The 57,671-nt window shown below is 28.8% G+C and carries 60 protein-coding genes and 1 pseudogene (2 of these 61 only partly in view); 6 read left to right on the top strand and 55 right to left on the bottom strand.

The window, feature by feature from the left end; translation table 11 throughout:
- The 7 genes from CLSA_RS21970 to CLSA_RS06970 all read right to left on the bottom strand — a co-directional run.
- Positions 1-397, bottom strand: the 5' portion of a protein-coding gene (locus tag CLSA_RS21970) for a reverse transcriptase family protein (protein ID WP_022744709.1). Its footprint begins 242 nt before the window's first position; 397 of the gene's 639 nt are visible here — the first part of the coding sequence; it begins with the start codon at positions 395-397; its stop codon lies off the left edge, out of view.
- 470 nt (positions 398-867) lie between these two features.
- Positions 868-1,218, bottom strand: coding sequence for a hypothetical protein (locus tag CLSA_RS23815; protein ID WP_052334788.1), 351 nt, complete (start codon positions 1,216-1,218; stop codon positions 868-870).
- A 91-nt stretch (positions 1,219-1,309) separates the two neighbouring features.
- On the bottom strand, positions 1,310-1,516 hold the full coding sequence (locus CLSA_RS23810) for a hypothetical protein (RefSeq protein ID WP_041716153.1): 207 nt from the start codon (positions 1,514-1,516) through the stop codon (positions 1,310-1,312).
- A 263-nt stretch (positions 1,517-1,779) separates the two neighbouring features.
- Positions 1,780-1,974, bottom strand: coding sequence for a hypothetical protein (locus CLSA_RS23805; protein ID WP_052334787.1), 195 nt, complete (start codon positions 1,972-1,974; stop codon positions 1,780-1,782).
- Between the two features lie 284 nt (positions 1,975-2,258).
- On the bottom strand, positions 2,259-2,552 hold the full coding sequence (locus CLSA_RS24540) for a transposase (protein WP_418235964.1): 294 nt from the start codon (positions 2,550-2,552) through the stop codon (positions 2,259-2,261).
- A gap of 32 nt (positions 2,553-2,584) precedes the next feature.
- Positions 2,585-2,767 (bottom strand): hypothetical protein, encoded by a 183-nt coding sequence (locus tag CLSA_RS06975; protein ID WP_022744707.1) that lies wholly within the window; start codon positions 2,765-2,767, stop codon positions 2,585-2,587.
- 599 nt (positions 2,768-3,366) lie between these two features.
- Complete coding sequence (locus CLSA_RS06970; protein ID WP_022744706.1) at positions 3,367-3,546, bottom strand: hypothetical protein; 180 nt, start codon at positions 3,544-3,546, stop codon at positions 3,367-3,369.
- Positions 3,547-4,425: 879 nt separating this feature from the next.
- Here CLSA_RS06970 and CLSA_RS22775 point away from each other — a divergent pair.
- Positions 4,426-5,649 (top strand): transposase, encoded by a 1,224-nt coding sequence (locus CLSA_RS22775; RefSeq protein WP_472298009.1) that lies wholly within the window; start codon positions 4,426-4,428, stop codon positions 5,647-5,649.
- Positions 5,650-5,739: 90 nt separating this feature from the next.
- Entirely contained in the window at positions 5,740-6,093 is a 354-nt protein-coding gene (locus CLSA_RS22430; protein ID WP_162270994.1) for a transposase, read from the top strand.
- 286 nt (positions 6,094-6,379) lie between these two features.
- On the opposite strand, the gene CLSA_RS23785 is transcribed toward CLSA_RS22430, so the two are convergent.
- The 15 genes and pseudogenes from CLSA_RS23785 to CLSA_RS06875 all read right to left on the bottom strand — a co-directional run bounded on the left by CLSA_RS23785 (position 6,380) and on the right by CLSA_RS06875 (position 23,417).
- The gene (locus tag CLSA_RS23785) at positions 6,380-6,904 is read right to left on the bottom strand and encodes a hypothetical protein (protein ID WP_022744703.1); all 525 of its coding nucleotides are present in this window, start codon (positions 6,902-6,904) and stop codon (positions 6,380-6,382) included.
- A 743-nt stretch (positions 6,905-7,647) separates the two neighbouring features.
- Positions 7,648-7,833, bottom strand: coding sequence for a hypothetical protein (locus tag CLSA_RS23780; protein ID WP_022744702.1), 186 nt, complete (start codon positions 7,831-7,833; stop codon positions 7,648-7,650).
- Positions 7,834-8,128: 295 nt separating this feature from the next.
- Positions 8,129-9,466, bottom strand: a pseudogene (locus CLSA_RS22420) (IS3 family transposase).
- A 285-nt stretch (positions 9,467-9,751) separates the two neighbouring features.
- On the bottom strand, positions 9,752-10,912 hold the full coding sequence (locus CLSA_RS06930) for a 1-deoxy-D-xylulose-5-phosphate reductoisomerase (RefSeq protein WP_022744700.1): 1,161 nt from the start codon (positions 10,910-10,912) through the stop codon (positions 9,752-9,754).
- An 81-nt stretch (positions 10,913-10,993) separates the two neighbouring features.
- On the bottom strand, positions 10,994-11,983 hold the full coding sequence (locus CLSA_RS06925) for an AI-2E family transporter (protein ID WP_022744699.1): 990 nt from the start codon (positions 11,981-11,983) through the stop codon (positions 10,994-10,996).
- 359 nt (positions 11,984-12,342) lie between these two features.
- On the bottom strand, positions 12,343-13,137 hold the full coding sequence (locus CLSA_RS06920) for a phosphatidate cytidylyltransferase (protein WP_022744698.1): 795 nt from the start codon (positions 13,135-13,137) through the stop codon (positions 12,343-12,345).
- A gap of 15 nt (positions 13,138-13,152) precedes the next feature.
- Positions 13,153-13,911, bottom strand: a complete 759-nt coding sequence (locus CLSA_RS06915; RefSeq protein ID WP_022744697.1) for an isoprenyl transferase — start codon at positions 13,909-13,911, stop codon at positions 13,153-13,155.
- A gap of 269 nt (positions 13,912-14,180) precedes the next feature.
- Positions 14,181-14,738: a ribosome recycling factor gene (gene frr, locus CLSA_RS06910; protein ID WP_022744696.1), complete on the bottom strand. Its 558-nt coding sequence runs from the start codon at positions 14,736-14,738 to the stop codon at positions 14,181-14,183.
- A 10-nt stretch (positions 14,739-14,748) separates the two neighbouring features.
- The gene (gene pyrH / locus CLSA_RS06905; RefSeq protein WP_022744695.1) at positions 14,749-15,462 is read right to left on the bottom strand and encodes a UMP kinase; all 714 of its coding nucleotides are present in this window, start codon (positions 15,460-15,462) and stop codon (positions 14,749-14,751) included.
- Between the two features lie 121 nt (positions 15,463-15,583).
- A complete protein-coding gene (tsf, locus tag CLSA_RS06900) occupies positions 15,584-16,501 on the bottom strand; it encodes a translation elongation factor Ts (RefSeq protein WP_022744694.1) in 918 nt (305 codons plus the stop codon).
- A gap of 92 nt (positions 16,502-16,593) precedes the next feature.
- Positions 16,594-17,295 carry a 30S ribosomal protein S2 gene (rpsB, locus tag CLSA_RS06895; RefSeq protein WP_022744693.1) on the bottom strand — a complete coding sequence of 234 codons (702 nt, stop codon included), beginning with the start codon at positions 17,293-17,295 and terminating at the stop codon, positions 16,594-16,596.
- A gap of 412 nt (positions 17,296-17,707) precedes the next feature.
- Positions 17,708-18,484, bottom strand: coding sequence for a GTP-sensing pleiotropic transcriptional regulator CodY (gene codY, locus CLSA_RS06890; RefSeq protein ID WP_022744692.1), 777 nt, complete (start codon positions 18,482-18,484; stop codon positions 17,708-17,710).
- 193 nt (positions 18,485-18,677) lie between these two features.
- Entirely contained in the window at positions 18,678-20,780 is a 2,103-nt protein-coding gene (gene topA, locus CLSA_RS06885) for a type I DNA topoisomerase (protein ID WP_022744691.1), read from the bottom strand.
- Between the two features lie 45 nt (positions 20,781-20,825).
- Positions 20,826-21,881, bottom strand: coding sequence for a DNA-processing protein DprA (dprA, locus tag CLSA_RS06880; protein WP_022744690.1), 1,056 nt, complete (start codon positions 21,879-21,881; stop codon positions 20,826-20,828).
- A 15-nt stretch (positions 21,882-21,896) separates the two neighbouring features.
- Positions 21,897-23,417, bottom strand: a complete 1,521-nt coding sequence (locus CLSA_RS06875; protein ID WP_022744689.1) for a YifB family Mg chelatase-like AAA ATPase — start codon at positions 23,415-23,417, stop codon at positions 21,897-21,899.
- Between the two features lie 185 nt (positions 23,418-23,602).
- Here CLSA_RS06875 and CLSA_RS06870 point away from each other — a divergent pair, with 185 nt between their 5' ends.
- The gene (locus CLSA_RS06870) at positions 23,603-23,971 is read left to right on the top strand and encodes a YraN family protein (RefSeq protein ID WP_022744688.1); all 369 of its coding nucleotides are present in this window, start codon (positions 23,603-23,605) and stop codon (positions 23,969-23,971) included.
- Between the two features lie 363 nt (positions 23,972-24,334).
- On the opposite strand, the gene CLSA_RS06865 is transcribed toward CLSA_RS06870, so the two are convergent.
- The 21 genes from CLSA_RS06865 to pta all read right to left on the bottom strand — a co-directional run bounded on the left by CLSA_RS06865 (position 24,335) and on the right by pta (position 43,191).
- Positions 24,335-25,573: an IS256 family transposase gene (locus CLSA_RS06865; protein WP_022743471.1), complete on the bottom strand. Its 1,239-nt coding sequence runs from the start codon at positions 25,571-25,573 to the stop codon at positions 24,335-24,337.
- Positions 25,574-25,776: 203 nt separating this feature from the next.
- Positions 25,777-26,589 carry a ribonuclease HII gene (locus tag CLSA_RS06860; RefSeq protein ID WP_022744687.1) on the bottom strand — a complete coding sequence of 271 codons (813 nt, stop codon included), beginning with the start codon at positions 26,587-26,589 and terminating at the stop codon, positions 25,777-25,779.
- A complete protein-coding gene (ylqF, locus tag CLSA_RS06855) occupies positions 26,576-27,442 on the bottom strand; it encodes a ribosome biogenesis GTPase YlqF (RefSeq protein ID WP_022744686.1) in 867 nt (288 codons plus the stop codon). Before ylqF ends, CLSA_RS06860 begins: the two co-directional genes overlap by 14 nt.
- A 149-nt stretch (positions 27,443-27,591) precedes the next feature.
- Positions 27,592-27,942: a 50S ribosomal protein L19 gene (gene rplS / locus CLSA_RS06850; protein WP_022744685.1), complete on the bottom strand. Its 351-nt coding sequence runs from the start codon at positions 27,940-27,942 to the stop codon at positions 27,592-27,594.
- Between the two features lie 129 nt (positions 27,943-28,071).
- Entirely contained in the window at positions 28,072-28,791 is a 720-nt protein-coding gene (gene trmD, locus CLSA_RS06845) for a tRNA (guanosine(37)-N1)-methyltransferase TrmD (RefSeq protein WP_022744684.1), read from the bottom strand.
- Positions 28,781-29,278, bottom strand: a complete 498-nt coding sequence (rimM, locus tag CLSA_RS06840) for a ribosome maturation factor RimM (protein ID WP_022744683.1) — start codon at positions 29,276-29,278, stop codon at positions 28,781-28,783. The genes trmD and rimM overlap by 11 nt, the downstream gene beginning before the upstream one ends.
- Positions 29,279-29,509: 231 nt before the next feature.
- A complete protein-coding gene (locus CLSA_RS06835) occupies positions 29,510-29,737 on the bottom strand; it encodes a KH domain-containing protein (protein WP_022744682.1) in 228 nt (75 codons plus the stop codon).
- Between the two features lie 48 nt (positions 29,738-29,785).
- On the bottom strand, positions 29,786-30,031 hold the full coding sequence (gene rpsP / locus CLSA_RS06830; RefSeq protein WP_022744681.1) for a 30S ribosomal protein S16: 246 nt from the start codon (positions 30,029-30,031) through the stop codon (positions 29,786-29,788).
- 41 nt (positions 30,032-30,072) lie between these two features.
- Positions 30,073-31,425, bottom strand: coding sequence for a signal recognition particle protein (gene ffh, locus CLSA_RS06825; protein WP_022744680.1), 1,353 nt, complete (start codon positions 31,423-31,425; stop codon positions 30,073-30,075).
- A gap of 13 nt (positions 31,426-31,438) precedes the next feature.
- The gene (locus tag CLSA_RS06820; protein WP_022744679.1) at positions 31,439-31,768 is read right to left on the bottom strand and encodes a putative DNA-binding protein; all 330 of its coding nucleotides are present in this window, start codon (positions 31,766-31,768) and stop codon (positions 31,439-31,441) included.
- Between the two features lie 258 nt (positions 31,769-32,026).
- Positions 32,027-32,935 (bottom strand): signal recognition particle-docking protein FtsY, encoded by a 909-nt coding sequence (gene ftsY / locus CLSA_RS06815; protein WP_022744678.1) that lies wholly within the window; start codon positions 32,933-32,935, stop codon positions 32,027-32,029.
- Positions 32,936-32,952: 17 nt separating this feature from the next.
- Positions 32,953-36,510, bottom strand: a complete 3,558-nt coding sequence (smc, locus tag CLSA_RS06810; RefSeq protein ID WP_022744677.1) for a chromosome segregation protein SMC — start codon at positions 36,508-36,510, stop codon at positions 32,953-32,955.
- A 12-nt stretch (positions 36,511-36,522) separates the two neighbouring features.
- Entirely contained in the window at positions 36,523-36,621 is a 99-nt protein-coding gene (locus tag CLSA_RS23605) for a DUF4044 domain-containing protein (protein ID WP_196774163.1), read from the bottom strand.
- Between the two features lie 114 nt (positions 36,622-36,735).
- A complete protein-coding gene (locus CLSA_RS06805; RefSeq protein WP_022744676.1) occupies positions 36,736-37,764 on the bottom strand; it encodes an elongator complex protein 3 in 1,029 nt (342 codons plus the stop codon).
- Positions 37,757-38,455, bottom strand: coding sequence for a ribonuclease III (gene rnc / locus CLSA_RS06800; protein ID WP_022744675.1), 699 nt, complete (start codon positions 38,453-38,455; stop codon positions 37,757-37,759). Before rnc ends, CLSA_RS06805 begins: the two co-directional genes overlap by 8 nt.
- Before the next feature lie 98 nt (positions 38,456-38,553).
- Positions 38,554-38,784 carry an acyl carrier protein gene (gene acpP, locus CLSA_RS06795; RefSeq protein ID WP_022744674.1) on the bottom strand — a complete coding sequence of 77 codons (231 nt, stop codon included), beginning with the start codon at positions 38,782-38,784 and terminating at the stop codon, positions 38,554-38,556.
- 84 nt (positions 38,785-38,868) lie between these two features.
- Positions 38,869-39,864 carry a phosphate acyltransferase PlsX gene (plsX, locus tag CLSA_RS06790; RefSeq protein ID WP_022744673.1) on the bottom strand — a complete coding sequence of 332 codons (996 nt, stop codon included), beginning with the start codon at positions 39,862-39,864 and terminating at the stop codon, positions 38,869-38,871.
- Positions 39,865-40,134: 270 nt separating this feature from the next.
- On the bottom strand, positions 40,135-40,317 hold the full coding sequence (gene rpmF, locus CLSA_RS06785) for a 50S ribosomal protein L32 (RefSeq protein ID WP_022744672.1): 183 nt from the start codon (positions 40,315-40,317) through the stop codon (positions 40,135-40,137).
- Positions 40,318-40,320: 3 nt separating this feature from the next.
- Positions 40,321-40,827 carry a YceD family protein gene (locus CLSA_RS06780; RefSeq protein ID WP_022744671.1) on the bottom strand — a complete coding sequence of 169 codons (507 nt, stop codon included), beginning with the start codon at positions 40,825-40,827 and terminating at the stop codon, positions 40,321-40,323.
- A 141-nt stretch (positions 40,828-40,968) separates the two neighbouring features.
- A complete protein-coding gene (locus CLSA_RS06775) occupies positions 40,969-42,174 on the bottom strand; it encodes an acetate kinase (protein ID WP_022744670.1) in 1,206 nt (401 codons plus the stop codon).
- Positions 42,175-42,189: 15 nt separating this feature from the next.
- Positions 42,190-43,191 carry a phosphate acetyltransferase gene (gene pta, locus CLSA_RS06770; protein ID WP_022744669.1) on the bottom strand — a complete coding sequence of 334 codons (1,002 nt, stop codon included), beginning with the start codon at positions 43,189-43,191 and terminating at the stop codon, positions 42,190-42,192.
- Between the two features lie 432 nt (positions 43,192-43,623).
- On the opposite strand from pta, the gene CLSA_RS06765 reads away from it, so the two are divergent.
- Both CLSA_RS06765 and ylbJ read left to right on the top strand, forming a co-directional pair.
- A complete protein-coding gene (locus CLSA_RS06765; RefSeq protein WP_022744668.1) occupies positions 43,624-44,832 on the top strand; it encodes a nucleotidyltransferase in 1,209 nt (402 codons plus the stop codon).
- Between the two features lie 57 nt (positions 44,833-44,889).
- Positions 44,890-46,062: a sporulation integral membrane protein YlbJ gene (gene ylbJ / locus CLSA_RS06760; RefSeq protein ID WP_022744667.1), complete on the top strand. Its 1,173-nt coding sequence runs from the start codon at positions 44,890-44,892 to the stop codon at positions 46,060-46,062.
- Here ylbJ and CLSA_RS06755 read toward each other — a convergent pair.
- The 6 genes from CLSA_RS06755 to CLSA_RS06730 form a co-directional block, all read right to left on the bottom strand.
- Entirely contained in the window at positions 46,042-46,584 is a 543-nt protein-coding gene (locus CLSA_RS06755; protein ID WP_022744666.1) for an ATP synthase subunit B family protein, read from the bottom strand. The genes ylbJ and CLSA_RS06755 overlap by 21 nt on opposite strands.
- Positions 46,585-46,595: 11 nt before the next feature.
- Positions 46,596-47,075 (bottom strand): pantetheine-phosphate adenylyltransferase, encoded by a 480-nt coding sequence (gene coaD / locus CLSA_RS06750; protein ID WP_022744665.1) that lies wholly within the window; start codon positions 47,073-47,075, stop codon positions 46,596-46,598.
- 3 nt (positions 47,076-47,078) lie between these two features.
- On the bottom strand, positions 47,079-47,636 hold the full coding sequence (gene rsmD / locus CLSA_RS06745) for a 16S rRNA (guanine(966)-N(2))-methyltransferase RsmD (RefSeq protein ID WP_022744664.1): 558 nt from the start codon (positions 47,634-47,636) through the stop codon (positions 47,079-47,081).
- 64 nt (positions 47,637-47,700) lie between these two features.
- Positions 47,701-49,734, bottom strand: a complete 2,034-nt coding sequence (gene recG / locus CLSA_RS06740; RefSeq protein ID WP_022744663.1) for an ATP-dependent DNA helicase RecG — start codon at positions 49,732-49,734, stop codon at positions 47,701-47,703.
- 319 nt (positions 49,735-50,053) lie between these two features.
- On the bottom strand, positions 50,054-51,700 hold the full coding sequence (locus CLSA_RS06735; protein WP_022744662.1) for a DAK2 domain-containing protein: 1,647 nt from the start codon (positions 51,698-51,700) through the stop codon (positions 50,054-50,056).
- Positions 51,701-51,713: 13 nt separating this feature from the next.
- Complete coding sequence (locus tag CLSA_RS06730; protein WP_022744661.1) at positions 51,714-52,064, bottom strand: Asp23/Gls24 family envelope stress response protein; 351 nt, start codon at positions 52,062-52,064, stop codon at positions 51,714-51,716.
- A 206-nt stretch (positions 52,065-52,270) separates the two neighbouring features.
- On the opposite strand from CLSA_RS06730, the gene rpmB reads away from it, so the two are divergent.
- Complete coding sequence (gene rpmB, locus CLSA_RS06725) at positions 52,271-52,462, top strand: 50S ribosomal protein L28 (RefSeq protein ID WP_002579588.1); 192 nt, start codon at positions 52,271-52,273, stop codon at positions 52,460-52,462.
- A gap of 334 nt (positions 52,463-52,796) precedes the next feature.
- Here the strand turns inward: rpmB and CLSA_RS06720 are convergent, their stop codons facing one another.
- The 6 genes from CLSA_RS06720 to rlmN all read right to left on the bottom strand — a co-directional run.
- The gene (locus CLSA_RS06720; RefSeq protein ID WP_022744660.1) at positions 52,797-53,432 is read right to left on the bottom strand and encodes a thiamine diphosphokinase; all 636 of its coding nucleotides are present in this window, start codon (positions 53,430-53,432) and stop codon (positions 52,797-52,799) included.
- A 4-nt stretch (positions 53,433-53,436) separates the two neighbouring features.
- Positions 53,437-54,081 (bottom strand): ribulose-phosphate 3-epimerase, encoded by a 645-nt coding sequence (gene rpe, locus CLSA_RS06715; RefSeq protein ID WP_022744659.1) that lies wholly within the window; start codon positions 54,079-54,081, stop codon positions 53,437-53,439.
- On the bottom strand, positions 54,075-54,947 hold the full coding sequence (gene rsgA / locus CLSA_RS06710; RefSeq protein ID WP_022744658.1) for a ribosome small subunit-dependent GTPase A: 873 nt from the start codon (positions 54,945-54,947) through the stop codon (positions 54,075-54,077). The genes rpe and rsgA overlap by 7 nt, the downstream gene beginning before the upstream one ends.
- Positions 54,948-55,023: 76 nt before the next feature.
- Positions 55,024-56,889 (bottom strand): Stk1 family PASTA domain-containing Ser/Thr kinase, encoded by a 1,866-nt coding sequence (gene pknB / locus CLSA_RS06705; RefSeq protein WP_022744657.1) that lies wholly within the window; start codon positions 56,887-56,889, stop codon positions 55,024-55,026.
- A 1-nt stretch (position 56,890) separates the two neighbouring features.
- Positions 56,891-57,610 carry a Stp1/IreP family PP2C-type Ser/Thr phosphatase gene (locus CLSA_RS06700; RefSeq protein ID WP_022744656.1) on the bottom strand — a complete coding sequence of 240 codons (720 nt, stop codon included), beginning with the start codon at positions 57,608-57,610 and terminating at the stop codon, positions 56,891-56,893.
- A 1-nt stretch (position 57,611) separates the two neighbouring features.
- A protein-coding gene (gene rlmN / locus CLSA_RS06695) for a dual-specificity RNA methyltransferase RlmN (RefSeq protein WP_022744655.1) crosses the window boundary here: on the bottom strand, positions 57,612-57,671 show its final stretch. It continues 984 nt past the right edge of the window; the window shows 60 of its 1,044 coding nt (coding positions 985-1,044); its start codon lies off the right edge, out of view; its stop codon occupies positions 57,612-57,614.

Here is a 57,671-nt window from a genome sequence, read left to right as displayed (position 1 = left end):
GAACCATTCTATCTTCAATCGTTGGTATTCCAAGAGGTCTGAGACCTCCGCCTAATTTTTCTATTTCAACTCTGCAAACTGGCATTGGTTTAAAATTTTCGAATGTTTTTCTTATGTATCTTATCCACTCTGATATTTCATATTTGTGAATATCTTTTATAGTAGTCCCATCAACGCCGGGAGTTTTACTTCCTTTATTACTTTTAATATTTCTGTAGGCTAAAGTGATATTTTTATCATTTATTATTATAGAAATTAAATCTTTAAATTTATAACTTTCTTTACTTTTTCTAAAAAGTAAATCCTGTGTTTCTTGCGTATCATAATATTCATTATTTCTTAGTATTTGTTTCTTTAATATTCTTCGTTCACCACCATCATAGTTAGCTTCATTCAATAATTGTTTCAGCTTTTCTTAGTCTTAATCGAACCTAGTGATTTTCTAATAATTTAAATCTTAATAAAACATTGACTTGCAGCTATCCCTCCACTTGCTTTCGCAAGTTTCAACGGTACTATGCCACTACTTTCACTGATATAAAAGTAAGTTATAGTTAAATTTCAACTTTTTCTTACTGCCACTTTGAAGGAAATAAGTCCTCCATGTCATCAGCTTACCACGTTCCAATAACTTTATCCCTACATATATCCTTAGGTAATTCCTTTGATCCCTAATTTACAAACAGTTATTTGTATTAAGTATGCTTATTTTCTAAGTAACTCATATATTTCATTATAATTACAATGGTAGTTAATGAAATAAGAACCTTAGAATCATATATCTTTATAAATGTGAAATTTATTGAAGTAAAAATAAGCAAATGTTCCCTTCGAATATTCAAAGGTATAGTTTTCTAATTAAATAAATTATATATCGTAAAGTATAAAATCAAATCTAAGCTTGTACTTCTTGGCAGAAGAATCATAACATCTATTGAACCATTTCATACCTGAAGTAAATAAGCTATATATTCTAACAATTTTGTTGTGTATCTTTTTTGTGGCACCTATAATTTTACTTTTTTTATTCTTAGAACAGTCAGCTCCTAAGATTATCATCCAAGTCGCCATGCTTACACATAAATATAGGTTTTTAAAGTATACTATATTTTCAGTCCATGTATCTTCTATATTAAATCCATTAGATTTTAAATCTTTAAACATTTCTTCTATAATAAATCTTTTTTTATATTCCTTTACAGCATATTTGCTATCCATATTAGTTGCTGAATACCAAATATCATCTTAATCTTCAGCTATGAATACTGCAAGATTACATTTGTATTTTTCAGCAGTTAGCAAAATTCCATTAAATTTCTTTACATATGTTTTTATAGGTGTTATATATTTTCTCTTTACCTTCTATCTTCACAACCATATCATTAGTGCATCTTATACAATATTTCCAGCCTAATTTATTAATAAATTTAAATAAATCAACACTTTTAAAACCTGTATCGCCAAGTAATACAACTTCGTAATTATAAGCTGTAAAAATCTCATTTAGCTCAGACATTCCTTCTTTTATATGCTTGAAGTTCTTGTTATTTTTCTCATTATATTCAAATATTTTATACCATAAAGGAATTTCTCTTTTTCCTACCTTTAACGAAAACTGTAATATAAGAAATCTATTATCAAGGGTTGTATGGTCAAATATTATGATTATTTTTCTTTCTCTGCTTCGCTTGACGTATTTCTTTATGACTTATTCTATAAAAAAGCCATATACATAATCTGAATTGATTGGTGAAGATGAAAAAAATCTATATATTCTTTTCATTTTGCTATCTTCAGTTCCTTCAGAAAAATCATCTTTAGTTTTTCTGAAATATCAGAAAGCTCAACAGATTTTGATAATATTATTCCTATGATTATATAAACTAAATTTTTCAATCTTTTGGATGTAATGGGCAGAATCTCATATAGCACTTTTTCTAATTGTGTTGTAATATATTCTTGATTATTTAGCATAGCCGTTTTCTCCTTTTTATAAGTAGTGGTAGACTTATATAATAGGACATGGCTATGTTTTTTTCTATATTTTATTTTTGGTAATTTAATCCTTTGCTAACTTAACCTTTTTACTGTCCGTAGGTCAGCTTGTATGGCAGTCTTACCCCAGCATAAATTAATAAAAGCTTATGCTGCACTTATTCAAATATCGATTGTAAATTTTTCACTTATCTAGTACTCTTTTTAAATCTTCAACATTTAATAATTTGAAAATTGTACTAAATTTCATTATCGAAATCTAATTAAAGTCTATATCTTATCATTTTCAAACTAACTTTATAAAAAGTTTTAGTCTTCCTCAAAATTGACAATGTAATTTTCTTTACTATTTGTAAATCCTTAATAACATTGCTGCAGATGTTTGCATTTTTATCATCTTTAAATGTAAAATCTAAATGCCAATGTAATGAATTTTCAACGCTCCAGTGACATCGGACTGCTTTAGCAAAGGTTTCTACTGAGTCAATACTACAAATAAAATATCTATCCTCATTAATAATTTGCCCATTCTTTTTTTCTATAATTTTCTTTTCAATACCAATACTTTTTAAGCCTTTCCAATCTTTCTTTACAGATAGCCATTTAATATTGTAGTCAAAAAATATTTTCTTGTTACTATAGCACTATGTTCTTTTTCTTTTATAATTTGTTGCAATTCTTCATCATCAACATACTCTTTTACATCATCTTCCACGAATAATTCTATGACTATTTCATAAAAATATCTACTATTACTATTAGATATAACCATTCTAATAGTATCATCAAATAGTATACCCTTCTCTAATTTAAGATAATTCCTTAGCCAGTTTTCTTATTTATTCCAAATGCCTCTATTTCAGACCATTTGTTAACATTACTTAATACTGCAAAAAGTGTCAAGATAATTATATCTCTTAATTTATGTTTCACATATTATTCATCTCTAAAATTAAGTTTTTTTCTACTCATGTTATTAAATCCTTTATTACTATAGTGCCTTTAACTATTGAAAAATCTATATCATTTTCATCATACATTGTTTGCAGTTCATTTAGCTTTTTTGCTTTTCGTGCCATAAAAATAAAACTAATGGTAAAAATTATTTTTTATTAGTTTATCTTAGTGTTACCCAGTATATCATACCTTGTATATATTTTCTGCTTGTCTGGTCAAAAATTTGCCTGCTGACTTTCTCCAGATTTCACCTCGCGCTGAAGCTTCTTGTCCTAAGCTATACGCTTTTCAGTATCAGAATGTGTTAGAAACTTTCACTCATTAGATTATATCCATGCAGCCAAACCAAAAATTAGAGGCACAAAAAATAAATTTCATGCCTCCATGTTTATTGATATTAAAATAATAATTTTTTTAACAACTTCTATTCCAGTTAGGATCCTCAATATGTTTTGCTTTTTCAATGTAATATCTAGTCAGATCATTTACAATAACACGACGACCAACACCATATTTTAGTGTATTATATATATTTGTTGCATTAATGCCTCCTCCATTTATTTTTTCTAATTCTTCTTTTTTTATTTCTTTCATATGAACACCCTTCCTAATAAAGTATATTTGACTATATAATATCATATAATCCAAATTGTATCAATATTTTTCTTTAAAGTATATAATTTTCGTAATAAAATTTTAAATAATTTATATTTTTTATGAAGTTTTCTTTTTATTAGTTAAATTATACGTTTTTTATAATAAAATTATTTTCATAAAAGACAATAATTAATACAATAAAATTTATTCTTTCTCAACGCCATAGCATATTATTTTCAACATAAATTCCACAAATTTCCAGACTCATAACGATTAGTATAGTTCAGATTATAATTCTCACTATGGCGTATGTATCATCCATTGCTTATGTTTGGTGCGCTAACTGGAGATTTAATTAAATCAGAGCTACGCTCAGGAAATGCTAACACTTCAAGGCAAGTTGTAGTTTATTGGTCCTGTTCTTAAAAAATACTCTGGCAAGTATAAATGATAAGATAAGAATGGTTCTTTCCAGCCTTAGTTGAATTTCTGCTTGTTTTTATATATTATTATAGATATTCTATATTTTGAAAGTAGGTTTTATAATGAATGAATTTATTAAACTTTTAGATAAAAATCTTGAATTTGTTAGTTATGAAATTATTAATGATACTATGCATATAAATATTGTTTCTAACCGAAACTAATTTATATGCCCTTTTTGTGGAGAAATATCTAAAAAGTTCATTCACGATATTTAAAGAGTTTTCAAGACTTGCCAATTCAAGATAAAAAGGTAATTATTATTTTAATAGGTTGTTGAATAAACAGAATTTGTAAAAAACAAATAAATCATTCCTTTGTGATATAATAATTTCGCGAAAAACCTAAATATATCACATAAGGAATGACTCAAATATGATTATATAATTAAATATTAAAAGCGAAAATAACTATTATAAAATTTTTGAAGCTGTTAAAACTGCATTTGCTAAATTAAATTCAAATATTCAAAATAATAAAGGGCGACCACGTAAGTATTCAGATGAACAAATAGTTGCGTGTATGTTATACGGTGTTAAAAATAGTATATTCAGTTTGAGAGAACTTGAACATCGTATAAAACAAGACTATGTATTTCAAGCTATAATTCAACTTAATCAAGTACCAGATTACTCCACATTTTCATTAAGAGCTAAAGTGTTAGAGAAACACATATATTATGGCATTTATGCTATGCTTGTTGAACTTATCAATCCTGAAACTAGATTATGTGCGATAGATGGAACAGCTTTAAGAAGTTCAAAATACGATAGCGAAGCTAAATGCGGTAAAGGTACCCGTCTTGGATATTATAAAGGTTACAAATTACATTGTATTACAACAGTTACTGAATTAATGGTTGATATAGATACTCACCAAGTTATTGATATGATATTTTCAAGAGAACTTAATGATGTTGTAGAATGGTTAAAAACATATCAAAATTTAAAAATAGTTTCAAGAGATGGTTCTATTACATACAAAAATGCTATATCCTTATCACATCCTAAAGCTATTCAAATTAGTGATAGATTTCATTTATTAAAAAATTTAACTACATATTGTAAAGAATATCTAAATAAAATTTTTAAATCTAAAATAGTAATTGAGAAAAATATTTTTGATAAGTTTAATAAAAATAAATTTTGTGCTGATAAAAATAAAGAAATGACTAGAAATGAAAGAGCTTTAAAATCATTAAATATGATTAATTCTGGATTTACTAAAACGGCAATTTGCCAAAGCTTAAAAATGAATATAAGAACCTTAAATAAAATCATCAATTTAAAACAAAATGACATAAATTGTTACGGCAAAAATAAGCTGACTTTGAAGCAACAGCAACGATTTAAAAATAAGCAAGAACTTATTAATACAGTTAGAGAAATGAAAAATAATTATTCTTCCGTAAGCAAAATAGCTAGCGAATTGAACCTTGATCGAAGAACTATAAATAAATATTTAGATCCGACTACAACAGGTATAAATGGTAATTTAGGTTCAAAAAGAACAAGTAATTTAGATCCATATCTTTTATTTATAGATCATATGGTTTATTTAGGAGCAACTTCTACACAAATTTTAGAAAAAATAAAAAACAAAGGTTATGCTGGTTAATCGTCTAATCTTAGACATTATATCTCTAAAATAAAAAATTTATTAAGTGATAATTGTAAAAATAAATCTTATGATAAAACACAACATGTATTGGTTAATCGCAAATTGCTTATAAAATTGATTTTCAATCCTATAGAAAAAATTAAGGAATTAACACCTTCAATTTTGAATAAAGTATACGAAAAATTCCCAGATTATAAAAAAATAATTGATATAGTTTCTAATTTTAAAGCTTTATTAAAAAATAAATGTTCTAATGAATTAGAGGCTTGGATAACTACAACTTCAAAGTTAAATATCGAACAACTTAATTCATTTATAAACGGACTTAAAAGAGATATTGATTCAGTAAAAAATGCAATAAGATATGATTATAATAATGGACTAGCTGAAGGAAGCGTAAATAAATTAAAAGTAATTAAACGCATTGTATGGACGATGTAGTTTTGAACCATTAAGAAGTGAAGTTTTAAATATTGATAGTATGAAGTTCAACTAAGTCTGGAAAGAACCATTTCTAGCTTGACATTTACATCTTCTTTTGACAAATCAAAAATGTTCATTATAAATGTTATAGGATTTCTAGATTCGTTAAAAATCATTATTTCTCTAAAACTATTGATTATTAAATCACCGTGTTTGAATCAAGTAAAAGTTGGCAAATATTTTCTTTACTTTTATCTATTATCTTATAGTAAATTCTCATAATATCCCGTCTTCTATTTTAACGTTATTTGTAACTCATCTCGCCAAAATCTTTTAGTCCACATAACTTTCTTATTATTTTTCTACCTAAACTAACTGAAGCTTCACTGTACGGTATAGTAGCTGTATGAACTTTATACGTTGAAGATTTTTTTGCTTTTTTATTCGCATCTGAAGCAGATAACAGTGTTACTTCTACAATGTCTGTTAAAACATCAGTAGATATTGTATTCTTACATACTTTATCTACAGTATTAAATAATCTATCACTAATTTTTTCAGCTAGTATTTTAGATAAATCACCTGCACCATTAATATACCAGCTTATCTTTCTTCCTTTCATTCTTTGAGCAAGTATATCACATATATTATGTTCCATGGTACCTAATTGTCTATACATCAAGCCTTCTGGTAGCGTAGGCAAGTCTATATTTCTTTGCTTACATGGTAGTAATCCGTCTCTATTACTAACCAAATAGTTATATAAATGCTCAAACTTTTTAAGTACTTTTTTATCATTATTATTCCCAATCATAAGTTGAATAATCATATCAAAACCTTTTTCAATATTTCCTTCACAAAATAACTTTAATAATTTCTTTTGTGATTTTTTCTCACTGACCTTACGAAGAATTGCTTGACTTATATAAAATTGATCTAATTGAAAGTGTATATCTTTTTCCTAACAATTGCCTTTTATCCAACTTGCACCATCCACATTTAGTATTCGAGTTTTAATTTCATCAACATTGTATTTTTCACATATAGTCGCTTCTGAAAGCTCTTCGAAATATTTAGCATTATCAAAGCTTACACAAACGGTTTTATCTTCGACAACATATTCATTCTTTCTATATTTGCATCGTCTCTATGCAGTATAAGATATTGCTAATTTTAGTTCTTTCTTCTTACTTTTCCCCTTAGGACGTTTTTTTCCTTGGATACTTAACCATACACCATCTTGTTATTGAAATAATACCTGAACTTCTTTATGTACTTTTAAAGCTCCTTGCTAATTAAGTTCAATCTTTCTATTCCCCAACACTTTGAACTACGTTACAAAAGTCTTGTGGGCTAATTTCTTGGTTACACGTTGTTTTAAAATTTTTATATGTTTTACTAAATGATACTTCTGATATGCTAGTTAAAATAATCTATACTAAATTAGCAAACACTTTACCTATTGTATCCATCTCTAAATATTCATCTAATAAATACTTAGCAGCTTTTTTCCACTTTCTAATTCAAATTCATAAATACTCCATAAATACTCAACATTCCCTATTATAGTTTTTAGACATATTCTCTTAAATCCATTATTTCTATAGATCTTATTATCTCTTTCATTAAGCAATTTTTATCTAGCCATTCTAATACTTCTCTCATAGTATTACAAGCTTCATCACAAGCATATTTATATATTTTTTGTTCTATTTCCTTGAAAGTTAAGTCTTTATAATTTAAACTAGCATTGTCCATTCATTTTTACTCGCAATAAAATTATACTCTAACTTTTCAGACATGCTCTAGAAGACGTGGAAATTTTTCTCGAAAGACTACTTGAAATAAATGAAGATAAGAATGTATACATTATATTAAATAACGCAGAATTCTATACATGTAAAGATTTTGTTAATGCACATAGCTGAGATTTAATTTTAATAAATACTCAAAGACATTCTCCTGTTCCAAATCCAGAAGAAAATATATAAAATTAAAAACTTCATTTTTATAAAGTGTACCCTTTGTCAAGGACATTTTAAAAAAGCCTATATCAATGTAAAAGATGATTTCTGTACTGGATAGGAGTCATCTTTTTTAAGTTCCATTGACATCTGTGATTATTATAATAATCTATATACTCATCAATTTCTTGTATTAATTCTTCAAACGTAGCGTAAGCCGTTATATTAGCTTCATCTTTTAGATGTCCAAAAAATGATTCCTGCGAGGCGTTATCCCAACAATTTCCCCTTCTAGACATAGATTGTCCTAAATTGTTTTCTTTAACTTTAGATTGAAATATTGGACTAGTATCTAGTATAGTGAACTCCTTGATCTGAATGTATATAAGCGTCTTTATCGAGAATAGTACTATTTGATGCTATTAATTTGTCTATGGTATTAATAGCAATATCTATCTTAAGAGTTTTTGAAACATTATAAGATAATACCTCATTTGTAGAAGCATCTAAAATGGTCGACAAATAAGCCTTTTGGCGATTTTTATAAAATAGATATGAAATATCAGTAAGCAATACTTTTACAGGTATACCTTGCTTAAATTCTCTATTTAATTTGTTTGGCAAAACGGAATGCTCCTTAGTAGCTTTCATCATTCTTCTATAAGGATTTGCTTTTCTATGAGGACAAACAATAGTATATTTTTTCATTATTCTTCTTATACGTTTCAAGTTATAGACTATGCCAAATTCATTTTCTAACGTCATCTTTATTTGTTTAGCCCTTTTTCTTCGATTCTTAAAATTAAATTCACTCAATATGTTATCATAGCTTTCTAAATCCTTGATTTCCTGATTATTACGTACATTAATAGAATCACTAAAAAAATAATTATAGTATCCCGAACGTGAAACATTTGCAATACTGCACAGATAGCTAACTTTATTTTTAAGTTTATATTTGTCTATAACAGTTCTGATTATTTTAAACTTTTCATTAGTTATTATTTTAAATTTCCCTTTATCACACACCTTTCGATCATTTCTAACTTTTTTAGCAGTTCATTTTCTCCTTGCAAAAGTTTTAGCTTAGCTTGAAGTTTTTCGTATTTTTCTTCTATTGATAAATCTCTTTCGCTTGGGCGTCCAGTATTATATTTTCTAGTATCTTGTAACTGAGAAATTCCATTTCTATGAAATGTGGAGTGCCATCTTTTTCCTGCTGATTTTACTCTTTCAATACCAAGTATATTTATATCAAACCCACACTCACTAAAAATTTCTCTTGGAAATTTTCCTTTTTCATTTTCATTTATAAATAACATCTTAAATTCATCAGAATATGTATTGCCTTTACTACTTATATTTTTTACATATTTATTTTGTGATAAAATTCTTATCTCTTCATTTGTAAATAACTTCTTACTCAATTTAACAACTCCTAATATCATTTATTCTATTATACATAAAAGTACCCTATATGATAGTTTTTTTTATATTGTCTATCCTATAGGGTACATTTTATTAGCACTAGTGCTTCTATTTCTACTGCTGACCTCTTTGATTCAATAACATCAATTTATAATTATTTAAATGAAACTACGGATATAGTTAAATCATTAGTTTATGCTAAAAAATACTATTCACAAGTATACTTCTAGTTTTGGATATTTATAATATATATTTTTTACCATTCTTAACCATTTATACTCTCACTAAACTATTTTTTCCTTAACATATTTTTTAACCCTTCTATCTAAATCAATAATGTTATCTAAATTTAATTCTTTTCTTACTTCTCCCCTAAACACTTCCATGCACTTCTCTATAATTTCAGGAATTTGTAAAAAGCCTATTTTTTTATTCAAAAATAAATCGACCGCTGCTTCATTAGCTCCATTTAAAATAGTAGGCATAAGCCCCCCCATTTTCCCAGCTTTAAAAGCTAATTTTAAACATTTAAATGTATCTAAATCTGGCTTTTCAAAAGTTAATTTTGATATTTCATAAAAATCTATAGTATCTGCCATAAGGCCATTGCGCTCTTCATAATTAACAGCATATTGTATTGGCAACCTCATATCCTGTGCTCCTAATTGTGCAATTATGCTTCCATCTATATATTCAACCATAGAATGAATTATACTCTGCGGATGAACTAATACTTGTATATTATCATAATCACAATCAAAAAGCCAATGAGCTTCTATTACTTCAAGTCCTTTATTCATAAGTGTTGCAGAATCTATAGTAATTTTTCTTCCCATATTCCACTTTGGATGTTTTAATGCATCCTCAACTTTTATATTATTTAGCTCTTCTGTAATTTTTCCTCTAAAAGGTCCACCTGACGCTGTTAAAATTATTTTTCTTAATGCCTTCTTATCATTTCCTTTTAAACATTGAGAAATTGCTCCATGCTCAGAATCTACAGGCAATATCTTAACATTATGCTCTCTCGCTGCTTTCATTACAAGTTGACCTGCAACTACTAAAGTCTCCTTATTAGCAAGAGCTATATCTTTCTTAGCTTCTATTGCTTTTATTGTAGGTTCTAATCCTATCATTCCAACTACAGATGTTACTACTATGTCAATTTCATCTATAGAAGCTATTTTATTAAGTCCTTCTATTCCATCATATATTTGTATTTTTCTATTATTTTGCTTACAATAATCAGCTATTTTATCAGCACTCTTCCCATCCATCATAGCAACATATGAAGGATCAAATTCTTCTATTATTTGAATGACCTTTTCTACTGAAGTATTAGCTGTTACTCCAACCAACTTTAATTGTCCATTCGATTTTCTGATTACATCTAAGGTCTGAGTTCCAATAGAACCAGTAGCCCCTAATATAGAAAGTTTCTTCATTTCTTCTTCCTCCTAAAAGTAAATATATTATAAAAGTATAGATTGTATATTCATATCTTGAATTGTATCTCTATATAATCATTAGTCAGTACTATAAATTATCTCTTTTGCTAAGATGCTATACATTGGCCCAACCAATATTCCTAAAATACCAAATATTTTTACTCCTATATATATTGAAAGTAATATAACAAGTGGATGAATATCTAATTTTTCGCCTAAAAACTTAGCTTCTAAAATTTCTCTAATAACTTCAACTAATATATATAAACATATTAACCCAAATGCAATAAGATAATTCTTCATTATAATATTGTATATTATAATCGGAATAAATACAATTATAGTTCCAACATAAGGTAATATATCCAAAATACCACAAAACACACCTAACATGAAAGAGTTAGGAATATTGAGTATAATAAATCCAATTATTATTTCTAATGTTGATATTAATACAAGTATTCCTTCTATTGTTATCATGTGTGTAAAATTTTCTTTTTGACTTTTAAATCTAAGTATCATTTCCTCAGGAAGTAACATATATATCAAACTTACCATACTTCTTCTATCTACTAAAACAAAGAATGTACATATATTACCTATAAAATATGCAACAACACCTTCTCCAGTGCTTATTGCTCCTTTTCTTATATTTTGATCATTAAGAATAGAAACCACACCTTTTCCTATTCTTAAATTTTGCAAATCTAGATTCAAAGCTATAGAAATATCTTGAACAAACTTATTTATCCACTCTACATTCGTTAAATATACCTTTTTACATATATTAAAAATCTCATTTCCTAAGTATATTGCAATTAAAATCATTAAAGTATTTATACTTATTATGCTTAAAGCGCCTGCTATTCTATTCGGTATTTTAGCTTTAATCATAATACTATATACAGGTGTACATATTATAATCATTATAATCATAGTTAGAAATGGTTTAAAATAATATTTTATTATAAATGTTCCTACAACAACTAATATAAGGCATAATAAAAGTGAGAAAAGTTTTTTATACATTTTAAAAATATTATTCACCTCTAATCTTAAAATAATCATTTTTATAATATATGCTTATACTTTTCTCTTAAAAACTCTCTAATATAATTTACATCAAAAATTACATACTGATATTTATTGAATCTTTATATTGTTTCCTTATAATGTGACTACACTATATTTCTTCAATTTTATTTTTAATATATACATTGAAGTTTTAAATTATATAATCCTCCCCATTATGTAATCAGAAAATAAAATTAATATCCAACAAAAAAATAACAATATTAAGCATACTAGTTCATCTTGCTAAATTACATTGGTACATTCAATAAATAGATAATCTATTTTTAAACATATCTCAACTATTCTTCTCAAGATATACATAGCATACATAATATTGTTATTTATTTCATATTTTAAATTTTTATTATAAATGTTAAATAATAAAAAATTACAGTTGCTGAAAATATTATACTATCAAATCTATCTAATATTCCGCCATGACCGGGTATTAGGTTACTATAATCTTTAATTCCTACATATCTTTTTACAGAAGATGCTACTAAATCTCCAAACTGACCAAATACACCGCATAATAACCCTATAACAAAATAATGATACACAGGCATTATATTTATGTATTTATTTATTACAATTCCAAAAATCCCAGAAAATATTGTTGCTCCTAATAATCCTCCAATAGATCCTTCTATTGTTTTCTTAGGAGATACCTTTGGAGAAAGCTTATGTTTTCCAAAATTCTTACCACTGTAATATGCTGCTGTATCAGAAAGCCACGATCCTATAAATATAAGCCACACTAAAAAATTTCCTGATGGTTTTGTATTAACTAAATATACAAAACTGAATAATATTCCTGCATATATAAGTCCTAGTAATGTTAATGCAACATCAACAAACGTATATTCTAAATTAATAACTGGATATATTAATAATATAAACGTTGCAACAACAAGTATGTACATCATCATTTCAAAATTATTATTCAAAATATAGTATATTATCAAAAGAATATATCCTACAAATGATATTGGTTTAAAATCTTTCTCTTTTAGTGCTTTATAAAATTCCCAAAGTGCCATAATTGATAATGCAAATATAAAGCCTTTAAGAAAAATTCCTCCAAGCAAAACAAATATTATAAACGGAGCAATTATAGCAGCACCCAAATATCTATTATTAGACTTCAAAATCCAATCACTCCCCTATTTTACTTTTCCAAATCTTCTATCTCTGTTTTGATAATCCGCTATGGCTTTTCTTAAATCTTCTTCTTTAAACTCAGGCCAGTTTATGTCAGAATACCAAAATTCTGAATAAGCGCATTGCCATAATAAGAAATTACTTAGTCTTTGCTCTCCAGATGGACGAATAATTAAATCCGGATCTGGTATTCCTTTAGTATAAAGATACTTTTCTACTAAGTTGTCATTAATATCTTCTATCTTTATTTTATTCTCTTTTACATCTGAACTAATAAGTTGCATAGCTCTAACTATTTCATCTCTTCCGCCATAATTTAACGCTAAATTTAAATTTATATTAGTATTATTCTTTGTTGTTTCCATTGCTCCGTTTAATGCATCTTGACATTCTTTAGGTAATCTATCAACATTTCCAAATACATTCATTTTGACACCATTTTGATTACATTCTTTTACTTCGCTTTTTAAATAAGCAAGCAAAAGTTTCATCAATGCTCCAACTTCCTCTTTAGGTCTGGCCCAATTCTCAGTTGAAAAAGCATATAATGTTAAATTTTTAACGCCTAATCTTTTTGCTTCTTTTAAAATTCTTCTGATAGTTTCAACTCCAGCTTTATGACCCATACTTCTTGGCAAATTTCTTTTTTTTGCCCATCTTCCATTCCCATCCATTATTATGGCTATATGATTAGGTATATTATTCATATCTAAGCTAAAATCTTGTTTTTCTTCCTTTTTGGATTTAAATATATCTAACATGTTTCTCCCCCTAGTTTTCTAAAACTCAACTCACATTTATTCAGCAAGTAAGTTTTATTAATACCAATCATAACTTCATCTTATTATTTAATAGAAACTATACTGTCAATCACTTATTCAGCAGAAGTTGCTATAACTCTCCAGTTTTGATGTATCATCAAAAAAAAAACTCAAGATAGTTTAGTGATTTAAATTAAGTTCAAGTTTCTAAATACAAATGAATTTTTCCCTTTATTGAAAAAACCTGCTAATTAAGCAGGCTTTGAGATTTAAATTGATAAAACCTCTTTTTCTTTTGCAGCTACTATAACATCTACTTGCTTTACAACTGCATCTGTTTTCTTTTGAACATCATCTTCACCTTTTTTAATTTCATCTTCTGAAACATCAGAATTATTTTTCAAGGCTTTGATTTTGTCATTAGCACCTTTTCTAATAGATCTAATTGCTACTTTAGCTTCTTCCCCTGTTTTCTTTACATTCTTAACAAGAGTTTTTCTAGTTTCTTCTGTTAATTCTGGTATTACTAATCTAATAACAGAACCATCATTTGAAGGATTTAGCCCTAAATCTGACTTTAAGATAGCTCTTTCAATATCTTTTAATAGAGGTTTTTCCCATGGTGTTATCATAAGTACTCTTGGTTCTGGAGCTGAAACATTCGCCACTTGGCTAAGTGGACACATGCTTCCATAATACTCAACTTGAATTCTATCAAGCATTGATGGATTTGCTCTTCCTGCCTTCATTGTTGATAAATCTGACTCTAATACAGCTATAGTTTTTTTCATCTTCTCTTCTGCATTCTTAATGATATCCTTAATCATGATATTCCTCCTATTTCTTTGTTACTAATGTTCCAATATTTTCGCCAAACATTGCCTTTTTAATATTTCCAGGCTCATCTAATCCAAATACAAGAATCGGAATTTCGTTATCCATACATAATGAAGTTGCTGTTGAATCCATAACTTGTAATCCTTGTTCTAATACTTCTATATATGATAGTGTATCATATTTTTTAGCATCTGAATACTTATGAGGATCTTTATCATAAACTCCATCAACTTTTTTAGCCAAAAGAATTACATCTGCTTCTATTTCAGCAGCTCTTAAAGCAGCAGTAGTATCAGTTGAGAAATATGGATTTCCTGTACCAGCAGCAAATATAACAACTCTTCCTTTTTCTAAATGTCTCATCGCTCTTCTTCTTATGAATGGTTCTGCAATTTCTTTCATTTCTATAGCAGTTTGAACTCTTGTTTTAACTCCTACTTGTTCTAAGGAATCTTGAAGCGCTAAAGCATTTATGCAAGTTGCCATCATTCCCATATAATCAGCAGTAGTTCTGTCCATACCTTCGCCACTTCTGCCTCTCCAAATGTTTCCGCCACCTACTACAGTACCTACTTCAACACCCATATCAACTAATTCTTTAATTTCTAAAGCTATTCTTTTAGCTACATTAAAATCAAGCCCAAATCCACTAACTCCAGCTAAAGCTTCCCCTGAAAGTTTTAAAATTACTCTCTTGTATTTATAATCTGACATTTACAATTACCTCCTGATGTTTTAGGAATTATTAAAAGTATTTTTATTATTTTGACACATTAAATATATATCTAATTTTTTAAAAAAAGAGAACACAAAGTGTTCTCTCTTTGGCTAAATATTATTTACCCATTTGTCTTGCAACTTCTTCAGCGAAATCTACTTTTTCTACTTCGATTCCTTCTCCTCTTTCGTATCTTACGAATCTAGTTACTGTAATTGGAGAACCAACTTCTTTAGATTTTTCTTCTAAGAATTTAGCTATTGTCTTGTCGCTATCTTTAACCCATAGTTGATCTAAAAGACAAACTTCTTTGTAGTACTTCTTAATTCTTCCTTCAACCATTTTTTCAACGATCTTTTCAGGTTTTCCTTCATTTAAAGCTTGAACTCTATAGATTTCTTTTTCTTTTTCTATAGATGTATTATCTACTTCTTTTTCGCTTAAGAATAATGGGTTAGCAGCAGCAATTTGCATGCAAACTTCTTTAGCTACTTCATCAAGTACATCTGATGCAGTATCACAAGCAAGTTCCACTAAAACTCCAATTCTTCCGCCACCATGGATGTAGCTCTTAACCATTCCATTTTCAATGCCAAATTTAGTGAATCTTCTTATAGTCATGTTTTCACCAAGTTTTGCTATTAAAGCTTTTAATGCAGCTGAAACTGTGTTTTCTGCATCAAACTTTTCGTTAACTAGTTCTTCAACTGTTGTAGCTGAAGTTTCAACTGCCATTTGAGCTAATCTATCAGCAAAAGCCATAAATTCATCATTAATAGCAACGAAATCTGTTTCACAATTGAATTCAACAACTGCTCCTTTTTTCTTATCTTCTGAAATATATGTTTTAACTATACCTTCAGCAGCAACTCTACCTGATTTCTTAGCTGCATCCGCAAGTCCCTTTTCTCTTAAGAATTCAACAGCTTTATCGATGTCTCCTTCAGTTTGAACTAGAGCCTTTTTACAATCCATCATTTTAGCTCCAGTCATATCTCTTAGTTCTTTAACTAATTGTGCACTTATGTTTGCCATAATTTAATTCCTCCTCGAATATAAAAAGTAATCCTTAACATTTAGCAAAAGGGTAACTGAAGTGGACTTCACTTACCCTTTTCTTATCTAAATTACTCAGCTAATTGTTCGCCTTGTCTTCCTTCCATGATAGCGTCAGCCATTTTAGCAGTTATTAATTTAACAGCTCTTATAGCATCATCATTACCTGGTATTACGTAATCAACTTCTTCTGGATCACAGTTAGTATCTACTATAGCAACTACTGGAATTCCTAAAATCTTAGCTTCTAAGATAGCATTCTTTTCTTTTCTTGGATCAACGATGAACATTGCTCCAACATTTTCAGCATCTAAGTTTCTGATACCGCCAAGATTCTTTTCTAATTTTTCTAATTCTGCCTTTAATTTAATAACTTCTTTCTTAGGAAGAACATCGAAAGTTCCATCTTCTTGCATTTTTTCGATTTGTTCTAATTTTCTAATTCTGCTCTTGATAGTTGTGAAGTTTGTTAACATTCCACCTAACCATCTGTTGTTTACGAAATGCATGTTGCTTCTGATAGCTTCTTCTTGGATAGCTTCTTGAGCTTGTTTCTTAGTTCCAACGAAAAGTATATCTTTTCCTTCTGCAGCTACTTCTTTAATGAAGTTATAAGCTTCTTCAGCCTTTTTAACTGTTTTTTGAAGATCTATTATATAGATACCATTTCTTTCTGTGAAGATATAAGGAGCCATTTTAGGGTTCCATCTTCTTGTTTGGTGTCCAAAGTGTACACCTGCTTCTAATAATTGTTTCATTGATATTACTGACATTTTGTTACCTCCTTGGTTTTTACCTCCATTATCTTCTTCTCATAAAATTCCCCCAAAACAAGGGCACCTAATTTATGAATTGGATAATGTGTGTATTTGTTACCTTAGATAGTATATCATAAGGTATTTAACGTATCAATAAAAATTTTAATTTTGTTTTATTTTTTATTTATGTTATACATAAAAAATGTAAAATACTAATATTCAATATTGGTATTTTAGCTTCTTTATTAATGACTAAGCTAAAATTTTGCAAACAAAAATTCATATATAATTCAAAGTTTTATAATAATTGCAACATTTTAAATTTTCTCCAAATGAATAAATATTTATACTATAATTTTTAATTTTAGCAATTATAAACAAAAAAAGCTAAAGGATATATTTATATACGCATCCTTTAGCTTTTTTATTATTTTATTTTTTTTAGTTCCTCTATTAATTTTTCATTTAAGATTCTAATATAAGTTCCCTTCATTCCAAGAGATCTTGATTCAATAACTCCGGCACTTTCAAATTTTCTTAATGCATTTACTATAACACTTCTAGTTATTCCTACTTTATCTGCTATTTTAGAAGCTACTAATAATCCTTCATTTCCATTTAATTCTTCAAAGATATGTTCAACGGCTTCTAATTCCGAATAAGAAAGAGTTCCTATAGCTAATTGTACAACTGCTTTTTTTCTTGCTTCTTCTGCAATTTCATCTTGCATAGCTCTAAGCATTTCCATTCCTACAATGGTTGCACTATACTCTACTAGTACTAAATCATCGTCTGTAAATGCATTTCCAAATCTAGCTAATATTAATGTCCCTATTCTTTCTCTACTTCCTATTATAGGTATTATAGTAGATAGCTTATCTACTTTTTTACATTTACCAATCTCCTCAAAAACACATCTTCCTTCATTTGGTAAATTAGATAATGTATCATTAATTTCTAAAAGTGTTTTATTGTAATCTTCTGGAAACCTCTTATCTTCTATTACTTTTTTCTTCATAGCTTCGCATTCAAATTCTTTACCCAAAGTATATCCCAGTACCTTTCCTTTTTTGCTTATTATATAAGCATTACACTCAAGAACTTCACTTAATAGGGCACATATATCTTGAAATGCTACAGGTTCTGTACCAGACTTCTGTAGAATCTTATTTAACATTCTAGTCTTATTTAATAGTGATGACATAATATTTTCCTCCTTGGCAACCATATAACAATATCATTGAATAAAAGGATTGTAATTACAAAAAATTCTTAATTTATTGAATTTTTTTACAAGTTGCGATTAATTTTAGTTTATCACATAAAATTTTCGTTTTCAACAGTATTTTAATTTTATTCGACAAAATAATATCACTTAAGTCATCAAACTATCTATATTAAATTTCTTCTTTTTTATTTTCTTCCTCTTCTTTAATTTCATGTTTATAATCACATTCACTATTGGAACATTGTACATATTTGCCTTTTGACTTTGAATACTTTAGGACCATATACGAATTACATTTTGGACACTTTTCTTTTACAGGTTCATACCAACTCACAAATTTACATTCTGGATATCCAGAACATCCAAAGAATTTCTTGCCTCTTTTACTTTTCTTGACAACAATAGTTTTTCCACACTCTGGACATGGAACATCTAGTTCCTCAACTATAGGTTTCGCATTTTTGCACTCTGGATATCCAGGACACGCTAAGAATTCACCATATCTACCTCTTTTAATAACCATCATTCGACCACATTTTTCACATTTTACATCACTAACTTTATCTTCAATTACAACCTTTGATATTTCTTTTTCAGCCTTTTCAATTGCAGCCTTTAGAGGAGTAAAAAATTCTCCAACTATTTCAGTCCAATTTTCATTTCCTTCTTCTACATTATCAAGTTTTTTCTCCATATCTGCTGTAAAATCAACATCTACTATTTGCTTAAAATATTCACTTACAATATTATTTACTATCTCTCCAAGTTCAGTTGGAATTAAGTTTTTCTTTTCACGAACAACATAATTTCTCCCAAGCAAAGTTGAAATAGTAGGTACATAAGTACTAGGTCTACCTATTCCCTTTTCCTCTAGTAATTTAACAAATGACGCTTCGGTATATCTTGGTGCCGGCTGAGTAAAATGTTGGCTTCCTTTAAGAGAAGCTTCCTTTAATTCTTCCCCTTCTTCTACAACTGGCAATGTTACCGATTTTTCATCTTCTTCATTTGAATATTCGTATACTTTCATAAAACCATCAAAAGAAATTATAGATCCTGATGCTTTAAATTTGTAATCGCCATTTTCTATATCTATTGAATTAGTATTTAATTCACACGATTCCATTTGACTTGCTACAAATCTTTTCCAAATTAATGAATATAATTTATATTGTTCAGGAGTTAAATTTTCTTTTGCAACTTCTGGCGTTATATCTACATAAGTTGGTCTTATCGCTTCATGAGCATCTTGAATATTCTTTTTTCCTTTATATACTCTAGTAGATTGAGGTAAATATTCTTTTCCATATGAATTTTCAATAAATTCTTTAGTTTTAATTTGTGCTTCTTCTGAAATTCTTACAGAATCAGTTCTCATATATGTTATTAATCCTACTGTTCCATAACCTTTTACTTCCACACCTTCATAAAGTCCTTGAGCTATTGACATAGTTCTTTTAGTCATAAAGTTTAATTTTTTATTTGCATCTTGTTGAAGTGTACTTGTAGTAAAAGGTGGCAACGGATTCCTATTTTTTTTACCTTTTTTTATTGATTTAACAACAAACTTTCCATCTTTCAGTTCTTCAATAATCTTATTTGAAGATTCTTCATTTTCAATTTCAATCTTCTTTCCTTTGTATGTTGAAAGCCTTATTGGAAACTTCTTTTTATCCTTCTTAAGCATACAGTCTATTGACCAATACTCTTTAGGAATAAATTCATTTATTTCCTTCTCCCTGTCACATATTAACTTTAACGCTGCAGACTGTACTCTACCAGCACTAAGTCCCCATTTTACATTTCTCCATAAAATTGGACTTATCTCATATCCAACAAGTCTATCTAATATTCTTCTTGCTTGCTGTGCATCAACTAAATCTAAATCAATTTTGCGTGCTTCTTTTATAGATGCTTTAACTGCAGTCTTTGTAACTTCATTAAAAACTATTCTACACGTTTCATCTTCTGAAATCTTTAATATGTTAGCTAAATGCCATGAAATAGCTTCTCCCTCTCTATCAGGGTCAGTTGCAAGATAAACTTTATCTGCTTTTTTAGCAGCTTTTCTTAATTTATCTATCAATTCTCCCTTTCCTCTAATAGTAATATATTTGGGAGTATAATTATTTTCTATATCAACACCTAACCTACTTTTAGGTAAATCTCTTACATGGCCCATTGATGCCTCTACAATATAGTTCTTTCCTAAATATTTGCCGATTGTTTTTGCTTTTGCCGGCGACTCAACAATTACAAGTTTTTGACCCATAGTACAACTTCATATAATATATGAAGTTTTCACCCCCTACACATTTTAAATTGTTTTCACATAGTAATTTCCAGGTAAGCAAATAATCTCATTTTTAATCTGCATTTCAAATAGTAATGCATATAAAGCGCCTCTATCAACAGACATATTTTTAAAAATATCATCTATGTGAATTGGTGAATCGCTTATTAAATCTAATATTTCACTCTTTTCAGGTGCAATATTCATAGGTTTAATATTAACATGCTCCAAACTCAACAGCACTCTTAAATCTTCTACATCAGTACAAATCGTACATCCATCTCTAATTAATTTATTAGAACCACTTGCTCCATCGTAAAATATGGATCCCGGCGTAACGATTACCTTCTTTCCTTGCTGTTGTGCAAGCCTAGCTGTTATTAATGACCCACTTCTTTCTGAAGCTTCAACTACTATTACACTGTCACTAAGACCACTTATTATTCGATTTCTCTTAGGAAAATTATATCTTAGCGGACGCGTTCCAATTAAAAATTCAGAAATTACTACTCCTTTTTCTGCTATTTTGGAAAATAAAAATTTATTTTCAGATGGGTAGACAATATCTATGCCACAACCTAATACACATATATTAACTCCATCATCTTCCAGAGCGGTTTTATGTGCAATAGAATCTATACCTCTTGCACCTCCGCTTATAAGCGTTATATTATTAGTAATAAGCTCCTTTGTCAAGAGTTTTGTTACTGCCAATCCATAATTTGAACACTTCCTTGACCCAACAACAGCTATAGATTTGTTATTTATAACACCTATATTGCCCATATAAAATAGAAAATAAGGCGGATTTGAAATTCCCCTCAATTTCTCTCTATATAAAGGATTAGCATATGTAATAAAGTGTATTCCTTTTTTGACTAATGTTTCCTTTAACTTAAAAACCTTACACTTTAAATCTTCTTTTTGAAAATTTTTTATTTTTTTGGCTATAGCACTATTATTTTTTAATATTTCTTCAAAGTTATTGTATACATTTTCTTCATTTTCATATTTATCTATTAACTTTATTTTTTGATGATTTGTTAAATCTAAAAGTATTAACCATAATTCATAATCCATATATTTAACTCCCTTCTATATAATGTCTCCATTTATATTTTTTCTATAACTAAAGGCTTCTAATATATGTCCTTCCAATATATCTTTCTCGTTTTCTATATCAGCTATAGTTCTTGCAAGCTTTATTACTTTTCCATATCCTCTTAAAGATACACTTGAAGTATTATAATAATGTTTCAAAATTTCTGTACATTTTCTTCCAACCCTACATATTTCGAAAATGTCTTTTCCTTTTATATCCGAATTATATTTATATACACAATTTTCAAATCTTTGTTTTTGAATCTTCCTTGCCCTTAGTACATTTTCACGCATGACTTTTGAATTATACGAATCACTTTTATTTTCAATTTCATCATATTTTAATCTAGGTACATAATTTAAGATATCAATTCTATCTAATAAAGCACTAGAAAATTTTCTTGAATATTTTTTAGTTTGAGCATCTAAATAATATTTATCATTTTGATATATTTTATCTTCATTCTTTTCTATTGGATTAAAAGCTCCTACTAACAAAAAATCTGCTGGCATTGTACAACTTCCAGTAATTCTATTTATATTTACATGCTTTTCTTCTAAGGGTTCTCTCAAAGACTCTAACACATCCTTCTTAAATTCTAAAATCTCATCCAAAAACAATACACCATTATGAGCCAATGTTATTTCTCCAGGCTTAATCTCTTTTCCACCACCAATTAATGCTACTTTGGTTGTAGTATGATGTGGTGCCCTAAAAGGTCTATTGATCTGCATATTTTTACTTATTAGTCCACATGCACTATATATTTTTGCTATTTCTATTAATTCATTTTGAGATAACGATGGCAATATTGATATTAAAGCTTTTGCTAACATAGTCTTACCACATCCTGGCTCGCCATACAGTATAATATTATGCTTACCCGCCGCTGCAATTTCCAGTGCTCTTTTAGATGAATATTGGCCTATAATAGCTCCATAGTCAAACACTTGATAATCTTCATCTATATTTAGCTTTTCGTCTCGCTCATACGGAAGCATATCCTCATATGTAATAAAAGAAATTACTTCTTTTAGATTTCTAAATGGATAATATTTTCCACTCTCAAAATAGTAACTTTCTTCTAAGTTTTCATATGAAAAAATGAACTTATTAATCTTTTCTTTTATTCCCTCAACAATTATTGGTATAGTTCCCTTAACCCCTTTAAGTTCGCCAAATAAAGATAACTCTCCAAAAACTATATAATCATCCATATCCTTTTTGATAATTTGATTAGATTCCATAAGAATACCAATTGCAATAGGTAAATCTAAAAGTGAACCTATCTTTCTTACATCTGCAGGTGCTAAATTAATTGTAATTCTACCTAGAGGAAATTCAAATCCACAGTTTATTATGGCTGCTCTAACTCTTTCTTTTGCTTCTTTTACAGAAGTATCTGGAAGCCCTACAATCGTAAATTGTGGTAACCCTTTAGATATATCAACCTCTACATCAATCAAAAATCCCTCCAGACCATTGTGCGTTGCACTGATTATTTTCACTGCCATATAATATCACCTCTTTACACATAATCTCTTAATGATTATAGACATAGTTTAAAATATTAATTCCAATATTTTTATAAGTTTAATTTATTTTATATTGTCAAGAATTAATATATATTGTAAATTACGAATATTTCCTATAAATTAATATGATTATGAAATTGAGCGCATGAGGATGGAGGACTTTAATGAAAAACTTAAATAAAGAGGTAGGTAGCTATTGTGAAAAAATAGCACGAACATATCTTAAAAAAAATGATTATAATATTTTAGAATGTAATTTCAAAAATTTTCTAGGCGAAATAGATATTATATGCCAAAAAGATGGATTAATAATTATTATTGAAGTTAAAGGCAGGTATAATTATGATTATGGATTACCTCAAGAGTCAGTTAATCTTTCTAAACAAAAATCAATCATAAAAGTAGCCAGTTCATATATTACTTATAATAAAATAGTTAATACTAATTTTAGGTTTGATGTAATAGAAATATATTTAAATAATAAAAATAATTTATTTAAAATAAATCATATAAAAGACGCTTTCAGATTATAGGAACGTATCAATTTTTTATTTTTAATATATTATACAAAAAGGAGCATAGATATCTGTTGCAATTTTAAATATTTCAACAAATATCTATACTCCTCTTTCGCTTTTAAAACCTAAGTAAAAAAATAATACCCAAACAATGCAGTTCATATTTCTTATCAGATAATAAGACAAATTCTGCTCATAGTGGGACTCTAGATAATTTTGTGTTATTAGTATATTTGTTATTTAAATATTACTGGAAATTTTATGGTCCAGTAATATTTTTTTATTTTTAGTAAATGCTAAAAATATGTTTTATATCCATTTATAGTATTAGTGAAAAATCAGATATTATACATAAAGTTTAGTAAAAAGTACAAGCTATTAAGCTAATTCATCATTTAATTGTTCTTCAAATACTATTGATAATTCTGCTAAAGTACGACCCCAATTTGGTGTTGGTTGAGTCCACTTTTCTATAATTTCCATAGTAGCTAGATAAACACATTTACTTAAAGATTCATCGGTTGGAAATACAGTTCTTGATTTAGTATACTTACGTATTTGTCTGTTAAATCCTTCAAGCGTATTAGTTGTATATATCATTTTTCTTATTTCAGGAGAGAAAGTGAAGAATGTTGATAGGTGACTCCAATTGTTATACCACGAATCTATTACAATAGCATATTTATCTCCCCACTTATCCTTTAAATTATCGAGCTGCGCTAGCGCAAGTTCCTCAGTTGAAGCCTTATAAACACATTTTAAATCTTTAATAAATTCTTTCTTATCTTTTGATGCTATATACTTAACTGAGTTTCTTATTTGGTGAACAATACATGTTTGAATGTTAACTGATGGAAATACAGTTTTAATGGCTTCTGGTAACCCCTTTAATCCGTCCATACATGCTATAAGGATTTCTCGTACGCCTCTATTTTTAAGATCAGTGCATATCTTTAACCAAAACTTAGCACCCTCAGCTTCATCTACCCAACTTCCTAAAATTTCTTTGTATCCTTGCATGTTGTATCCTAAGCATATATAAACAGCTTTATTCATAATCTTTCCATTGCTTCGCACCTTGAAATACATAGCATCCAAATACACTATTGGATAAACTTTATCTAGTGATCTATTTTGCCACTCAACAGCACTTTCCATAACTTTATCTGTAATTCTAGATACCATAGAAGGTGATATTGTTATTCCATATAAGTCCTCTATTTCTGCTTGAATATCACTTGTGGTCATTCCTTTTGCGTAAAGAGAAATCACCTTTTTATCTAATTCTGTACACACAGTTTCGTATTTCTTTATAATTTGTGGCTCAAATTCAGCATTCCTATCTCTTGGTACGTCTAAATCGACGTCACCGAAAGAACTTCTAAGATTTTTGGTACTATATCCATTTCGATAATTCTTTTTTGTAGAATCATTAGTTTCTGCTCTTTGATATTTATTTCTTCCAAGGTGTTCTTCCATTTCACCTTCTAAAATATTTTCTAACACATCTTTAACTAATCTTTGAATTAAACCATTTTTACCCATGACATCATCGATAGTCTTACATTTCTTTACCTCAGCTTTGTAATCAAAGTCATCATCAATTGGTTTTGACATACATATTCCTCCTTTATTCTTTATGTATATTATTCCAAAACTACCAACTGATTATGTAAAAAAACAGTAGATAGTTTTGTTTTTTACACAAAACTATCTACTGTCCCCTCATAGTAAACTATTAGCGCATTTTACAAACGCAGCATCGCATGAAATAGTCAAATAGACTGATCTATTATTTTTTACAATTCACCTTATATATGTTATAACAACTTTGTTAAAAAGCTATTTCTATGTATGTCACATTTTCCATACTTTTTCAAACTATCTATATGTTTAGAAGTGCCATATCCAACATTATTTTCGAAATCATAATTAGGATACTTTTTAGCATATTCCTTCATTAGATTGTCTCTATAAACCTTAGCTACTATAGATGCTGCTGCAATACATGCACTTTTAGTATCGCCTTTTATAACAGATTTATTTTCTATGTTAATATTCTTAACTAAATATCCATCTGATAATACTAAATCCGGCTTAATATTTAACGCATTACAACTTTCTAGAAACACTTTATTATTTGAAAAAGCTATTCCCTTTTCATCAATTTCTTCATTAGATGAAACTGCTATATTATAACATAAAGCTTTCTTTTTTATAATTTCCGAAAGCTCTTCTCTTTTAGATTCTTTTACTTTTTTAGAGTCATTTAAATATAATATTAAATCTTCATCCAAAACATTTAAATCCAGCATAACGCAACATGCAACAATAGGACCCGCAAGAGGACCTCTTCCAACCTCATCCACTCCTGCTACATATTTATAATCACCAAATGATTTATCAAAGTTATACATTTCTTTAACTCTTTGAACTTCATTTAAATAAATATTTAACTCTTTTTGAAGTTTACTACTAATAGATAATACATTCTTTCTCTTATCCTTATTTAATAAATCTATAAGCTTCAAAAGCTCGCCATTTTTATATGACTCTACAAGATTAACCTTGCTTATTTCCTCTTTTATTTTACTAAAAGGTAATGATAAAATATCCTCATTAATTATCATCATTCTCTTCTCTGATTGGACGTTCTAACGAAATCTTACCAATCTTTCCTCCTCTAAATTCATCAAGCAATATGACCGCAATTCTATTATAGTCAATTTGCCCTCCTGAAATTAAAGTGCCTCTTTTTTTACCTATAGAATCCAAAGTATCCAATGGATTTTCAAATACCTCTGGTAACTTATATCTTTCCTTTAATTGTGGTTCATAATATGTTTGTAATCTCTCAACCAATTTAAGCGCCAACTCTTCTATATCCATTATTTCATCTTTTATTGCTCCTGTAAACGCTAAATTTAAAGCCGTTTCATCATCTTCAAATTTAGGCCATAACACACCTGGAGTATCTAAAAGTTCAATATCTATAGAAGTTTTTATCCATTGTTTACTTTTTGTAACACCTGGTCTATCACCTGTTTTGGCTATGTTATTCCTTGCTAGCTTATTTATAAAGGTTGATTTCCCTACATTAGGTATTCCAACAACCATAACCCTAGTAATTATCTTTACCATGCCTTTAGCTTTTAGTCTATCATGTTTTTCTTTTAAAAGGCTAAGTAGCACTGGTTTTATTGACTTAAGTCCTTCTCCTTTTAAACAATTAACTTCAAGTACTTTAACATCATCTTTAGTTAAATAGTTAATCCATTCTTTAGTAACTTTACTGTCTGTTAAATCACTTTTATTTAAAAGTATAATTCTTGGTTTACCTTCTAGCAATTTCTCAATATCTGGATTAGCCGAACTTCCTGGAATTCTAGCATCTCTTATTTCTATAACAGCATCAACCAACTTTAAATTTTCTTTAATCTCTCTTTGAGTTTTTCTCATATGCCCTGGAAACCAGTTAATTGCCATATGGATTCCTCCTTAATTTTATTTGTAATAAAAAACACTCATGAAATTACATATCAGTTTTTTATACAGTTATAATATATTTATTTTCACGTGCCTTATATAATTTTTAAATATAATAAAAAAAGGACTGAAACAGTCCCTTTTTTATACTATCTAGTTAATAATTCTTTAACTTTAGCAGCCTTACCAACTCTATCTCTTAAGTAGTAAAGTTTAGCTCTTCTTACTTTACCTTTTCTTGCGATTTCAATTTTTTCGATAGTTGGTGCATTCATTGGGAATGTTCTTTCAACTCCAGTTCCATAAGCAACTCTTCTTACAGTGAAAGTTTCTCTTAATCCACCATTTTGTTTCTTGATTACAGTACCTTCAAACATTTGTACTCTTTCTTTGTTACCTTCTTGAATCTTAACGTATACCTTTATAGTATCACCAATTCTAAAGTTAGGTAAATCAGTTCTAATTTGTTCAGCTTCAATAGCTCTTATTATTTCGTTCATTGTGCATTCCCTCCTTAATGATAATTTGACGTTCGTAACACATTTACTATGCAGACAGAGGAACGCCCGTACTAGCACAAAATCAATCATATCACATATTTTTTTATATTTCAACAAAAAATATATTATTTATTTCTTGTTACTACTTTTTAGAATTTTAACATCTTCCTTTGTTAAAATAATATTTTTATATAAATCCGGTCTTCGTTCCTTTGTTAATTCAAGAGATTGAAGCCTTCTCCATTTTCTTATATTTTCATGATGTCCAGATAAAAGTACATCAGGAACTTTATCCCCCTGAAATGCCTCTGGCCTAGTATATTGAGGATATTCTAAAAGTCCATCCGAAAATGATTCTTCCATAAAGCTCTCTTCTTTTCCAAGCACTCCAGGAATTAATCTTAGAATAGAATCTATAACCGGTATAGCTGCCATTTCTCCACCAGTCAAAATAAAATCTCCAAGGGAAATTTCCATATCTATATGTTTATATACTCTTTCATCTATTCCTTCATAATGTCCACATAAGAATATAAGATTATCTTCTTTTGATAATTTCTTTGCTGTTTCTTGATTAAATGTTTTTCCTCTTGGTCCTAAAAATATTACTTTTCCGCTATTTGTTTCTTTCGCATGTCTTATAGTGTCTATAATAGGTTGCGGCGCCATTACCATTCCTGCTCCGCCTCCATATGGATAATCATCAACTTTTCTATGCTTATTTAAAGTATAATCTCTTATATTGAGCAAATTTAAATTAACAATGTTATTCTGTCTTGCTCTTCCTATAATACTATGATCAAATATTGTAAACATCTCTGGAAAAAGTGTTAATATACTAATCTTCATCTTGCCATTCACCTACTGGTTTAATGATGATTTTTTTTGAGTCTATATTAACATCTAGCACTATATCTCTAAGTACTGGAATTAATAACTCCTTAGGCTCTTTAATCCAATATACATCATTATTTGGAGTGCTAATGACATCAAAAACTCTACCTAATTCTTTCTCATTAGTATCATATACTATGCATTCCTTTAAATCTGCAACATAATATGTATCTGGTGGAAGTTCAGGTTCATTTGCTCTAGGGATTTCAATATATTTTTGTTTGTAAGTTTCAGCATCATTCATAGATTCTATTCCTTCTATTTTTAAGATAACTCTGTCTTTCTGAAACTTAACTCCTAATATTTTTTTCTCTATTCCATCTACCAATACAGTTTTTAGACGCTTAAACTTATCAACCTCTTGTGTTAAAGGATAAACCTTAACTTCTCCTTTAACCCCATGAGTATTTATAATTTGACCGATTTTAAACAACTTTCCCAAATATCTCACCTCTAGTTATTAAATAATATATAATTAATTAAACAAATCTAAAAAATAACAAGTCAATATGTTATCTCATTTTGCACTATAATGTATCAATAATATTATTTAACAATTTACTATGAACTAATATTATTTCCTTATTTTGCACAAAATATACGTTGTAACCTTTAACTTGTTATTTTTCTTAATATGCCTAAAAAGAGTTAGGTTAACCCTAACTCTTAATTTTTAGATGATTTCTACTATAACTCGTTTATTCTGTTTAACTGCTGCAGCTTTTATAACTGTTCTTATAGCTTTTGCAATCCTACCTTGTTTACCTATAACCTTCCCCATGTCTTCAGGGGCTACTTTTAATTCAAAAACTAGAGATTCCTCTCTGGTAATTTCATTAACAATAACTTGGTCTGGGTTATCAACTAGGGATTTAGCTATAAATTCAACTAATTCCTTCATAAACGTCTATAACTAGTATGTACTAATTACAGAATTCACCTCCAAAAACTACTTAGTAAGACCTGCGTTAGCGAAAAGTCTTTTTACTACTTCTGTAGGTTGTGCTCCGTTAGATAACCATTCGTTAGCTTTTTCTTCATTAACTTTAACTTCTACTGGTTCAGTTAATGGATTGTAGTATCCAATTTCTTCGATGAACTTACCATCTCTTGGACATCTTGAATCTGCAACAACTATTCTATAGAAAGGAGCTTTCTTAGCACCCATTCTTCTTAATCTGATTTTTACTGCCATTTTAATTTCACCTCCTTTAAAGGATAATCTATATTTCAACCTTAAAAAGGTAACTTACCAAATAATCCACCTTTTTTCGCTTGTTTTTGGAATGATTTCATATGCTTCATTTGTTTTTTCATCATTTCATAACCCTTCATGAGTTTATTAAGTTCTTGAAGTGTTGTACCAGAACCCTTAACGATTCTATTTTTTCTTGAAGCTGATTTAGCTACTATGCTAGGATTTTTTCTTTCCTTAGCTGTCATAGACTGAATAATAGCCTTAGTTCTATCTAATGCTTCTCCACTCTTTTCTAAATCAATACCTTGTAATTCCTTTGTATTTACTCCAGGTAACATTTCCAAAAGCTTATTTAGTGGTCCAAGTTTTTTCATTTGTTCCATTGCTGTTAAATAGTCATCAAAGTTAAATTCTTGATTTAACATTCTTTTTCCTAAATCAGCAGCTTCTTTTTCATCAATAGCTTCTTGTGCCTTTTCAATAAGTGATAATACATCACCCATTCCCAGTATCCTAGATGCCATTCTGTCCGGATGGAAAACTTCAAAGTCATTCATCTTTTCACCAAGACCAACATATTTTATTGGCTTGTCGATTATGCTCTTTATTGATAAAGCAGCTCCACCTCTGGTATCTCCATCTAACTTTGTTAATATAACTCCACTTAAATCTAAATCTTCATTAAAATTTTGTGCTACATTAACAGCATCTTGACCTGTCATTGAATCAACAACTAAAAGTATTTCTGATGGTTTAACATTTTCTTTAATGTTTTTCAATTCCTGCATTAAATCCTCATCAATATGAAGTCTACCTGCAGTATCTATAATAACTATGTTATTACCATTATCTTTAGCGTGAGCAATACCAGCTTTTGCTATATCAACAGGATTTACTTTGTCTCCCATCGAAAATACTGGAATTTCAATTTGTTTTCCTACAACTTCTAATTGTTTTATCGCTGCTGGTCTATAAATATCACAAGCAACTAATAGTGGCTTCTTATTATCTTTTCTAAGACTTAGTGCAAGTTTACCACACATTGTAGTTTTACCTGCTCCTTGAAGACCAACTAACATTATAACTGTAGGTCCACTACTATTGTAGTTAAGTTTACTTTCACTTCCACCCATAAGATTAGTAAGTTCTTCGTTAACTATTTTTATTACTTGTTGTCCTGGTGTTAAACTTTCAAGAACTTCATTTCCAACACATTTAGAACTAACAGAAGAAATAAATTGCTTAACAACTTTATAGTTAACATCTGCTTCTAATAAGGCAAGCTTTACTTCTCTCATGGCCTCTTTTATATCTTTTTCAGTCAACTTTCCTTTACCTTTTAATTTTCTAAAAGTCTCCTGAAGTTTTTCTCCTAAACCTTCGAAAGCCATGTTTACCTCCTCCTTATAAATTTTCTAGTTTTTCTTTATATTTTATAATATCCTCATCGTTAATGGAATATTTACTTTTTAAATCATCTAAAAAACTTATAATTTCTTTTTCTCTTTTTACACTCTTTTGAAGTAAGTTAAGCTTACTTTCATAGGATAGAAGTTGTTTATAACATCTTTTGATTAAATCGTGGATGGCTTGACGACTTGTTTTATTTAGTTCAGCAATTTCTGCTAAAGATAAATCATCGTTATAATACCATTCCATAATATCATTTTGTTTTTCAGTTAATAAGGAACCATAAAAATCCATTAATAAAGAAATTTCAACTCTATCTTCCATTTAATCACCTTACCCACAAAAGAGATTTTAACAGGATTCTTTACATGTGTCAAGTATTTTTACTTAACACACTTTATTTTTTTAATTTATAAATATCCGCCTACTAATTTAATTTTAATTATACGCACGTATCCCTTTATTCTTAACACTTCTCTTCTATAATGAAATATTCATATAGTATTCGCATTTTTATTAATTCATATTTCAAATTCTTAAAAAAATTTGTTATTAATGCGTTAATTATTAACTTTAAGTGAATTATATAAGTGCTTCTGCAAACCCTTCTGCATCAAACTTTTGCAAATCATCAATTCCTTCTCCAACACCAATATATCTAACAGGTATATTTAAACTTTGTTTTATAGATATAACAACTCCACCTTTTGCAGTTCCATCTAATTTAGTCAAAATTATGCCATCGATAGGGCATGCTTCCATAAACTGCTTTGCTTGAATTACAGCATTTTGACCAGTAGTTGCATCTAAAACAAGTAGAGTTTCTTTCTTAAAGCCTTCTAATTCTCTATCTATTATTCTATTTATCTTTTCAAGCTCATTCATTAAATTCTTTTTATTATGAAGTCTTCCTGCTGTATCACATATTAATAAATCTACTTTTCTAGCTTTAGCCGCTTCTATAGCATCAAAAACTACTGCTGCTGGATCAGAACCTTCCTGATGCTTAACTATATCAACATCAGCACGTGAACTCCAAACTTCAAGTTGATCTATGGCAGCTGCTCTAAATGTATCCGCTGCTGCAAGTAATACTTTTTTACCCTCTTGCTTGTTTTTTGCTGCAAGTTTTCCAATGGATGTAGTTTTACCAACTCCATTAACCCCTATTACTAGCATTACCTTTTTCTCTTCATCATCATCCTCATAAGATCCTTCAAGTAATATGTCTCTTATTACCGCTTTTAATGCTGGTTTAACTTCTTGTGGATCATTTATTTTTTCCTTACGTATTTTAGTTCTTAATCTTTCTATAATATCTATAGTAGTTTCCATCCCAACATCTGATGTAATTAAAATCTCTTCTAATTCTTCATATAAATCTTCATCTATAGTTATTGCAAGTTTTAAAGCCTCGTTTATTTTATCAGTTAACCCATCTCTAGTTTTTGTTAATCCTTCTTTTAGTTTATTAAATAAATTTCCAAACAAATTCATTTCCTCCTAATTTAATTTTTTGTTAAATCTACAGATACAACTTTTGATATTCCCTTTTCTTCCATTGTTACTCCGTATATAATGTCACTAGCTTCCATAGTTCCCTTCCTATGAGTTATAACTATAAATTGAGTATTTTGAGAAAATCTAGTTAAAAATTCTGCATATCTATATACATTTGCATCATCTAAAGCAGCTTCAATTTCATCAAGTATACAGAATGGAGTCGGCTTCATTTTTAATATAGCAAAAAGTAATGCTATAGCAGATAAAACTTTTTCTCCTCCTGACATCAAATTAATATTTTGAAGTTTTTTACCCGGTGGCTCTACATTTATGTCAATATTAGCTGTAAGCTCATCACCTTCACCTAAAATAAGTTCTGCACTACCGCCTTTAAATAAGTCCTTAAATGTTTGATTAAAATTGTAATTTAGAATTTTAAAGTTTTCTATAAATAAGTTTTTCATTTCATTTGTCATTTCTTCAATTACAGAAATCAATTCCTTCTTTGCATTTTCTAGGTCTTCTGCCTGAGTTGACATAAATTCATACTTTTCTTTTATATCTTCATATTCTTCTATCGCAGCTAAATTTACAACGCCAAGTTTTGTTATCCTGCCCTTTATAATATAAATTTCTTGTTTTAGATTACTTTCTTCAATTACTGGTTCACATATATCTAAAGCTTCTGCATAAGTTAATTCTAGCTCATCATTAAGCTTCTTATAAATATGTTCCTTTTCAGTTTCTTTTTTGGCTTTTATTACTTCTCTTTTGTTAACTTCCATCTCTTTCATGCCAATCTCATCTAGCACACCACTAATAAGATTATCTTTTTCTTTAAATTCCTGTTTTAGTTTTTCCTTTAGTATTTCCTCATCTTTAAAGTTTGATTCTAAAACACTTATGCTATTAGTATTTTTTTCTATAATCCTATGTTTTTCCTTAATATTTAAATTTAAAGTTTCAATATTGTTCTGATTATCAATATTTTCTTGAGTTAAAAGTTTACTTTTGGACGATAAATCTTGTATTTCTTTTTCCATTCTTGAAAATTCATTTTTCTTACCTTCAATCGCTTCATCCAAAGTAGCTTTGTTTATCTTCATTTCAGTAAGCTTATTTTCATTACTATTTACTTCTTGTAATTTTGCACTTATTACTTTTTCTAATTCCAAACTCTTGTTTTTGTTAAATGAGTTTTCATTTTCAAGAGATTTAATTTCTTCTTCTTTAACTTTAAGCTTTTCAAAGATAACCTCTTTTTCATTAATTATTCTTTCTAAATCTTCTTTGGTTATCTTTAAATTTCTTCTAAGTTTATCTGTATCATTTTGTAATCTTTGAGATTCACTTTCTTTTTTTGTTAATTCAATGTTTTTTTCATGTACCTCATCTCTTTTATTAAGTACATCTTCATTTATCTTTTTTATTTGTACTTTTAAATCTTGAACAACTTCAATTAATTCCTGATATGTTTGCTTCTTTTTGTTTATATCATTTTCTAATTCTTCTATTTCCCTTTTTCTTCCTAAAACATTAGTATTTTTTCCTTTTATGCTACCACCAGTTAATGCTCCTCCTGGATTTATCACTTCACCTTCTAAAGTAACAATTTTATAACCAAAGTTACCCCTACGAGCTATATTAAGTGCACAATCCATATTAGTACAGATTATTGTTCTCCCTAAAGTATAATTCATTATGTTTTCATACTCTATATCATATGAAATTATATCACTTCCAAGCCCAACATAACCTTCAGCTTCAGTAATACGTTTATCTAAAACTAACTTTTTCCCTTTTATTATATTTAAAGGTAAAAATGTTGCTCTTCCTAAGCTATTCTTTTTTAAGTATCCAATAAGAATTTTTGCTATTTCCTCATTTTTTGTTATAACATTAGAAATTGCAGCCCCTAATGCTATTTCTATAGCAATTTCATATTCTTTACTAACTGTAAATACTTCTCCTAAAACTTTAGTATCGCTAGCTTGTGCAATCTTCTCACGATGAATTGATTCCATTAGTGTTTTAACAGATCTGTTATATCCCTCATAATGCTTTTCAAGATTTTCTAACATATTTTTATTTGCATCAAGTTTTGTTAAAATACTATTTAATTCTCTGAGTTCGTTTTCTTTTCTAGTTAAATTTCCTGATAATACACTTATATTTTTCTTATCGTCTACAATTGACAAATTCAATAATTTTATATTATCTTTCTTAACTTCAATATCATTACTTAAACCCTTGTATGTAGCCAAATTAATTACTATGTTATTTTCTAAAGAAGATATAGATGAATTTAAAGTTTCTGTTTTTTCATCTCTAAGCGCAATATCCTTATTTAATATAGTAATTTCATTTTTTATATCCGAATTATTTCTTAAAAGCTCAAATTCTCCTTCTTTTAAATTCTTAAGCTCCTCTTCCATGCTCTTCAATTCTTTAGAATTATTTCTATTGTATTCTTCTAATTTTGATATATCTTCATTCTTTAATTTTTGCGCTTCTAATCTACTAACCAATTCTTCTTCTAATATTGCTTTATTTTTATTTACTTCCTGTATCTTAATTGAAATATCACTTATTTCATAATTATTTCTATTAATTTTTTCTTCAAAACTTTTAATTCTTTCATGATAAAGTTCAATGCTCTTGGTATCATCACTTACTATTTCTTTTAAATTATAATACTGCTCTTTTTCTTCTAGAGTTTTTTTCTCTATTTCTTCTATTTTTCCTTCTAAAACTCTAAGCATTTCTTTATCGTTAGCTATTTCTTTTCTTGCATCCTCAATATCCTTAATTTTTAAATTCAAATCTTCATTAAAAGTTTTTAATTCTTCCTCCATATTCTTTATGGTGTGTACTATTAATGAAACTTCCTTTACCTTTAAATTTTGGGATAACTCATTGAATTCTAGTGCCTTTTCTCTTTCGATTCTCAAAGGTTCTATTCTTTCCTCATAAGTTGACAAAATATCATTTATTCTAACAAGATTATCATCAGTATTGCTCAATTTTTTTTCAGCTTCTTCTTTTCTATTTTTGAACTTAACAATACCTGCCGCTTCTTCAAGCAATGATCTTCTTTCTTCCGGCTTTCCACTTAGAATAGCCTCAATTTTGCCTTGTCCAATAAGTGAATAACCTTCTTTACCTATTCCGGTATCCATGAACAGATTAGTTACGTCTTTAAGTCTACACTTTGAATTATTTATCAAATACTCAGATTCACCAGATCTAAATATTCTTCTAGATACAGTCACTTCGTTATATTCAGTTGATAGACTTTCATCACTATTGTCGAGAGTTAAAGAAACCTGAGCAAGTCCTACTGGTTTTCTAAATTGAGTCCCTGCAAAAATTACATCTTCCATTTTTCCGCCTCTTAGAACTTTTATACTTTGTTCACCGAGCACCCATCTTACTGCATCAGAAATATTACTTTTCCCACTTCCATTAGGTCCTACGACCGCTGTTACACCTTTTTTAAATTTTAGTTCTGTCTTATCTGCAAAAGACTTAAACCCTCTTATCTCTAGAGATTTTAAAAACAATCTGCCCACTCCTTACATATAAAGTATAGTAGGTATTAATCCTATAATAAAAATTACTATAATAAATATAGCCATTGCAATTTTCATTTTTTGCCTAGTCTTCTTTTTCATTCTAAACACTCCTCATCATAATTTAGTTTATAGTAAAGATGTATAAATTTCAATAAGGCACGTGAAAATACATAAGTTATGTATTTAATTTATAAAAGCGAGAGTTTCCCCTCGCTAATATATTATATCTAATTCTTTTCCTTTTAGGCAAAGTTTTATATGACCCCTTTGAACTTTCTCATCTTGTGCTACTGTAACGATTTTGTTACTCTCCTTAAGCTTATTAAAATATACTTTCTTATTTGCATAAAGCTTACTTAAGTCTTTAGGATTAATATTAACTATTGCCATATCTTCATCTTTTAAATTTTCTAATATTATGTCTATCAATAATGATCCTTCAACCAATTCCCTAAACGAAGGATGAAATGGACCTGCTATTATATCTTTCCCTTCATTAATGCTTTCCGTTGGTTGTAGTCCGATTCTTATTACATTAATTCCATTGCTTCTATACATATTGTAAATAACTTTACTTATATTCACTGCATCTTCTAAAGAATACGGCACATACTCCAATATTTCATACATTTGTTCCATAGGTGTATCTTTTATAACCAACGATGGATATATTCTACAAATATCTGGTTTCATTTCAATAGATGCTTTAGTAGTAGTTATATCCTTATCAAATGTATCGCCTGGTAATCCTGGCATTATTTGATGTCCAAGAATAAATCCATATCTTTTAATTAAAGATGAAGCATATATAACATCACTTACACTATGCCCTCTACCTGATTTTCTTAATACCTCATCATCCAGTGACTGAACACCAAGTTCTATTATATCAACTCCATATTCCTGTAAATATGTTAATATGTAATCATTAATGTAATCAGGCCTTGTAGATAACCTTATTTTATCCACAAACCCGTTTTCTTTATATTCCTTTGCTACTGCCAAAAGTTCTTTTTGCTTTTCTTCTCTTATTCCAGTAAAAGTTCCGCCAAAGAATGAAACTTCAATAACTGCATTTTTATTCTGTATCGTTTCTAAATAACTTGTTATTGTATCTCTTACAGTTTGAGCTGTAACTTGATCCTTTATTCCTGTTATTCTATCTTGATTACAAAACACACAATTATGTGGACATCCTTCATGAGGTACAAATACAGGTATTATATAATAATTTTTACTCATTTATCCCTTCCAAATTAATCAAAGCTTGTTTGGCTGCATTTTGTTCTGCTTCCTTTTTGCTATAACCAGAACCCTCACCCATAACCTTCTTATCTATTGTTACATTTGTGAAAAATTTTCTTCTATGTGGAGGCCCATCATATTTAGTTAATTCATATTGAATTGATATTTCTCCATCCTTTTGCAAAAGTTCTTGAAGCTTTGTTTTAAAATCTAATATTATTTCATTATTTATAGCTTTATGTATTATATCTTCAAAATGAAGCAATATAAAATCTCTAACAAAACCAATTCCTTTATCCAAATAAACAGCAGCTATTACTGCTTCAACTGAATCTGCCTGTATTGATATTCTCTCTCTACCTCCTGTAAGTTCTTCACCTTTACTCATTCTTATATAATTACCAAGGTTTAGTTTCTTAGCAATTTCATAGAGAGAATTTTCACAAACTATCAAGCTTCTTATTTTGGTTAGTTCTCCTTCACTTTTATTTTTAAAATTATTGAAAAGATATTCTGTAATGCAAAGCTGCAAAACTGAATCTCCTAAAAATTCAAGTCTTTCATTATACTCAGCATCTTTAAATTGATTAGCAAATGAACTATGTGTTAATGCTGTCTTAATTAAATTTGAATTATTAAAACAAACTCCTAGGTTTTCTTCAATTTCTTTAATAGTGTACTTATTCATATTTTCACTCCTTGAAGTTTATTCTTCAATTTGCTAGTTCATAACAAATTCAAGAATAAACTAGTAAAATAAAATCCCGCAATGTACGCGGGATTATGTTATTCTTCGTGATGAGCTTTTACGTAATTTACAACATCTCCAACTGTTTTAAAGTTTTCAACATCTTCATCTGGTATTTCGATATCTAGTTCATCTTCTAGAGCCATTATAAGCTCAACTATATCTAATGAATCAGCATTTAAATCTTCAATAAATGATGCTTCCATAACAACGCTTTCTTCATCGATACTTAATTTATCAGCAATAATTGCTTGGATTTTTTCAAACATTCGTTTCACCTCCCGAGTTCTACATTAAGATAATAGTATATATTGCGCGAATCGTCAATATTAGTTTAATATATTTTCTTAAAATTAACTAGAAAACTCATTTTTAATATCTTCTAGTACATTATTTCCATAAAAAATCTTAGTTTGTCTAATAGCATTTTTAAAAGCCCTTGCATCTGAGCTGCCATGAGCTTTTATACAGATACCATCAACACCCAAAAATGGAGCGCCACCATATTCTTTATAATCAAATTTCTTCATTATATTTTTTAGTACTGGTTTTAATAATAAAACACCTAATTTAGAAAATATTGATGATTCAAGAACTTCATCTTTTACAATTCCTAAAATGCTTGAAGCTGTTCCTTCATACATTTTCAATACTGTATTTCCTACAAATCCATCACTTACTAAGATATTTGTATTTCCTGCAGATACATCCCGTGGTTCTATATTTCCTTTAAAATTAAGAGAATCTTCTTGTTTTAATAGCTTAAATGTAGATTTTGTCAATTCATTTCCCTTTTCTTCTTCAGCTCCTATGTTTATAAGACCTATACTTGGATTTTTAACTCGGAAAACCTTTTGATAATATATTTTACCCATCTTTGCAAATTGAACCAAAAATGATGGTTTACAATCAACATTAGCTCCAACATCTACTATCATAAAGTTTCCACGCCTTCCTGGCATTATAGGAGCAAGCGCTGGTCTTTCTACTCCATTTATTCTTCCAACTATTAAAGTGCATCCTGCCAAAAACGCTCCTGTACTTCCACCAGATATTACTGCATCACATGTTTTATCTCTAACTAAATTTAATGCTTTAACTATACTCGAATCCTTTTTTCTCCTTAAAGCCATTACCGGATGTTCATTCGGTGAAATTATTTCCTTTGCATCAATAACTTTAATTTTATTCTTCGGATAACTATATTTAGCCAATTCTAAATTTATAGTTTCCTCTGGACCAGTAATGTATAATTCAATATCCTTGTATTCTTTTAAGGCTTGCACAGCACCCTCTATTACAGCCACTGGTGCATTATCTCCCCCCATGCCATCTATTGCTATTTTCATTATGACCTCCTCCTTTCTTACTAAATATATTATACAATACTAATTCTAGTTTCTGCCAAATATTTTGTATTTTAAAGTTAGTTTGATAAATATTTATCATAAAAAAAGTACTAGATAATTTTACGTTTAATAATAATCAGTTCTACACTGTATTTCATAAAACACAAAATTTCTACTACTTTTAATATAATATTATTCTATACCACTAATAATTTTCACTAATATTTTTACTTTAATATATAAGAAAAAGAAAGTCATAAAGACTTTCTTTTAGTTTTGAGAAGCTACAACTTCCTTACCTTTGTAATAACCACAGTTCTTACATACTCTATGAGCAAGTTTCATTTCGTGGCATTGTGGACATTCAACTATACCAGGTAAACTAGCTTTAAAAGTTTGAGCTCTTCTTTGCTTTGTTTTTGCTTTTCCAGTTTTTCTTGCAGGACAACCCATTCATTACACCTCCTTATTGTCAAACAACCCTCTCAAGGCTTCAAAACGTATATCTACGTCTTCTTTATGACAAGAACATGTTTCGTAATTAAGATTACATCCACATTCTTGGCAAAGTCCTTTACAGTCGTCTTTACAAACTCTTTTAATAGGTAATGTTGAAATTATACTAGTTTCAACAATTTCCGTGATGTCTAAAACATCATCCATTACAACTATAGCTTCGTCATCTTTGCTATCGCTATTAGTTGTAAACCTTTCTTCTATATCAATATCTATTGGATAGATAAAGGTATCTAAACATCGTGAACATATCATTTCTAAATTAGTTTTAATTTTAGCATTTAATATTAATATATCACTATCTGAAAAAATCACTCCAACCACTTCACAAGGACCTATAGGTTTAATTATATCTCCTTCGAAGTCGAACTTAGGCATCTCAAATGTGTAATTAATTTTCTTGCTTCTATCTCTTCCTGAAATAATATCTGAAATTTGTACTTTCATAATTACAGAGTTCTATCGCATAATTGTTTTATTATAAATTATTCAATAAACTCTTGTCTCACTCCTTAGCACATTATTTATAAAACAAACACAATTTATTATATAAAGTGAGTACTTAAAAGTCAAGTCATTTATATCAAATTACTTTTGAATTAATTCTAAAGTTTCCTCAGCAATCATTAATTCTTCATTTGTAGGGATGACAAATACCTTTACTTTTGAAGAAGGTTTTGATATTTCCATTCCATCTCCAATATTTTGATTATCATTTTTATCTACATCTAATTCAATTCCTAAGAATTCCATATCAGTTAATGCTCTAACTCTTATTTCAGGAGCGTGTTCTCCTATACCCGCAGTAAATACAATTGCATCTACTCCAGCCATTGCTGCTGCATAAGCTCCAATTTGCTTTTTAATTTGATATCCATAAATATCCATAGTAAGCAATGCTCTCTTATCATTTCTTTCTTCAACTGCTGCTCTAATATCTCTAAAATCTGTGCCTAATCCTGATATTCCTAAGACACCAGATTTCTTATTTAAAATTTCATTCACTTCATCTATAGAATATCCTTTTTCCTTAACTAAGTATGTAACTATAGCTGGATCTATACTTCCAGATCTTGATCCCATGATAATTCCATCAAGTGGTGTGAATCCCATTGTAGTATCTATAGATTGACCACCGTTAACAGCAGTAACACTTACTCCATTACCTAAGTGACAAGTAATAGTTTTAATGTCCTTAATATCTTTCTTCATCCATTTAGCAACTTCACCAGCTACATATTTATGAGATGTTCCATGGAATCCATATCTTCTTATGTGATCTTCTTTATATAATTCATATGGTAATGGATACATAAATGCTTTTTCTGGCATAGTTTGGTGGAATGCTGTATCGAATACTGCAACCATTGGAGTATTTGGCATAAGTGCTTGACAAGCTCTAATTCCAATTATATTTGGTGGATTATGAAGTGGTGCTAATTTAATAAAATCTTCAAGATTCTTAATAACTTCTTCAGTAACTACTACTGAAGTTGCATATTTTTCTCCACCATGAACAACTCTATGGCCAACAGCTGATATTTCTTCCATAGATTTTATTACACCTTGATTGTCGTCTACTAAAGTTCTTAATACAAGATCAATAGCTTCTTGATGATCCTTTAGTGGTGATTCAATTACATATTTATCTCTTCCATCAACCTTTTGAGTTAAGATTGATCCACTTATTCCAATTCTCTCAACTAGTCCTTGAGCTAAAACACCCTTATCTTCCATGTTAATAAGTTGATATTTTAAAGAAGAACTACCACAATTTATAACTAATATTTTCATAACTATAACTCCTTACTACTTAATATTTTGTGCTTGAACAGCTGTTAATGCAACTACATCTATAATATCATCTGAACTACATCCTCTTGATAAGTCATTAATTGGTTTTGCAAATCCTTGACAAACTGGTCCAATTGCTTTAGCATTTGCGAATCTTTGCACTAATTTATATCCTATATTTCCAGCTTGCAAATCTGGGAATACTAGAACATTAGCTTTACCAGCCACTTTACTTCCTGGTGCTTTTTGATTAGCAACCTTTTCAACTATAGATGCATCTAATTGTAATTCCCCATCTATGTCTAAATCTGGTCTTAATTCATTTGCTTTCTTTGTTGCATTTCTAACTTTATCGACAACTTCATGATCTGCACTTCCCTTTGTAGAGAATGATAACATTGCTACCTTTGGATCCATATTACATAACCTCTTAGCTGTTTCAGCTGTCGCAATTGCAATTGCTGCTAATTGGTCTTCATTTGGCATTGGATTAACGGCACAATCTGCAAACAATAATAAACCATCTTCTCCATATGATGAATTTGGAACTTCCATTATAAAGAAACTTGAAACAACTGATACTCCAGGTGCAGTTTTAATAATTTGTAATCCTGGTCTTAACAAATCGCCTGTTGTATGAACAGCTCCTGAAACCATTCCATCAGCATCATCTAATTTTACCATCATTGTAGCAAAATATAATGGATCTTTAACTATTTTTTCAGCTTTTTCCAAAGTTATACCTTTATTTTTTCTTAATTCATAAAAAGCTGTTATATATTTCTCTAGATTTTCTGATTCAGCTGGATCAATTATTTCAACTTGTGATAAATCAACATCTAGTGCATGTCCTTTATTTATTATTTCTTCTTTATTTCCGATTAAAATTGGGTGAGCTAATCCTAATCTATTTATTTTTTCAGCTGCAACTATTGTTCTCTCTTCATTACCTTCTGGAAGAACAATTTTTTTCTTATCAGATTTTGCTGCATCCCATATTTTTTGCATAAGATTCATAACAGTTTCCCCTTTCAACATTCTATCTCTTTATTACTAATATACTCCTACATTCATAGATTTTTCAACTATAAATTTAAATTCATTAGATTGTAAATAATCTAAATTATCTGATAAAAAGCTTTAAAAATAACAATACACTAAAAGTATTTTTTTTAACAATCAAATTGATTTAAAAATTAAATTTTTAACAATCTTTTTTTTAATAAATATTCATATAAATGCAGTTTATTTCATTTAATTTTTATAATATATTATCTTAATTATTAACCAAAAATAATATTATTATTAATCTTTAGATATAAAATTATTAATACATATGTTGAATTTTCAATTTTCAGTAAAATCAAGTTATTATTACTTATTTTAATGTAAAATATTTTTCTAATATAATATATAATATATTATGTCAAATATTTTATTTTTAAAGGAGTGATTATAATAATTACAGGAATTATTACAGAATACAATCCATTTCATAAAGGACATGAGTATCATCTACAAAAAGCAAAAAGTGATACAAATTCAGATGGTATAGTTTGTGTCATGAGTGGGAATTTTATGCAAAGAGGAATTCCTTCAATCATAGATAAGTGGAAAAGGGCTGAAATGGCAATAAAAAACGGTGTTGATTTAGTTCTAGAGCTTCCTCTAGTTTACTCAATATCATCTGCTGAATATTTCGCTTTCGGAAGTGTATCTCTTCTCAACTCTTTAGGAATAGTAGATAATTTGTATTTTGGAAGTGAAGACGGAGATGTTAGCACATTAAAAAAAATAGCTGAAATTTTAGCTGATGAACCTTTTGAATATAAAACTATTTTAAAAGAAAATTTAAAATCCGGATTACCTTTTCATTCAAGTAGATCAAATGCGCTTGCTAGCTATATAAAATCTGATGACATTTTAGATATTCTTCGCAATTCTAATAACATTTTAGGAATAGAATATATCAAAACTTTAAAATTACTAAATAGTTCAATATGCCCTTACACCTTAAAAAGACAAGGTTCTGCTTATAATGACTATAATTTAACAAACTCATTTTCTTCTGCCACCTCAATTAGAGAGCATTTAAAAAAACATGATGTATCTTCATTAACTAACTCCCTTCCAAAACATAGCTATGAAATATTATATAATTTATCTTCTTCAAACTACAGATTCATTTTTGAAGAAGATATGTTTAAATATATTAAATACAAATTATTAACAAATAAAAATGCGCTTATAAATTTACCTGATATCTCAGAAGGATTAGACAAAAAAATATTAAAAGAAGTCGTAAATTGTAATTCTCTAAATGAACTAATACTAAAATCCAAAAGTAAAAGATATACCTATACTAGAATTAATAGAATACTGGCTCAAAGTTTTTTAAATCTAGAAGACTTTGATTTACACAAACTTTCAAAAACACCCCCACCATACGCTAGAATTCTTGGATTTAACGCTAAAGGACGAGATATGATAAAAAGTATAAAATTAAAATCAAATATAAATATAATAACAAAAGTTTCAAAAAATAATTTATGCGAACATATGAAGATTGATATATTAGGAACCAAAGCTTATTCTATTTTAAATCCAGCAGTAAATCCAATGGATGATTATTTAAAAACGCCAATTATAATATCATAATATATTGTTCTTTTACATAACCATAAGAATATACATATTAAAGATAGGAGGGATTTCATGACATATGTTATTATCTTATGGTTTTTAATTATTTGCCTAACGTATATTTTAATTAAGCAACTTAATATTCAAAAAAATATTATGATTTGTATATTTATTTCTATATTAATAATTGTATTTGCATTAAATATAAACACATGTATACCTGCAGCCATTGACGGATGTAAATTGTGGTATAAAGCTATTTTACCAACCACCTTTCCGTTTGTAGTAATTTGTAACTTACTTATATATTACGATGGAATAACTCTTTACTCAAAATTTCTTGGACCTCTAATATGTAAACCTCTTGGACTTTCCAGAAATTGCTCATTTCCTATAGCCGCTAGTATATTATGTGGATATCCGCTAGGAGCAAAATACTGTGCTGATATATATTCAATGGGATATATTGAAAAAAATGAGTATGAAAGACTTTTAAATATAGCTTCCAACGTAGGTCCTCTATTTTTAATCGGTTCTGTGGGCGTAGCTCTTTTAAATAATGTTTATCTGGGATATATCTTACTTATAGGAAGTTATCTCTCTGCATTCTTAATAGGATTAGTTACAAAAAAAAATAGGAACTCAAATAGTCTGAGTTCCCCCTCTTATCCTAAAAATAAAACAGTAAATTTTGGCTTAGCAATAAAAAATGCAGTTGAAAATGGAGTAAACACTACATTATCTATTGGTGGTTTTATAATAATATTTTCAGTGATCATATCTGTTATTGAAAGTAATAACTATATATCTAATTTTTTTAGAAATTTAGAGCAAATATTCAATTTAAGTCCTGGAATTTTGTACGGTTCATTCTTAGGCAGCATCGAAATCACTAATGGTTGTAATATTTTATCCAGTATAAAAATTTCATTATGTCTTAAAATGAGCATAATAAGCTTTCTATGCTCATTTTCAGGTTTAGCTATAATTGCTCAAGTAAGCTCATTTGTAAGTCATACAAAGATTAATTTTAGTAAATATATTTTTTTAAAAGTAATACAGGGAATATTTAGCTTTGTTATAACATATGCATTAATTTATATTTTACCTACAAGTATATATACATCTACAATAAATTCCTCTTCATCATTGAACGTATATCTATACTTTATACCAATATTAATATTGCTTGTACTAACTTTGCTTTTTCATTTATTTAGTAAATTATTTTTTCATGCTACGTAATTCTTTAACATTCTCTTTTATAACATCACATGCTCCAGTTAATGTTGTATCTATATCCTTTGCTACCGTTTCAAAACCATTTTGAAGGCTTGTTATTAATTTAATCTTTTGATTTTCAATTTCTTTATCTAATTGAGATAATATTTCATCAGAGTAATCTCGTGATCCTAATCTTATAGCTTTAGCATCTCTTTGTGCTGAAGCTATAATTTCTTGCGCCCTTATTTTTGCTTCTTTTACAACATCATGATTTTCAACATTTTGTCTCATCATAGTCATAGTTTCTTTTTTTATAGAATCATACTCTTTTTTAGCTTCACTTAAAATTCTTTCCCTTTCATTCATAACCCACTCTGCTCTTTTGAACTGATCAGGTAAATAATTTATAATTTGGTCTATTACTTCAAGAATATCTTTTTTATCAATCATAACCTTACCACTCATAGGTACTTTAGGTGAATTATCAACCACATCTTGTAAATATTCTAATAGCTCTATAATATTTACATCCATTTTATCCATAAAAACACTCCTTAGATATTTATTCTAGTCATTATATCAGAGACAATCTCCTTTGGAACAAGACCTTCAATATTTCCACCAAACCTCGCTACTTGTTTAACTGCTGAAGAACTTATATGTAAATTCTTTTGAGATGTCATCATACATATAGTCTCAATACTAGAATCCAACTCATTGTTCATAAAAGCCATTTGTAACTCATACTCAAAATCATATGTTGTTCGTAATCCTTTTAAGATTACATTGGCATTATTTTCCTTTAAGAAATTCATTAGAAGCCCACTAAAGCTTACAACTTCTATATTATCTATGTTACTCGTTACCTTTTTTATCAATTCTACTCTTTCATTTATTTCAAAAAGACACTTTTTATCAATATTAACTAATACTGCTACTATAATTTTGTCAAACACCTTGGCTCCCCTTTTTATAATATCAAGATGGCCATTAGTTATTGGATCAAAACTTCCTGGATAAACTGCCACTTTCATATTTTACTTCTCCTTATATTTATAATAGCATACAGTCGTATTACCATACTTTTTACTTTTAGTCAATTTTATTTCTTCATATCCATCATAAATCTCTTCAATTGTATCTATTTTAGTAACAATTATTCCATCTTTTTTTAAAAGTTCATGCTCTTCAACCATTTTCATGGCTTCCGGAATCATTTCTTTACAATAAGGTGGATCAATAAATATTATGTCAAACTTCTTTCCTTGACTTGCTAGTTGTTTTAATCCTAAATATGCATCAACATTTATTGGAAAACAAAAATCTTTAAATTTAAGATTTTCTACATTTTGTTTTAATAATGGAAACGTTACTGAACTCTTATCAAATAGATAAACTTCATTTGCACCTCTACTGGCACATTCCAAACCTAAACTTCCTGTACCTGCAAAAACATCTACAACCACAGCATTAGGTATATATAATTGTATTGAACTAAACATCGCTTCTTTAACTCTATCTAATGTTGGCCTAGTTTCCATTGTTGCTGGAGGTATTAATTTATGTCCTCTTGCTTTTCCTGCTATTATTCTCAAAATATGTTGCCTCCTTAATGATATCTATTTAATATATTAACACATTTGTGTATAATATTTCAATTTAATTAAAACAAATATATTTGCTACTCTTTTCCAAAGTATTACTTATTTCATTTATCAACTCTCTATTTAATTGTGAGTCATTTTTCAATATATTATTCGCTTCTAACTTAGCACATCTCAAAATATTCATATCATCATACAGATTAGCCAATGCAAAACCTTCATCACCACTTTGATTTTTTCCAAACATTTCTCCTGCTCCTCTTAATTTTAAATCTTGCTCAGCTATTAAAAATCCGTCACTAGATTGTGTCATTATATTCATTCTCTTTTTAGTTGTATTACTCTTAGCTTTCGCTATCAATATACAATAAGATTCATAACATCCTCTCCCAACTCTTCCTCGCAATTGATGAAGTTGAGCTAGCCCAAATCTTTCCGCATTTTCTACTATCATAACGGATGCATTTGGTACATTAACTCCTACCTCTATAACAGTTGTTGATATTAGAACCTTAAATTCATCATTTTTAAATGATTTTATAATTTCATCTTTTTCTTGTCCTTTCATTTTTCCGTGAAGGACTTTTACTTTCAAATTTTTAAAGATTCCACTACTAAGTTCATCATATAGCGCTTGAACAGAATTTAATTCTTGTTTCTCATCTTCTTCAATAAGAGGACATACTATGTATACCTGTCTTCCTTTTTTTATTTCATCATAAGCTAATTCATAACCTATATTTCTTTGAGATTCTTCAAAAAACCTAGTATCGATTTTCTTTCTTCCTGGTGGTAATTCATCAATAACAGATACATCCAAATCTGAATATAAATACAATGCTAATGTTCTTGGAATTGGAGTAGCAGTCATAACTAAACAATCAGCCTTCTTCCCTTTATTGATAAGCTTACTTCTTTGCTCCACTCCAAATCTATGTTGTTCATCAGTTACTATAAGTCCTAATTTCCCAAACTCCACATCATCTTGAAATAATGCATGAGTTCCTATTAATAAAATAGGCTCATCACCCTTAAGTCTTTCTTTAATTCTTCGTTTTTCTTTTAAAGATGTGCCGCCTGTCAATAATTCTATTTCAATATTAAAACTAAAAAACATCTTTCTCGCTTCTTCGTAATGCTGACTTGCAAGTATCTCCGTCGGTGCCATAAAGGCACATTGATATCCATTTTTAATAACATTAAAAATAGCAATTAAGGCAACTATAGTTTTACCACTACCAACATCTCCTTGAATTAATCTATTCATAGGTGAGTTAGACTTTTGATCTCTTAGAATATCTCTTACAACTTTTGTTTGAGCACCAGTAAGAGGAAATGGTAATATTTCTTTAAAATCTTTAAGTTCATCTACCCATTCAAACAGTATTCCATTAGTATTTTTCTTTAATTTATATTTTAATAGTAGTAATTTTAATGAGTATGTAAATAATTCCTGAAACTTAAGCCTCGTTATAGCTTTATCTAGCATTTCTTTATTTTCTGGGAAATGTATACTTTTTATAGCATCTTTTAAGGAAATTAATAAATACTTATTTAATATATCTTGAGGTAGATTTTCTTTTACTTCTACATGAGATAATATTTCATTAATCAATTTTTCAAATAACTTATTGCTTATATCCCCCTTAAGTGGATACTTAGGTATAATTTCACTTGTCAATGCTTCCTCACATGCAATTACTGGGCTTAAAACCTCTAACATATTTCCAATTCTTTTAAACTTGCCAATTAAATTATAAAAATTTCCCATGGTAAATGAATTTTTTATATATCGTTGATTAAACCATTTTGCAGAAACTTTATGTCCATTATACACAAATTCTATTGTTGTTAATAATTTACCAGTTTTGGTTTTAATGTCTCTTTTAAACTGAATCACCTTACATTTTAATATTTGTTTATCTTCACCCGTGATATTTTCAAACTCTACATTACCATTTACAAATTCATAATCTCTTGGAAAATACAACAATACATCCAATATATTAAAAATTCCACATCTGTTTAATTTCTCTGTAGCTTTTGGACCCACTCCCTTTAACAAAGAAATATTACTGTATATATCCATGTTTTCCTCCTTTCAAATGTCTTAACTCATCAAAACATTTCTATATTTAAATATTAAAAAGCACCCGTTAAGGTGCTTCCTTTTTTAAGTTTATACACAATAAGAAAATACTAAACAAAAACTCCATTACATATACTATTTCAACAAAATTCAATTTAAAATATCCATACACCTATTTTAAATAAAAATCTAAAATTTTACCTCAACAGTTTTCTATAAGACAAAGAATACCTTTTGTCTTATTCAATAATTAATCAAACTTGATATTTTAATAATTAAGTAAAATTATTAAACTTAATAATAATAGTTTTGAATTTACTTATTCCACTGAAATTAAAAAATAATACAGTGGTTGATTTCCTTTATAAAATTGGATATCTAAATCTTCATATTGTTCTTGTAATTCTTGTTCAAATTGGTTTGCTTCATTATCGCTAACTTCTTCTCCATAGTATACAGTAACAAGCTCAGATTCTTCATTTATCATATCATCTAGAACTTTACATGCAACAGCCTTTTTATCTTCTCCAACTTCTCTTATTTTACCTTCTACTAACCCTAGCATATTTCCTTCTTTAATGTTTATTCCATCAATTTCAGTATCCCTTACAGCATAAGTTATTGATCCAGTCTTAACTGCATTTATCGCTTCTTTTAACTCATTAAAGTTATCTTCAACCTCTAAATCCGGATTAAACATAGTAGCACAAGCTATTCCCTGTGGAATTGTTGTTGTAGGTATTACTCTTATGTCCTTATCACATATCTCTGCCGCTTGATTAGCTGCCATAATTATATTCTTGTTATTTGGCATTATAAAAATATGCTCTGCATTTATTTTATTTATAGCGTCTAACATATCTTGCGTTGATGGATTCATTGTTTGACCACCTTCTATAACATGATTAATACCTAAATCCTTAAATATGTTTGCAATTCCATCTCCCATAGCTACAGTTATAAATCCATATTTTTTCTTCTCATTTTCTATAGATACTTCTTCTGTTTTATCTTTATTATCTTCTTTGTCCTTTGCATCTATTAGGAGCTCCCTATGTTCCTCCCTCATGTTATCTATCTTAATTTTTGATAATTCCCCAATTGTTACTGCATTTGATAATACTAATCCTGGATCATTAGTGTGTATATGAACTTTTATAACATCATCATATCCAACAACTATCATCGAATCTCCAAGCTCTTCAATTTTATCTTGAAATTCCTTTGCTCTCTTAGAATCTCCAAGTATTATAAATTCAGTACAATATCCATATTTAATATCTATATCTTCAGTAGAACTTGCACCTACTGAAGCAGATGTTCCTGCAGTAATATCTTTTAACTCTGCCTTGATTCCATTTTTCAGTGCTTCATTCATACCTTGTAATATTAAATAAAGTCCCATTCCACCTGAATCAACTACTTTAGCTTTCTTTAAAGCAGGTAATAATTCTGGTGTTTTATCAAGCATAACTTTCGCCTCAGATGTTACACTTTCCATTAAAGTTACTATATCTTTAGCTTGGCATGATACCGCTGCTTCTGCTGCAGCTCTAATTACAGAAAGAATAGTACCTTCTGTAGGTCTCATAACTGCTTTGTAAGCTGATTTCGATCCTTCAAAGAAAGCATTTGAGAATTCAGACGCATTTACTTTATTTTTTCCTTCTAATCCATTAGAAATTCCTCTTAATATTTGAGATAATATAACACCTGAATTACCTCTTGCTCCCATTAACGCACCTTTTGCCAATTTTTTCGATATTTCTCCTATAGAATCCGTATCTAAATTTTCAATTTCTTTAACAGCTGCTTTAAATGTCATAGACATATTAGTTCCTGTATCACCATCTGGAACTGGAAATACATTTAATGCATTTACAAAATCACTTTGCTCTAATAATCTATTACTAGCATTCACAACCATGTTATAAAAATCACGGCCGTTAATTTGTTCATATTTCATTTAGTTTAACCTCCTAGACTCTCACCGCTTGCACATTTACTGTTATAGATGAAACTTTAAGCCCAGTATAGTTCTCAACACTATAACGAACTTTTTGAATGATATTATTAGATATAACCGATATCTTTGTTCCGTATTCAACCATAATAAATAATTCTATTTGTAATCTATGTTCATCTGTTAATTGTATTTTTACGCCTTTGCTTAAATTTTCTATGCCCATAAGTTCCCAAAGCCCATCACTAGCATTTCTGGAAACCATACCAACTACTCCATAACATTCCATTGTTGATAATCCAACAATTTTAGCTAAAACTTCTTCCGAATAACTTATATTACCATTTTCATTTGAAAATCCAACCATTATTATTCCTCCTAAATATTATATCCTACTCTATATTCTATATTAGAAGTATATTTTATTCAAGTATTCAAAAAATATATATAATAAATCACTATTCACTTATATTATTCACGAAAATTTATCTTGCCTATTATATTTTCGTGTGATATAATTTACTCTGTCCTATTGAAGATGATTATCTTTGGAATATAAGGAGGTGTTTTCTAATGGCAAGAAGATGCGAAATTTGTGATAAGGGTGTTGTAGCAGGTGTACAATACAGCCATTCACATCGTCAATCAAAGAGAACTTGGGCTCCTAACATAAAGAAAGTAAAAGCTTTAGTTAACGGAACACCAAAAACTGTTCATGTATGTACAAGATGCCTTAGATCTGGAAAGGTTCAAAGAGCAATATAGTTCATAATAAGAAATGCAATTGTTATCCCAATTGCATTTTTTATTTATGTGTACAAAAATAACAAGTCAATATACTTTCAAAAAATATATTGACTTGTTATCTTTTAACATTGATTTCTTAGAGTTATATTTATGTATACTCTATTTTTTTCTTCTAAAAAATTTAATTATATTTGAAAAAAATCTTGGTAATTTAAATGCAATTATTTTCATATTATACCCCTCCTAAAGTATTAATATTCCAATCAAAATCTTTTTAGACCAAAAAATAATCTTTAAATAAATCTCGTCTTATTATATTAATATTCAGTAGGTATTAAAAATGTTCCATTTTTTAATCAATCGAATGAAGAATTAATAATTCTCCTTTCTCATAACTAATTTCTATTGGTGTATCAAGAAATTCATTGCATATAGCTCTTGGATCTAGTAAATTTATATCATATGAATCTAAATTATATTTAGCGCCTTTAATTTTAAACTTTGTAACCTTATCGCATAAAGCATGAAAAGATATATTTTCACCATATTTACCATACAATTTCATAGTCTTTTCAGCTAAATAAATTTTATTATGATCATCTATTATTTCTAAAATTGCTCCTTTTTTCTTAGTTGTTAATAGAAGGCCTACATTTCCCAAAGTATGATCCATCCTTGAACCAGTAGCGCCAAATAGATATATCTTTTCAGCCCCCCTTTTAAGTGCTTCTATTATTGCAATCTCTGTATCCGTATAATCCTTTTCAGGCGGAAATTCTAAAACTTCCCGAGCTTTCAGTTTTATACTATTTAAACTTTCTTTATTGGTCGAATCAAAATCACCCAAAAGTAAATCAGGAATTATATTATAACTATAAAGACATTCACTTCCCTTATCAGCGGCTATAATAAAATCTACCTTATCTATATAATTTTCTAATAATTTTTTTGATGGCGCTGTACCTCCACTTACAATCATTACCTGCAAAAAATTACCCCCTCAAGGCTTTTATATTATCACTTATTTCACCACCATTAAATACTGCTGATCCAGCTACAATTACATTTGCACCAGCCCCTATAACATCTTTAACATTATCTTTTCCTATTCCTCCATCAACTTCAATTAGTAGTGACGGATTTAATTTATTGCTTAATTCCTTTACTTCTTTTATTTTATCCAATGCATATGGTATGAACTTTTGCCCTCCAAATCCAGGATTTACCGACATTATCAAAACCATGTCCAGACTAGATATTAGATCTTTTAATACACTTACTGGTGTTCCAGGATTTAATGAAACGCCTGCCTTTTTTCCTTTTGATTTTATATAATTAATAGTTCTATCTATATGTCTATCTGCTTCATAGTGAACAGTTATTATATCTGAGCCTGCCTCTATAAAATCATCAATATATCTTGAAGGATTATCTACCATTAAGTGTACATCAAATACCTTATTAGTTCTATTTCTTATAGATTTTATTACAGGTAATCCTAAAGATATATTAGGAACAAATGAACCGTCCATTACATCTATATGAACGAATTCTGCTCCTCCTTTATCTATTCTTTCTATATCTTCTCCTAATCTTGAAAAATCTGCTGATAATATTGATGGTGCAATCTTTACCATTTATTTTTTTCCCCTTCCATTATTTCTTCTAATGTCTTCACATAAAAATCATATCGATATTTATTAATTTTACCTTCTTCAAGTGCTTCTTTTAATGCACACTTAGGTTCTTTATAATGTAGACATCCTCTATATTTACACTTATCATTATACTCGGTAAATTCAGGAAAACAATATTTCAATGAATCTTTATCCATTAAATCCTTTATTTCTAATGTTGAAAAACCTGGTGTATCAACAATATACCCATCTTCAACATCTATAAGTTCACTATGCCTTGTTGTGTGTTTACCTCTACCCAACTTGTCACTAACTTTACCAGTTTCCATATGTTCTTTATTCGAAAGTTTATTAATCAAAGTAGATTTACCTGCTCCTGATGGTCCACAAAACACTGTTATATTTCCTTGAATTTTTTCTTCTAATCTTTCTAGTCCAATTCCCTGTTTAGCATTTATATAAATCACTTCGTAACCTATATCATTTATTCTTTTCCTTATTTCTTCTCGCTCAGCTTCACTTACTAAATCTATTTTATTCAAGCACACTACCATATTAATATTATTATACTCACATAAAATTAAAAACTTATTTAATAAATCGAAATTTATATCCGGATTCTTAACTGCAAAAACAATAAATGCTAATGAAACATTTGCAACTGTTGGTCTTATTAGTTCCGATGATCTGTTATGTATTTCTTCAATAACGCCCTTACCATTTTCTATTTTAATAGTAACGTTATCTCCTACCATAGGTTTTATATCCTTATGTCTAAATTTACCCCTAGCTTTACATTCTATTAAGCCATTCTCTGTCTTAATATAATAAAATCCCCCTATTCCTTTAACTATTTTTCCATTCATCTTATTCCTCCATATTATATAAATTAAATATATTATAAAAGGAGAGGCCTATTTTATCAACCTCTCCATATAATTATTAATTATTATTTGATGTTTTTTGTGATAAACCACCACTTACATCAGCCTGTTGACCTTGCGGTGCATTACTAGAAGTTCCTGAACTAGAGCTGCTAGATCCTGAACTTTGATTACCTTGTGATGATTTTTGTGTAGTAGGATTATTTGTCTTAGGATTTCCGCTACCATTACTACTACTGCTATTACCACTACTATTGTCGGCAGCATTACCATCATTAGCAGGAGTACTTTTATTATTGTCTGTTGATGGACTAGCCATTTGATTCTGACTTTGACTTTCCTTCTTATTAGAATCTGATTCTTTTATTTCCTTCTTATTGGAATCATCTAATTCAGATGAATTGGATTTTTGTCTCACCTGTTGTGGTCCTTTACTAACAACAACTGATATCTTAGTATCAGAAGATACTTGTTCATCCTTTTGTGGATTTTGTCTAATTATTTGACCTCTAGGTGCATCACTATATTCATAACTAGTGCTATCAATTTTTAAGCTAAACGAAGCCAAAATATCTTTTGCTTTATCTAGATCATAGTCAGTTAAATCAGGCATTTTAAGTTTTGCTGCTCCACCACTTACAATTACTCTAATCTCAGTATTCTCTTTAACCTTAGTTCCTGCATCAATATTAGATTTAATAATTGTACCTTCCGGTTTATCGCTATCTTCTGTACTTGCAACAACTAAAACCAATTTAACACTTTCTAATTGCTTCTTAGCATCGTCTACATTTTGACCTATTACATTTGGCACTTCAACTTCTTTACCACCAGAAGATCCTATTGCTTTAAATGCTGCAACTCCTAAAATAATTAAAAGTATTCCAGCTGCAACTCCTATTGCTATTTTAATAATCTTACTCTTATTTGATTTTGATTTTGATTTTTCTTCCTCTTCGAACTCATCATCATCATAATAATAATCGTCATCATCATCATTAGCTAATTTATTCTCAGCTTCTTTTTGCTTCGACATTTCTTCAGTTACAGCTGACATTATGATAGTATGCTCATCATCATCATCTATTGCATCTATTCGTGCATTTGGATTATCCTTAATTTTCTGAAGATCTGCAATCATTTCTTTAGCAGTTTGATATCTCTTGCTAGGCTCCTTTTCCATAGCTTTTAAAATTAAAATATTTAAACTATCTGGAATCTTAGAATTAAGATTTTTAGGAGGAACAACATTCTCTTGAAGATGTTTCAATGCAATAGTTACAGCAGTATCTGCTTGAAAAGGAAGTGTTCCTGTAACCATTTCATATAATACAACGCCTAACGAATATAAATCGGTTCTGCAATCAATAAAACTTCCTTTTGCTTGTTCTGGTGAAAGATAATGAGCTGATCCCATTATTGTACTTGTATTTGTAATAGTTGACGAAGTAGATGATTTAGCTATACCAAAATCAGTCACCTTCATTGATCCATCTTCTGTCACTAAAATATTTTGAGGCTTAACATCTCTATGAATTATCTTATTTCTATGCGCACAATCTAAAGCTCTTGCGATTTGAATAGCATTGGATATAGCCGTTTCATAATTCATTTTCCCAGTTTGCTTAATAATATCTTTTAACGTATTACCTTTGACATATTCCATTACAATATAATTTATATCATCTTGTGTTCCTACATCTAATATGTTCACTATATTGTTGTCAGATAGAGTTGCAATGGCAGTTGCTTCTCCTTTAAACTTTTCAACGATGTCAATATTATCACCAAATTCTTTTTTTAGAATTTTCGCTGCAACAAATCTATTTAATTTATTGTCTCTTGCTTTAAATACTTCTGACATTCCACCTTCGCCAATTTTTTCTAATAGCTCATACCTGCTACCAAGTATAATTCCATTCATACTACATCTCTCCTCCAAACAACAATACTGTGATATTATCCCTGCCACCTTTTTCTTTTGCTAAATACACTAACTTATTAGCCACATCCATATAATTTTGTTCGGTTTTAATAACATCTAAAATCTCATCCATTGTTAACTCATTAGTTAATCCATCTGAACATAACATATATAAATCATACTCACCATTTCTTAATGGAAAAACATCTACACTAACCTTATCAAATGTCCCCAATGCTCTCGTAATAATATTTTTCTTTGGGTGATTAACAGCTTCACTTTCTGTTATACTTCCACTATCCACAAGTTCTTGAACTAAAGAATGATCTTTAGTGATTTTTTTTATTTCACCATTTTTTATAGCAAAGCAGGCACTATCCCCTACATTAGCAACTTGAATAAATTCTCGTGTTATGAAGCAAGCTGTAACTGTAGTTCCCATGCCATTTAAATTTGAATTTGTTTTAGAAAAATCAAATACATTTCTATTAGCCTCTTTAATTGCTTCTACAATTAAATCTTCCATTCTATCAAAAGAAAATTTTTCACTTATATAGTTAACAATTTGCTCAGCAGCCATTTTACTAGCAACTTCTCCTGCATTATGTCCACCCATGCCATCTGCTACTACATATATTTTAAAATTTTCATTTTCTAAATAAGAAGCAAAATCTTGATTCAATGTACGTTTTAATCCCACATCACTAACTAAGCCTACCATTTCATTCTCCCCCTATCTCATGGGTATTTATGTAACTTCTTCTAAGTTGTCCACATGCTGC

It is taken from the genome of Clostridium saccharobutylicum DSM 13864 (assembly GCF_000473995.1).
GTDB classification, from domain to species: Bacteria; Bacillota; Clostridia; order Clostridiales; family Clostridiaceae; genus Clostridium; species Clostridium saccharobutylicum.
Note: the sequence above shows the minus strand (reverse complement) of the source record. Positions and strands in the feature narration are given on the sequence as shown.

What these genes read in the sequence shown, in the direction of transcription:
- ylbJ (WP_022744667.1), top strand. Translation starts at nt 44,890, where the DNA reads ATGACATATGTTATTATCTTATGGTTTTTAATTATTTGCCTAACGTAT.
- rsgA (WP_022744658.1), bottom strand. Translation starts at nt 54,947, where the DNA reads ATGAATGGAAAAATAGTTAAAGGAATAGGGGGATTTTATTATATTAAG.
- rpe (WP_022744659.1), bottom strand. Translation starts at nt 54,081, where the DNA reads ATGGTAAAGATTGCACCATCAATATTATCAGCAGATTTTTCAAGATTA.
- CLSA_RS06875 (WP_022744689.1), bottom strand. Translation starts at nt 23,417, where the DNA reads ATGGCAGTGAAAATAATCAGTGCAACGCACAATGGTCTGGAGGGATTT.
- tsf (WP_022744694.1), bottom strand. Translation starts at nt 16,501, where the DNA reads ATGGCAAACATAAGTGCACAATTAGTTAAAGAACTAAGAGATATGACT.
- CLSA_RS06755 (WP_022744666.1), bottom strand. Translation starts at nt 46,584, where the DNA reads ATGGATAAAATGGATGTAAATATTATAGAGCTATTAGAATATTTACAA.
- CLSA_RS06805 (WP_022744676.1), bottom strand. Translation starts at nt 37,764, where the DNA reads ATGAGTAAAAATTATTATATAATACCTGTATTTGTACCTCATGAAGGA.
- rplS (WP_022744685.1), bottom strand. Translation starts at nt 27,942, where the DNA reads ATGAACGAAATAATAAGAGCTATTGAAGCTGAACAAATTAGAACTGAT.
- rpsP (WP_022744681.1), bottom strand. Translation starts at nt 30,031, where the DNA reads ATGGCAGTAAAAATCAGATTAAGAAGAATGGGTGCTAAGAAAGCTCCT.
- CLSA_RS06820 (WP_022744679.1), bottom strand. Translation starts at nt 31,768, where the DNA reads ATGGAAGATAGAGTTGAAATTTCTTTATTAATGGATTTTTATGGTTCC.
- ylqF (WP_022744686.1), bottom strand. Translation starts at nt 27,442, where the DNA reads ATGGCAATTAACTGGTTTCCAGGGCATATGAGAAAAACTCAAAGAGAG.
- CLSA_RS06780 (WP_022744671.1), bottom strand. Translation starts at nt 40,827, where the DNA reads ATGAAAGTACAAATTTCAGATATTATTTCAGGAAGAGATAGAAGCAAG.
- codY (WP_022744692.1), bottom strand. Translation starts at nt 18,484, where the DNA reads ATGTCATCACTATTAAATAAGACTAGAATGTTAAATAAGATTCTACAG.
- CLSA_RS06735 (WP_022744662.1), bottom strand. Translation starts at nt 51,700, where the DNA reads ATGAAATATGAACAAATTAACGGCCGTGATTTTTATAACATGGTTGTG.
- pknB (WP_022744657.1), bottom strand. Translation starts at nt 56,889, where the DNA reads ATGAATGGAATTATACTTGGTAGCAGGTATGAGCTATTAGAAAAAATT.
- CLSA_RS06975 (WP_022744707.1), bottom strand. Translation starts at nt 2,767, where the DNA reads ATGGTTATATCTAATAGTAATAGTAGATATTTTTATGAAATAGTCATA.
- pyrH (WP_022744695.1), bottom strand. Translation starts at nt 15,462, where the DNA reads ATGTCAGATTATAAATACAAGAGAGTAATTTTAAAACTTTCAGGGGAA.
- trmD (WP_022744684.1), bottom strand. Translation starts at nt 28,791, where the DNA reads ATGAAGATTAGTATATTAACACTTTTTCCAGAGATGTTTACAATATTT.
- CLSA_RS23785 (WP_022744703.1), bottom strand. Translation starts at nt 6,904, where the DNA reads ATGATTATTCAACTTATGATTGGGAATAATAATGATAAAAAAGTACTT.
- CLSA_RS06925 (WP_022744699.1), bottom strand. Translation starts at nt 11,983, where the DNA reads ATGATTATTTTAAGATTAGAGGTGAATAATATTTTTAAAATGTATAAA.
- coaD (WP_022744665.1), bottom strand. Translation starts at nt 47,075, where the DNA reads ATGAAAGTGGCAGTTTATCCAGGAAGTTTTGATCCAATAACTAATGGC.
- CLSA_RS06730 (WP_022744661.1), bottom strand. Translation starts at nt 52,064, where the DNA reads ATGGTTGGATTTTCAAATGAAAATGGTAATATAAGTTATTCGGAAGAA.
- acpP (WP_022744674.1), bottom strand. Translation starts at nt 38,784, where the DNA reads ATGTTTGAAAAAATCCAAGCAATTATTGCTGATAAATTAAGTATCGAT.
- pta (WP_022744669.1), bottom strand. Translation starts at nt 43,191, where the DNA reads ATGAATCTTATGCAAAAAATATGGGATGCAGCAAAATCTGATAAGAAA.
- CLSA_RS06865 (WP_022743471.1), bottom strand. Translation starts at nt 25,573, where the DNA reads ATGTCAAAACCAATTGATGATGACTTTGATTACAAAGCTGAGGTAAAG.
- CLSA_RS06970 (WP_022744706.1), bottom strand. Translation starts at nt 3,546, where the DNA reads ATGAAAGAAATAAAAAAAGAAGAATTAGAAAAAATAAATGGAGGAGGC.
- rnc (WP_022744675.1), bottom strand. Translation starts at nt 38,455, where the DNA reads ATGAATAAGTACACTATTAAAGAAATTGAAGAAAACCTAGGAGTTTGT.
- CLSA_RS06870 (WP_022744688.1), top strand. Translation starts at nt 23,603, where the DNA reads ATGAAAAACTTAAATAAAGAGGTAGGTAGCTATTGTGAAAAAATAGCA.
- recG (WP_022744663.1), bottom strand. Translation starts at nt 49,734, where the DNA reads ATGGATATATACAGTAATATTTCTTTGTTAAAGGGAGTGGGTCCAAAA.
- dprA (WP_022744690.1), bottom strand. Translation starts at nt 21,881, where the DNA reads ATGGATTATGAATTATGGTTAATACTTTTAGATTTAACAAATCATCAA.
- rpmF (WP_022744672.1), bottom strand. Translation starts at nt 40,317, where the DNA reads ATGGGTTGTCCTGCAAGAAAAACTGGAAAAGCAAAAACAAAGCAAAGA.
- frr (WP_022744696.1), bottom strand. Translation starts at nt 14,738, where the DNA reads ATGATTAAGGATATCATTAAGAATGCAGAAGAGAAGATGAAAAAAACT.
- CLSA_RS23605 (WP_196774163.1), bottom strand. Translation starts at nt 36,621, where the DNA reads ATGAAAAAGAAGACTAGGCAAAAAATGAAAATTGCAATGGCTATATTT.
- CLSA_RS06775 (WP_022744670.1), bottom strand. Translation starts at nt 42,174, where the DNA reads ATGAAAATATTAGTTATAAATTGTGGTAGTTCTTCTTTAAAATATCAA.
- rpmB (WP_002579588.1), top strand. Translation starts at nt 52,271, where the DNA reads ATGGCAAGAAGATGCGAAATTTGTGATAAGGGTGTTGTAGCAGGTGTA.
- ffh (WP_022744680.1), bottom strand. Translation starts at nt 31,425, where the DNA reads ATGGCTTTCGAAGGTTTAGGAGAAAAACTTCAGGAGACTTTTAGAAAA.
- topA (WP_022744691.1), bottom strand. Translation starts at nt 20,780, where the DNA reads ATGGGTCAAAAACTTGTAATTGTTGAGTCGCCGGCAAAAGCAAAAACA.
- CLSA_RS06700 (WP_022744656.1), bottom strand. Translation starts at nt 57,610, where the DNA reads ATGGTAGGCTTAGTTAGTGATGTGGGATTAAAACGTACATTGAATCAA.
- rpsB (WP_022744693.1), bottom strand. Translation starts at nt 17,295, where the DNA reads ATGTCAGTAATATCAATGAAACAATTATTAGAAGCAGGTGTACACTTT.
- CLSA_RS06930 (WP_022744700.1), bottom strand. Translation starts at nt 10,912, where the DNA reads ATGAAGAAACTTTCTATATTAGGGGCTACTGGTTCTATTGGAACTCAG.
- plsX (WP_022744673.1), bottom strand. Translation starts at nt 39,864, where the DNA reads ATGAAAATAGCAATAGATGGCATGGGGGGAGATAATGCACCAGTGGCT.
- CLSA_RS23815 (WP_052334788.1), bottom strand. Translation starts at nt 1,218, where the DNA reads ATGGATAGCAAATATGCTGTAAAGGAATATAAAAAAAGATTTATTATA.
- CLSA_RS23810 (WP_041716153.1), bottom strand. Translation starts at nt 1,516, where the DNA reads ATGTCTGAGCTAAATGAGATTTTTACAGCTTATAATTACGAAGTTGTA.
- CLSA_RS23780 (WP_022744702.1), bottom strand. Translation starts at nt 7,833, where the DNA reads ATGGACAATGCTAGTTTAAATTATAAAGACTTAACTTTCAAGGAAATA.
- CLSA_RS06835 (WP_022744682.1), bottom strand. Translation starts at nt 29,737, where the DNA reads ATGAAGGAATTAGTTGAATTTATAGCTAAATCCCTAGTTGATAACCCA.
- CLSA_RS23805 (WP_052334787.1), bottom strand. Translation starts at nt 1,974, where the DNA reads ATGCTAAATAATCAAGAATATATTACAACACAATTAGAAAAAGTGCTA.
- CLSA_RS06915 (WP_022744697.1), bottom strand. Translation starts at nt 13,911, where the DNA reads ATGTTAGATATATTTAAATCCAAAAAGGAAGAAAAACAAGATTTTAGC.
- CLSA_RS06860 (WP_022744687.1), bottom strand. Translation starts at nt 26,589, where the DNA reads ATGATGATAATTAATGAGGATATTTTATCATTACCTTTTAGTAAAATA.